Source organism: Terriglobia bacterium, assembly GCA_020072645.1.
In the GTDB taxonomy this organism is placed as follows: domain Bacteria; phylum Acidobacteriota; class Terriglobia; order Terriglobales; family Acidobacteriaceae; genus Angelobacter.
This window is the reverse complement of sequence record JAIQGK010000019.1, coordinates 57,672-98,598: the sequence shown is the minus strand read 5'-3', so window position 1 is coordinate 98,598 and position 40,927 is coordinate 57,672. Positions and strand designations below refer to the sequence as shown.

At 55.0% G+C, this 40,927-nt stretch carries 36 protein-coding genes; 17 read left to right on the top strand and 19 right to left on the bottom strand.

Going from position 1 to position 40,927, the window contains the following annotated elements; translation table 11 throughout:
* Window positions 1–303: 303 nt before the first annotated feature.
* From atpB to LAO76_24195, 3 genes are read right to left on the bottom strand one after another with little or no spacing between them, the layout of a single operon-like run.
* Window positions 304–1,035, bottom strand: coding sequence for a F0F1 ATP synthase subunit A (gene atpB, locus LAO76_24205; GenBank protein MBZ5494037.1), 732 nt, complete (start codon window positions 1,033–1,035; stop codon window positions 304–306).
* A gap of 47 nt (window positions 1,036–1,082) precedes the next feature.
* Complete coding sequence (locus tag LAO76_24200; GenBank protein MBZ5494036.1) at window positions 1,083–1,592, bottom strand: ATP synthase subunit I; 510 nt, start codon at window positions 1,590–1,592, stop codon at window positions 1,083–1,085.
* Complete coding sequence (locus tag LAO76_24195) at window positions 1,589–1,831, bottom strand: AtpZ/AtpI family protein (protein ID MBZ5494035.1); 243 nt, start codon at window positions 1,829–1,831, stop codon at window positions 1,589–1,591. The genes LAO76_24200 and LAO76_24195 overlap by 4 nt, the downstream gene beginning before the upstream one ends.
* Before the next feature lie 103 nt (window positions 1,832–1,934).
* Here LAO76_24195 and LAO76_24190 point away from each other — a divergent pair, with 103 nt between their 5' ends.
* The 5 genes from LAO76_24190 to LAO76_24170 all read left to right on the top strand — a co-directional run bounded on the left by LAO76_24190 (window position 1,935) and on the right by LAO76_24170 (window position 6,797).
* A complete protein-coding gene (locus LAO76_24190) occupies window positions 1,935–2,987 on the top strand; it encodes a folate-binding protein (protein MBZ5494034.1) in 1,053 nt (350 codons plus the stop codon).
* A 30-nt stretch (window positions 2,988–3,017) separates the two neighbouring features.
* Window positions 3,018–3,680, top strand: a complete 663-nt coding sequence (locus tag LAO76_24185) for a DUF1844 domain-containing protein (protein ID MBZ5494033.1) — start codon at window positions 3,018–3,020, stop codon at window positions 3,678–3,680.
* On the top strand, window positions 3,677–4,450 hold the full coding sequence (locus LAO76_24180) for an MBL fold metallo-hydrolase (protein MBZ5494032.1): 774 nt from the start codon (window positions 3,677–3,679) through the stop codon (window positions 4,448–4,450). The genes LAO76_24185 and LAO76_24180 overlap by 4 nt, the downstream gene beginning before the upstream one ends.
* Entirely contained in the window at window positions 4,447–5,433 is a 987-nt protein-coding gene (locus LAO76_24175) for a bifunctional riboflavin kinase/FAD synthetase (protein ID MBZ5494031.1), read from the top strand. Before LAO76_24180 ends, LAO76_24175 begins: the two co-directional genes overlap by 4 nt.
* A gap of 119 nt (window positions 5,434–5,552) precedes the next feature.
* On the top strand, window positions 5,553–6,797 hold the full coding sequence (locus LAO76_24170) for an MFS transporter (GenBank protein MBZ5494030.1): 1,245 nt from the start codon (window positions 5,553–5,555) through the stop codon (window positions 6,795–6,797).
* Window positions 6,798–6,951: 154 nt separating this feature from the next.
* Here LAO76_24170 and typA read toward each other — a convergent pair whose 3' ends face one another.
* The 6 genes from typA to LAO76_24140 all read right to left on the bottom strand — a co-directional run bounded on the left by typA (window position 6,952) and on the right by LAO76_24140 (window position 17,514).
* The gene (gene typA, locus LAO76_24165; GenBank protein MBZ5494029.1) at window positions 6,952–8,781 is read right to left on the bottom strand and encodes a translational GTPase TypA; all 1,830 of its coding nucleotides are present in this window, start codon (window positions 8,779–8,781) and stop codon (window positions 6,952–6,954) included.
* Between the two features lie 159 nt (window positions 8,782–8,940).
* Window positions 8,941–11,184: a PEGA domain-containing protein gene (locus LAO76_24160; GenBank protein ID MBZ5494028.1), complete on the bottom strand. Its 2,244-nt coding sequence runs from the start codon at window positions 11,182–11,184 to the stop codon at window positions 8,941–8,943.
* Window positions 11,185–11,750: 566 nt separating this feature from the next.
* Complete coding sequence (locus LAO76_24155) at window positions 11,751–12,614, bottom strand: tetratricopeptide repeat protein (GenBank protein ID MBZ5494027.1); 864 nt, start codon at window positions 12,612–12,614, stop codon at window positions 11,751–11,753.
* 10 nt (window positions 12,615–12,624) lie between these two features.
* Window positions 12,625–15,252, bottom strand: coding sequence for a PBP1A family penicillin-binding protein (locus tag LAO76_24150; protein MBZ5494026.1), 2,628 nt, complete (start codon window positions 15,250–15,252; stop codon window positions 12,625–12,627).
* A gap of 105 nt (window positions 15,253–15,357) precedes the next feature.
* Entirely contained in the window at window positions 15,358–15,699 is a 342-nt protein-coding gene (locus tag LAO76_24145) for a DUF4845 domain-containing protein (GenBank protein MBZ5494025.1), read from the bottom strand.
* 21 nt (window positions 15,700–15,720) lie between these two features.
* Complete coding sequence (locus LAO76_24140) at window positions 15,721–17,514, bottom strand: proline--tRNA ligase (protein ID MBZ5494024.1); 1,794 nt, start codon at window positions 17,512–17,514, stop codon at window positions 15,721–15,723.
* Between the two features lie 400 nt (window positions 17,515–17,914).
* Here LAO76_24140 and LAO76_24135 point away from each other — a divergent pair, with 400 nt between their 5' ends.
* Window positions 17,915–18,319 carry a hypothetical protein gene (locus tag LAO76_24135; protein MBZ5494023.1) on the top strand — a complete coding sequence of 135 codons (405 nt, stop codon included), beginning with the start codon at window positions 17,915–17,917 and terminating at the stop codon, window positions 18,317–18,319.
* A gap of 223 nt (window positions 18,320–18,542) precedes the next feature.
* Window positions 18,543–19,055 (top strand): hypothetical protein, encoded by a 513-nt coding sequence (locus tag LAO76_24130; protein MBZ5494022.1) that lies wholly within the window; start codon window positions 18,543–18,545, stop codon window positions 19,053–19,055.
* Window positions 19,056–19,341: 286 nt separating this feature from the next.
* On the opposite strand, the gene LAO76_24125 is transcribed toward LAO76_24130, so the two are convergent.
* Both LAO76_24125 and LAO76_24120 read right to left on the bottom strand, forming a co-directional pair.
* Window positions 19,342–19,809, bottom strand: a complete 468-nt coding sequence (locus LAO76_24125; GenBank protein ID MBZ5494021.1) for a hypothetical protein — start codon at window positions 19,807–19,809, stop codon at window positions 19,342–19,344.
* 136 nt (window positions 19,810–19,945) lie between these two features.
* Window positions 19,946–24,529: a choice-of-anchor D domain-containing protein gene (locus LAO76_24120; protein MBZ5494020.1), complete on the bottom strand. Its 4,584-nt coding sequence runs from the start codon at window positions 24,527–24,529 to the stop codon at window positions 19,946–19,948.
* 565 nt (window positions 24,530–25,094) lie between these two features.
* Between LAO76_24120 and LAO76_24115 the strand changes: the two genes are divergently transcribed.
* From LAO76_24115 to LAO76_24090, 6 genes are all read left to right on the top strand, one after another.
* Window positions 25,095–25,802 (top strand): hypothetical protein, encoded by a 708-nt coding sequence (locus tag LAO76_24115; protein MBZ5494019.1) that lies wholly within the window; start codon window positions 25,095–25,097, stop codon window positions 25,800–25,802.
* 628 nt (window positions 25,803–26,430) lie between these two features.
* A complete protein-coding gene (locus tag LAO76_24110; GenBank protein MBZ5494018.1) occupies window positions 26,431–26,592 on the top strand; it encodes a hypothetical protein in 162 nt (53 codons plus the stop codon).
* Window positions 26,593–26,661: 69 nt separating this feature from the next.
* Window positions 26,662–26,820 (top strand): hypothetical protein, encoded by a 159-nt coding sequence (locus tag LAO76_24105; GenBank protein MBZ5494017.1) that lies wholly within the window; start codon window positions 26,662–26,664, stop codon window positions 26,818–26,820.
* 179 nt (window positions 26,821–26,999) lie between these two features.
* Window positions 27,000–27,158 (top strand): hypothetical protein, encoded by a 159-nt coding sequence (locus tag LAO76_24100; GenBank protein MBZ5494016.1) that lies wholly within the window; start codon window positions 27,000–27,002, stop codon window positions 27,156–27,158.
* Window positions 27,159–27,242: 84 nt separating this feature from the next.
* Complete coding sequence (locus LAO76_24095) at window positions 27,243–28,361, top strand: hypothetical protein (GenBank protein MBZ5494015.1); 1,119 nt, start codon at window positions 27,243–27,245, stop codon at window positions 28,359–28,361.
* Between the two features lie 350 nt (window positions 28,362–28,711).
* Complete coding sequence (locus LAO76_24090) at window positions 28,712–29,932, top strand: DUF3300 domain-containing protein (protein ID MBZ5494014.1); 1,221 nt, start codon at window positions 28,712–28,714, stop codon at window positions 29,930–29,932.
* A gap of 60 nt (window positions 29,933–29,992) precedes the next feature.
* Here the strand turns inward: LAO76_24090 and LAO76_24085 are convergent, their stop codons facing one another.
* Window positions 29,993–30,706, bottom strand: a complete 714-nt coding sequence (locus tag LAO76_24085; protein ID MBZ5494013.1) for a CPBP family intramembrane metalloprotease — start codon at window positions 30,704–30,706, stop codon at window positions 29,993–29,995.
* Here LAO76_24085 and LAO76_24080 point away from each other — a divergent pair.
* Window positions 30,699–30,932: a hypothetical protein gene (locus LAO76_24080; protein ID MBZ5494012.1), complete on the top strand. Its 234-nt coding sequence runs from the start codon at window positions 30,699–30,701 to the stop codon at window positions 30,930–30,932. The two genes, LAO76_24085 and LAO76_24080, sit on opposite strands and share 8 nt — an antisense overlap.
* 50 nt (window positions 30,933–30,982) lie before the next feature.
* Here the strand turns inward: LAO76_24080 and LAO76_24075 are convergent, their stop codons facing one another.
* The 5 genes from LAO76_24075 to LAO76_24055 all read right to left on the bottom strand — a co-directional run bounded on the left by LAO76_24075 (window position 30,983) and on the right by LAO76_24055 (window position 35,103).
* On the bottom strand, window positions 30,983–31,660 hold the full coding sequence (locus LAO76_24075) for a phosphatase PAP2 family protein (GenBank protein MBZ5494011.1): 678 nt from the start codon (window positions 31,658–31,660) through the stop codon (window positions 30,983–30,985).
* 197 nt (window positions 31,661–31,857) lie between these two features.
* A complete protein-coding gene (locus tag LAO76_24070) occupies window positions 31,858–32,982 on the bottom strand; it encodes an alpha/beta fold hydrolase (GenBank protein ID MBZ5494010.1) in 1,125 nt (374 codons plus the stop codon).
* On the bottom strand, window positions 32,975–33,874 hold the full coding sequence (locus tag LAO76_24065) for a substrate-binding domain-containing protein (protein ID MBZ5494009.1): 900 nt from the start codon (window positions 33,872–33,874) through the stop codon (window positions 32,975–32,977). Before LAO76_24065 ends, LAO76_24070 begins: the two co-directional genes overlap by 8 nt.
* A gap of 264 nt (window positions 33,875–34,138) precedes the next feature.
* Window positions 34,139–34,621: a hypothetical protein gene (locus LAO76_24060; GenBank protein ID MBZ5494008.1), complete on the bottom strand. Its 483-nt coding sequence runs from the start codon at window positions 34,619–34,621 to the stop codon at window positions 34,139–34,141.
* On the bottom strand, window positions 34,618–35,103 hold the full coding sequence (locus LAO76_24055; GenBank protein ID MBZ5494007.1) for a hypothetical protein: 486 nt from the start codon (window positions 35,101–35,103) through the stop codon (window positions 34,618–34,620). Before LAO76_24055 ends, LAO76_24060 begins: the two co-directional genes overlap by 4 nt.
* Before the next feature lie 612 nt (window positions 35,104–35,715).
* Here LAO76_24055 and LAO76_24050 point away from each other — a divergent pair.
* Entirely contained in the window at window positions 35,716–35,886 is a 171-nt protein-coding gene (locus LAO76_24050; GenBank protein MBZ5494006.1) for a hypothetical protein, read from the top strand.
* A gap of 385 nt (window positions 35,887–36,271) precedes the next feature.
* On the opposite strand, the gene LAO76_24045 is transcribed toward LAO76_24050, so the two are convergent.
* Entirely contained in the window at window positions 36,272–36,529 is a 258-nt protein-coding gene (locus LAO76_24045) for a hypothetical protein (GenBank protein MBZ5494005.1), read from the bottom strand.
* A gap of 303 nt (window positions 36,530–36,832) precedes the next feature.
* On the opposite strand from LAO76_24045, the gene LAO76_24040 reads away from it, so the two are divergent.
* Both LAO76_24040 and LAO76_24035 read left to right on the top strand, forming a co-directional pair.
* Window positions 36,833–37,948 (top strand): histidine kinase, encoded by a 1,116-nt coding sequence (locus tag LAO76_24040; GenBank protein ID MBZ5494004.1) that lies wholly within the window; start codon window positions 36,833–36,835, stop codon window positions 37,946–37,948.
* A complete protein-coding gene (locus LAO76_24035; protein ID MBZ5494003.1) occupies window positions 37,945–38,700 on the top strand; it encodes a LytTR family DNA-binding domain-containing protein in 756 nt (251 codons plus the stop codon). Before LAO76_24040 ends, LAO76_24035 begins: the two co-directional genes overlap by 4 nt.
* Before the next feature lie 339 nt (window positions 38,701–39,039).
* Here LAO76_24035 and LAO76_24030 read toward each other — a convergent pair whose 3' ends face one another.
* Entirely contained in the window at window positions 39,040–39,555 is a 516-nt protein-coding gene (locus tag LAO76_24030; GenBank protein ID MBZ5494002.1) for a redoxin domain-containing protein, read from the bottom strand.
* Window positions 39,556–40,927: the final 1,372 nt, after the last annotated feature.

Genomic DNA, 40,927 nt, shown 5'->3' with positions numbered 1-40,927 from the left:
TCCCTCTCACGCTTGCCTAAACGCATGAGATTAAGAGCACCCAGCATTTTGTCTACTATTTGCATAGTCTTCCCCTTAAATCACTGTGAGCCTTACGCCTTTTTTCTTTTTGTAATTGTAGATGGCATACCGTTCAGCATCCATTAAATGGTTTTTGAAGTCAACTGGTTCATCCAGGATGCGACCGTGCCTGTCCTGTCTCCAGCTGTAGGCTCTTTTCTCCTTTATCAAGTTGCCCCAGTGGGTGGTTGACGCAAGTCCTGGGGGACAAACGCCCTCACGCTGGAGGCCTGTTACAAAACTCTAGTGCTCTTCACTCACAGCCATGCCCAGATAAACGAGCGTGAGCATGACGAAGATGAATGTCTGAACGAGCGATACGAACAAGTGCAGGCCCAGAAATACGACCGGAACCAGCACAGGGACCAAAGAAAAGAACGCCAAGGTGACCATGTCACCGGCAAACATATTCGCGTAAAGACGGACGGTCAGTGACAGGATGCGGGCAAAGTGGCTCACCACTTCAATCACAAACATGAGCGGCGCCAGCGCCCAAACGGGACCGATGAACTGCTTGATGTAATGATGGCGCTGAACTCGCAGCCCGTGGAAATGGTAATAGACAAAAGTCAGAACCGCGCATCCAAGCGGGACGGTGGGATTAGCCGTGGGCGATTCAAATCCTGGAACCAGTCCCAGCAAATTTCCCAGAAGAATGAAATAGCCGATAGTGACGGCGTAAGGGATATAGCGCTCATAGCCGTGTCCCATCACGCCATGGGCCTGATCGGCAATGAATTCCTCGGTTGCTTCCGCCAAATGCTGCAAGCCTCCGGGCTTTTCCACGGAAAGACTGGCCCGCACCGCCACGAAAAACACCAGCAAAAGCAGGACGACCAAAATTTCCATGGCCACGGGATTGGTAATAGGCGCGTCAGCGTATTTAGGCTGCAAGCCGACCATGTGCAGCAATGAAGCGGCAATCCCACCGAAATAACGATTTAAGAGTTCAGTAAACCAGAGCTGTTCAGGCATTTTCCCGGTACATCACCTTGAAAATTTTAAAAATAAGAACTTGAAAGCTAGCGAGAGGCTTGATCAATTCTGCTGATCACCAGCGCTTCATAAATGCCTTCACCCATTGCAGCCAGAATCGGCAGAATGAGGCCCACAATGAAGCCAATCAGCAGCCTTGGATAACTTTTTAATATAACATAGGCCACCGCGATCAGGAGAGCGTAACGCAAAGGAAAGGGGAAGGCGAAACGAACCTTGCGCGGCTTCGTTTCTCCGACGGCGGTCGCTCTGTTCGACGCAATTATCCGTTCCACAAGCCGCTCAGTGCCGCGATGCAGCCAGACAAAATTGACATAGGCCAGCAGTGATCCAATGGCCAAACCCAAGCTACTCTGCCATGTAAACAGCCGCCCTGCGGCGAGCGTTCCGGCTATGCTGAGCGCGATCGCAACCCGCAGGATCCTCCGGTAAGCGCCGGAAAGACGCTCTTCCATGGCCGGATCAGGCGGCGTTTTATCAATGGGAGCGGAGTCTATTTCCTCTTCAGGAACTGCGTCTTCAGGTGGCGTATTCATGATTCCCTGCTGGACTGGATAATCCCGCGAATCAGTTCCGCAAAACCCGCGATGCAGCCGACAAACAGGCCGGCCAGAGTGATCCAGGTCTTCCCAAGCCAGCGGTCGAGCAGGTGGCCGATGACCAGACCGGCGACAATGGCAGCGGGCAGAACAAAAGCCAGATTGCTGTAGCGGCCAATCTGTCGCCAGATGCTCCCTTCTTTTGGGTCAGTATTTTCCGGTGGCAAATCTGGCATGAGGCAAGTCTAGCAGCCGCGCTGTGGAAACAGAATGGCCCTCACAAGGCATGCATCCTGCCGCGTTGGCTATAATCAAATATTGGGCATTGAACATTGAACCATGGCACAGATTGCTCTCCATCCCTGGCTGCACACTCCTGAAGCGCGCGTTGGCACGTATAACGGCGTGGAGACGGCGCTCAGCTTTGGCGACCCCACGGCAGAGCTGGCGGCATTGCGCACAGGCTGCGGGGTGTTTGCGCTGGCATGGCGCGGCAGGATCAATGTTAGCGGCAAAGACCGTGTGCGCTGGCTGCACAACATGGTCACCAACAATGTGCGCGACCTGCCAGTGAACCGCGGCAATTACAACTTTGTGCTGAACGCGCAGGGCCGCATCCTGGGCGATATGTATATCTACAATCGCGGCGAATCTTTTGCCCTTGAGACGGATGCCAGCCAGGTGCAAACGCTCATCAACGCCATGAAGCGCTTCATCATTATGGATAAGGTTGAAATGGTGGAAGTGGGCGCGGATTCGGTTTCTGTTGGCGTGTGCGGACCAAAAGCGGAATCGGTTCTGGCTGCTGCTGGAATCGCGGCCAGCGATATGCAGCCGCTGGAAGTGCGCGACATCGGGACAGACGACATAGCGGCGACTCTGGTGCGTGGTCCAGAACAAAGGCCGGGTTGGTTTGAGTTCTGGCTTGATCCCAACAAAGCGCAGGAACTGTGGAACCTGCTATTGAAGGCCGGCGCGAAACCCGTAGGCGCAGAAGCGCTGGAAAAATGGCGAGTTCTGCAGGGCATTCCGAATTACGGTCAGGACATTCGCGACCGCGATTTGCCCCAGGAGACTGAACAGCCGCAGGCGCTGAACTTCACCAAAGGCTGTTACATTGGCCAGGAGATTGTGGAACGGATACGGTCGCGCGGACAGGTGCATCGGAAATTTACGGGTTTTATATTTGGCGACCGGGTGCCCGCACTGAGGAAATACGAGTCTGAAGGGCGCGCGCTAGCGGAGATCACGAGCATTGCCAAGGTACACACAGCGGCAGGTCCAAAGAATATTGGGCTGGGCTATGTGCGGCGCGAAGCAATTGCAGCAGGGCCAAAAATTGCATTAGACGGCGTTGAAGCCACAGCAGTGGACTTGCCGTTTGAAATCTAATAACTTTGAAGTCTGAAAAATGAGGAATGAATGGCTGAGAAAAAGGCAGAGTTTGTAGTAACAGATCGCCGCAGGTTTGGGACGGAAGGCGAACCGCGGCCCGAGGCACAAGTAGCGGAAGAGGAAAAGCCAGCGGCAAAGCCCCCCGTAGCCCAAGCGCCGCCTCCGCCCGCGAAACCAACTGTACCGCCCCAAGCTGCACAACCGAGCCAAAGCGCGCAGACGCAGGTACAGCCGGCATCGCCAGGAGCCGAGCAGGAAGAGGAGATGTCGCCGCCACCCACGGCCGAAGAGCAGCATGCGCAGAGCGAGGCGTACAAGGAATCCGGCAAAAAAATAGACGACATGATTGCCGCAGCCGGCAAAGCGCCGCAGAGCGGGCCGCTGGAAATGAATTTTGAGCGCGTGATTGAATCGTTTTACATGAGCGCGCTGATCCAGATGGGCGCGATCCGGCAGGACAACGAGCCGCCCCGCGTGGACATCATCGGCGCGCGGCAGACGATTGATTCGCTGGCGATCCTGCAGGAAAAGACGAAGGGCAATCTTACCGATCGCGAAAAGACGCTCTTGCAAAATGTGCTGTTTGAGCTGCGCATGGCGTTCATTGAAATCACGAATGCGGTTGCAACTTCCGCCACCAAGCCCGGCGCCATGCCGCCGGGAGCGATGCCGCCACTCGACAAAAAATGAAGGCGATTCTAACCGTGCTGGGCAGCGGAACGTCCATGGGCGTTCCCACCATTGGGTGCGACTGCCGCGTGTGCACGTCGGACGATCCGCATGACCGACGACTGCGTCCGTCTGTGCTGGTGGAATACGACGGCCGTACGGTCCTGATTGATACCACGCCCGATTTCCGCGAGCAGGCAATTCGGGAAAAGATCAAGCGGCTTGACGCGGTGCTTTATACGCACGCTCACGCGGACCATATTTTGGGGTTGGATGACATTCGCCCACTCAGCTTCCGGCGTGAAGGAAAAATTCCGCTGTACGCGCATGCTTCCGCCGCAGACAACCTGGAAGACATCTTCCGTTACATTTTTAAATCCGATTACAAATTTGGCGGGATCGCAAAGGTTGAGATGAACCGGTTTAACGGAGTGGTGGAACTGTTTGGCGCCAGCTTTGAGCCAGTGGAGATCGTACATGGAGAAGCAGTAATTCATGGCTTCCGCTTTGGCTCAGCGGCATACCTGACAGACTTCAGCGAAATTCCTGCGCAATCAAAAGAGCGGCTGCGCGGGCTGGACATACTCTTCCTCGACGCGTTGCGTCATCGTCCGCATCCTACGCACTCTACTGTGGAGAACTCATTGAAGCTGGTGGAAGAACTTAAGCCGCAACGCGCTTTCTTTACTCACATCTCCCACGATTTGCCGCATCGCGAAACGAACAAGAACCTGCCGGAACACGTGCGCCTGGCGCATGACGGGCTGAAGCTGGAGTTCCAGATCGCATGAGAATTTTCCGCTCGCTGGAAGAAGTGCCCGCAGATTTTGGACCAACAATCCTGAGCGTAGGAAATTTTGATGGGATCCATTGCGGGCACCTGAGCGTGCTGAAAGAAGTAATGGAGCGCGCCCGCCAGAACCACAGCAAGGCCATGGCGGTGACGTTTGAGCCGCATCCATTCCGCATTCTGCGTCCGGACATGACGCCGCGACTGATTACGCCGCTGGCAAAGAAAGAAGCGCTGCTGGCGCAGACCGGACTGGACGCGCTGCTGGAAATTCCCTTTACCCGCGATTTCTCCATGACCACGCCGGAAGAGTTTGCGCGCGATATTCTTGCCGGCAAATTGCGCGCTAAGGAAGTGCATGAAGGCGATAATTTTCACTTTGGCCATAACGCCGAGGGGAATACCGCAAGCCTGAAAGATCTGGGCAAACAGTTTGGCTTTGACGTGCGCGTCTATCCGGTGATGATGGTGCGCGGGATTCCGGTTTCCAGCAGCCAGATACGCAGACTCCTGGTGGAGGGCAAAGTGAGCATGGCCCGGCGGCTGCTTGGACGTGTTTTTAGCATCACCGGCGCACCGGGACGCGGTCGCGGCTATGGCCACAAATACACCGTCCCGACGATCAACCTGAGCCGCTATGACGATCTGGTACCCTGCGACGGCGTGTATTTCACACGCACCCGCGTGGACAATGAAACATTTAATTCGGTCACCAACGTGGGACTGCGGCCAACGTTTGGCGATGAGTCTTTTGCCATCGAAACCCATTTGCTCGATTTCCATCCGCTGGAGGTTACTGCACAGACGGAGGTAGAAATTTCATTTTTGAAATGGCGAAGGCCAGAGATCAAGTTTCCATCGATTGGAGCGTTGAAGGCGCAGATAGGTGAAGATGTAAGAAGGGCGCAGAGATATTTTGGGTTGGTGGATACTGTTGCTACCCCGAAGCGCAGCGAGGGGCCCCTATCATCGCCAAGACTTTGAATCATCAGACTCATCCTTGAAGATGCGATCAGGATGGCCCTTGCCACATAGCTAGTTCACGATAGGGTTCTCTCGCTCCGCTCGAGATAAAGACAAAAGCTGTTAGAATCCCCACGTCCATGGCTTCCACTACGCTTCCCACAATTTCACAAGCAACGTCGGCACAGAAACGCACGCTGATTGCGGCAGCGCTGGGCTGGGGGCTGGATGGATTCGACGTCCTGCTCTACAGCAACGTGCAAATCCACGTGATGACGGCACTGGGCATCCACTCCAAGGCCGTCGCGGGATTGCCAAACGCGTTCATGCTGCTAGCCTCGGGAATTGGAGGAGTGCTGTTCGGTTTTATTGCCGATAGAATCGGGCGCACCAAAGCACTAATGCTGAGTATCCTGACGTACTCGCTGTGCTCGCTGGGATCGGGGCTCTCGACTTCCATCGTTGTGCTGATTGCTTTCCGCTTTGTGCTTGGGCTGGGCATGGGCGGCGAGTGGAATACCGGTGCAACGCTGGTGGCGGAAACGTGGCCCACACATCTGCGTGCGCGAGCCATCGCCATTGTGCAAAGCGCATGGGCATGGGGACTGGCTGCGGCGGCTGTGGTGGCGTGGGTGGTGCTCGACAAGCTGCATCAGAACTGGCGCTTTGTCTTCTTTGTGGGTGTGCTGCCGGCGCTGGTCACGTTGTGGATCAGGCGAAACGTGCCTGAATCCGAGATGTGGCAGCAGCACAAAGACCAGACAATGGCCAAAGCGCCGTTCTCTGAAATCTTCTCACCGTTGCTGCGAAAAAATACGATCTTCCTTTTGCTGCTGAATATCTTTGGGCTGTTTGCGTGGTGGGGCCTGTTCAGCTGGATGCCGCCTTACTTGACCTTGCCCGTCGAAAAAGGCGGACGAGGCCTGAGCATGATGAACACCACGACCCTGCTGGTCACGCTGAACCTTGTCGGCATGTTTCCTGGGTATCTTTGTTATGGCTGGTTCGCAGACAAGCTGGGCCGTAAGCGGTCTTTGATTCTCTACACGCTCTGTGCGGCTGGGCTGATTCCGCTGTATGCCGCAGCTCGCACGCCGTGGATCATTCTGGTCCTGGGCGCGCTGGTTGGATTTTTTGGCACAGGATTTTTTGCGGGGTCGGGAATCATTGGCAGCGAGCTCTTCCCTACTCGAATTCGCGCCCGCGCGCTGGGATTTACATACAACGGCGCTCGGGCTCTTAGCTGCGTAGCGCCTTATACCATCGGCTGGGTGGGTGACAAGAAAGGTTTGAGCGCGGCGTTTTTGTTATGCGCGATCGCGTTTGTTCTGACTGCAATCATGGCTACACAGTTGCCGGAAACGAGGGGGAAGCAGCTGGAATAGCTTTCTGATATCCCGAGCGAGGGAACGCTATTGACAGAAAAATTCAGAAGGGCGACATATATGACTTGGACCGTAATCGCCCCATCCAAATCTCCCCGGTTGTTTTTATCCTTAAATTCGTCGCGACGATAGGGTTCCCTCGCTTCGCTCGGGACTAAGACAACACATCCGCCGGTTGTGCCGCATTTTTCTTGGGCCGCCGGTTGGCCTGCAAAATTTTCTTCCGCAGCCGCAAAGATTTTGGCGTAACTTCTACAAGTTCATCGTCCGCCACAAACTCAATTGCCTGCTCCAGCGTGAGGTTCTTGAACGGCACCAGACGGATGGCTTCGTCGGCGGTGGAAGCGCGCATGTTAGTCAGCTTTTTTTCGCGGACGGCATTTACGTCGAGGTCGACTTCGCGAGCGTTTTCTCCCACGATCATGCCTTCATACAGCTCAACGCCCGCGCCGACGAACAATACGCCGCGTTCCTGCAGGCTCCAGAGCGCGTAAGCCGTCGAGGGGCCGTTGCGGTCGGAAACCAGCGCGCCGGTCATGCGATGCGGGATTTCTCCCAGCCATTCGGTGTAGCCATCGAAGAGAGAATTCAGGATCACGGTGCCGCGCGTATCGGTAAGCAGCTCTGAGCGCAGGCCGATCATGCCGCGGCTGGGGATGGTGAACTCCAGTCGCACGCGACCTGAGCCGTGATTGTGCATCTTGAGCATCTGGCCTTTGCGCGCGCCAAGCTTTTCAATCACCACACCGATGAAAGCTTCAGGGATATCGACCATCAACTTTTCTTTTGGCTCCATCAGCTTGCCATCAATGCGCTTGGTTACGATTTCCGGCTTGCCCACCGCAAGCTCATAGCCTTCTCGACGCATGGTTTCAATCAGGATGGAAAGCTGGAGTTCGCCACGGCCCAGAACTTTGAATGAGTCGGTGGCGCCGCTATCTTCCACGCGCAGAGAAACGTTGGTGAGCAGCTCTTTTTGCAGGCGATCACGCAGGTTGCGCGACGTGACGTACGTGCCTTCGCGTCCGGAAAAGGGCGATGTGTTCACGGAAAACTGCATGGCGATGGTTGGCTCGTCGATAACGATGTGCGGCAGCGGTGCGGGATTTTCAACTTCAGTAATGGTTTCACCGATTCCGATACCCTCGACGCCGGCGATGGCGACAATGTCGCCCAACTCGGTTTGCTCGATATCGACGCGCTTGAGGCCGCTGAAAGAAAACAGCTTGGTGATCTTCCACTTTTGCAGCGAGCCATCGAGTTTGGCAATGCCGGCTTCCTGGCCATTGCGCAGCGTACCGTTGAAGACGCGGGCAATCGCCAGGCGGCCAAGATAGTCACTGTAATCAAGGTTCGCCACAAGGATCTGTAAGGGGCTGGCAGCGTCACCGGCAGGCGCGGGCGTGTTGGCAAGAATGGCGTCAAACAAGGGCCGCAGATTTTCACCAGGAACATCAATGCTGGTGGAGGCCGTTCCGGCTTTTGCGTTGGTATAGAGCACGGGAAAATCGAGTTGGTCTTCGCGCGCGTCTAAATCAATGAACAGATCGTACAGTTCGTTGAGCACTTCCTGAGCGCGCGCATCAGGACGGTCAATCTTGTTGATCACCACCACGGGCGGCAAGCCGGCTTCCAGGGCTTTGCTGAGCACGTAGCGCGTCTGCGGAAGAGGGCCTTCACTGGCGTCGACGAGCAGCATTACGCCATCTACCATCTTCAGGGCGCGTTCCACTTCTCCGCCAAAGTCGCTGTGGCCAGGCGTATCGACGATATTGATTTTAACGTCGTGATAAATGATGGCCGTGTTCTTGGCCAGAATGGTGATGCCGCGCTCGCGCTCCAGATCGTTGGAGTCCATCACGCGATCGACCACGGCTTCATTGGCGCGAAAAGCGCCGCTTTGACGCAGCATGGCGTCCACCAGCGTGGTTTTTCCGTGGTCAACGTGCGCGATAATTGCGATATTGCGAATCCGGGAGTTCAAATCAGCTTTAACTCTGCTCTCTTAAAGAATGGGGTACTTCTATTCTATCTGGAATTGTGCGTTCATGCGGACGGCTGGCGGCACCCAGCAAGAAAAAACGGACGGCGCCGTGGATTAGAAATTGGGCCGTCCGCATCCGTCTTTTAGCGCAAACAAATCTTAGTGTGTAAGAGGCCGATCGATCTTGATGCGGTCGTCCATTCCGACGATGGCGCTTTCATGAATCGGTTTGAAGCCGTCTTTCTGGATCGTGATGTCATAGTTCCCGGCTTCCAACTGGACCTCAAGCGGCGTAGTTTTTTGCAGTGGCGTTCCGTTGATCGTTACTTGCGCGCCCTTGGGCTCAGTTTTGATCTCAATCCGCGCCATACCCGATCCGTTTCCCTTGTTGCCTAAAAGCTTTCCAACTCCGCTGCTGCCAACCAGCTGGATGTTATCCGTGCGGCCCGCCGCCATCAGGCTGGGCGCGTAATTCACAGACTGCCCCGCTACAAGCTTGACGTCCGTTGACGCCTCAAGATAGCCCTGTTTGCGGACCACAATATTTTGCGCTCCGGGCTCGACAAGAAATTCTATCGGGGTAACTTTGCCGGTATCTTTTCCGTTGATCCAGATCTCCGCTCCAGCCGGCTTGCTCGCCACCGTCACAAAACCTTTTACGGCGACCATGCGGACGTCGAGCGGTGTGCGCGCGCCGCCCGTTACCTGAACCGTGCGTGTCTCGGTAGCGTATCCCGGCATGTTGAACGAAACTTTATACGTGCCAGCGGCGAGGCTGGGAATTGTCTGCGGAGCTTTCCATTGCTGTCCTGAACGGCCTTCAATTTCCACGGTTGCGCCCATAGGCATGGATGAGACGATCAACTGTCCTTCACTCGCGGTGGGCGGAGCCACGGGAGCAGCCGGCGCATATCGCGCTTTGCCTGCGCGCGCGGGCGCTGGAGCCGCCGACGCAGTGCGCGGTCTTCCCTGTTCATCCTGCGCTGCTTTTACTTTGTCAATTGCCTGGCCCGCTTTGCCGCTAAATGGCGCAGGCGTGTTTGCCGCCGACGGCGCAGCCGCATCTTCTTCTTCCGCCGGATGCCGCTGGAACAGTAACGCTAAAACTACAATCAGGCAAAGTCCGCCGACCACCGCTGCAACTACCTTCCAGTGGTTCGCCGTGCTCACCGGGCCGCGTGTTGATGTTCTTTCCCCCGGACCAACGTACGTTGTGCCCACCGTTCCCGGCGTCGGCTGTTTAACAACCTGGCTCGCCGAACCCGAAGGCATGGCTCTAAAACTCTGGCTGGCGTTCGGTCCTGGTATTGCCTTAAAGCTCTGGCTCGCGTTGGGGCCCGGCATAGCTTTTATCGCCTGGCTTGCATTCGGCCCAGGGCCATCTTTATACGCAGGCATCGATCCTGTGCTGTTAGCGCGGGAAACCGGCGCGGCTTTGGCGGCTTCTTCCAGCGCGTCAAAGAATTGCTTGCCGCTGGCATATCTTGCAGCCGGATTCTTCGCCAGCGCCTTCAATACCACTCTTGAAATCTCTTCCGGCACGCGCGGATGCGCCATCTGCATCGGGTGCGGATCCACGTCTGTAATGCTGCGGTCCACTTCACCCAGGTGCGGTCCGTGGAACGGGCTGCGCGCCGTATAAAGCTGATAGATCAGCGTGGCCGCGTTAAAAATATTTCCTGCGCGATCCGCCGGCTTGTTCTTTACCTGCTCCGGACAAAGATAAGGCTCGTTCTCCAGCTTCTTCGTTGGAGTCTGCGTCAGCAGGTTTTTATCGCGCAGCAAGCCAAAGTCAAGCAGCTTGAGCGTGCCATCCGGCAAAACCTTAATGTTGTACGGGTTCAGAAAATTGTGGCAAACGCCTTTGCTGTGCGCGTAATCCAGCGCCGCCAAAAGCTGTTTAGCCAGCTGCAGGACTTCGCTCATCTCTGGCTGGCGCTTGGCCATATATTCCTTGAGGTTCTGTCCCTCAACGAACTCAGCCGTCATAAAAACCGTGGTGTCTTTGTAACCGCATGTGTACAGCTTAGCGATGTTGGGATGGTCCAGCGCGCTCGCGGCCTTCGCCTCCGCCAGTATTTTCTGGATCAGGGCGTTAACGTCGTCCAGCCACTCCGGCACCTCAAACTTACGTAGCGCGACGAACCGGTTCTGCTGCGGATTTCTGGCCTGATGCACCACGCCTACGCTTCCCCGTGGCAGTTCCTTGACCAGTTCAAGGCTGGCCTTGCGAGGAGCGGCAGCCGAGCCGTTGCCTGAGCCTGTGCCATTGCCTGGGGCGGCGCCATTGCTTGGGGCGGCGCTATCGCTTGTGGCTGCGGACGTAGCGTTGCCTATGGGTGAATCCGTGGCTGTGCCTGTGGCCGTGGCGGTTCCTGTGGCGGTTTCCGGGTGTTCTTGCATCGTTGGGGTTCCTGTGCAAGTAGCTCTTTGGGAGAGGACAGCCGAATCTTACCCCAAAGGCCCACCGGCAGTGCCCACAAGAACAGTGCCCACCTATTACCAAGGTAATTGTGGGGTGCCAGGGTGGAACGCCGTTGCACATGATTGGACCGGGGATTAGAACCTGGCTCGTAGGCGGTGTGGAGCGAAGCGACAAAAAGAAATGACCCACCGGTTTCCCTGCCAAGACGCTTGCGCGTCGAACCGGTGGATCAATCTTTGTACTTTAGCTGCCAGGTACGGCAGCTACTTACATTAGAAGCAGCTTCTCGGAAAAGGTTGTCTTTATTCTTGTCGCTTCGCTCCAAACCGCTCCAGGGCAACGCTTCGAGCAGAAGCATCTCTGCCCCTGATGCCGGCAGCTCGCCGCGCAAGCCGGGATCGCCGCCCATGAACCTTATCTAAGGGTATTGTCGCTTCGCTCCAAACCGCTCCTGAGCAACGCTTTCGAGCAGAGGTATCTATGCCCCTGATGCAGGCAGCTCGCCGCGCAAGCCGGGCTCGCTGCCCAATGAACCTATGGTCGATCAGTTATTGCCTGAAGGCGGCGGCTTGAGTGAGCGCACAAAAGCTACAAATTCGGGCTTCTTGCGCAGGCCGGCAAATTCATTGTCGCGCAAAGCGCCTTTGATCGGGTAGCCTTCCTCATTGGCCTTGCTCAGGTAAAAACGGCAATGGTCCAGGTCGCCGTGCTGGCCGTACATCTGTGCCATTACATAATGGAAGTGGCCAAGATCGTTGGACCCCACCAGGCGGATGGAAATGGCGGACGCGGACGACTGCCGCTGGAAAATTTCCGGATCGATTTGAATGGCTCGCTGGTATTCGCGGGAGGCGCGGTCAAAGTCCTTTTGCGAGAAGTAAGCGCCGCCCAGGTTGCTGTGGAAGCTGGCGCTGTCATCATTGAGCTTGATGGCTTTTTTGTATTCCTTGATGGCCGACCCGTATTTCCGCAGGTTGTAATAGAGCGCGCCAAGATTGTTATAAGCCTCAGCGTATTCTTTATTTTCTTTGATGGCGTGCTGAAATTCCTTTTTGGCTTCGGAATCACGACGCAACTGCAGCAGGCACATGCCGACCTTGTTGTGCAGGATGGCGCTGTCCGCTGTCTTCATGGCCGCCCGATAGTAGTCAATGGAATCAAGATAGGCTTTTTGCGCGCGATACTGATCACCCTGCTGTTCCAGATCAACCGGATCGGCGTTTTCCGGCGGAGGCGGAACGCGGACCTGCGAAGGCGTGTCTGTGCTGGGAGCTTCCTGTGCCCGTGAGGGCACTGGCAAGACCAATAGGCCGATGATCGCGATACCGAAGATCGCTAATTTGAGGATCGTTAATTTGAAGATCGTTAATAATTTGACGCTAGTCAGCAAGCTGCAGAAGCGACCCATGGGGGCCTCCTTATTGCGGCCTGTCCTTGCCCGGACTGGGGGTGGCCGCAGGCTTGATTTGCTTATTATCGTCCTTATTGTCGTCTTTGCCACCACCAAAAATCTTGCCCCAGAAGCCTTTTTTCTTCTTGTCCTGGTCCTGGCCCTGGGACGAATTCTGGTTTACGGCGGCGGGCTGCCCCTGCGCCGGGGCGGAGCTGCCGCTACCTACATTAGACGCCGGAGGGGTGGGAGTTGGCTTGGGCTCAATGCCAAAAATTCTTTGGAAAACGTTGCCGTGGGCCGTCTGCTCACAGGTCTGGGTAGGCTGTGTGCCATCGATAAAGGCCGTGTTGTAGTCATCTGGGCATGACGGAGTGGCTATCTGGTTAGTAGCCTTATCTAGGGTCAGTTCAACAACGCCCTGGGGCGGAGCGAACGGTTTTGTATCTGAATAGTTCGGCAGATCCACCGCGCGCTTCATAAACTCGGTCCAGATGGGCAGGGCGATGGCCGCGCCGCTCAGGTGAATATCACTGTAATCATCGTAACCCACCCAGACGATGCAGAGCAGGTTTGAGGTAAAGCCGGCAAACCAGCCGTCGTGCGAAGTGCCGGTTTTTCCGGCCGCCGGAGCCATAAATTTGCGCGCCCGGACTCCTCCGGGACCCGCCGCGGTGCCGTTGTTGATGACGCCCTGCATCATGTCAGTGATAACAAAAGCGACTCGCGGATCGAGCACCTGCGTTTTCTGCGGCTGAAAGTTGTCGATCACGTCGCCATTGGCATCTCGCACGGAACGGACCATGATGGGCGTAATGCGCTGGCCGTCATTGGAGAAGATGGTGTAAGCGGAAGCCATGTCCATGGGCGTAGCGTCGTAAGATCCCAGGGCCATAGCGGGCGTGGCGCGGACGGACGTAATCCCGGCCAGCTTGGCCAGATTTGCTACTTTGTCATAGCCCACCATCTCGGCCACTTTCACCGTCGCGTTGTTGAGTGAGTGCGCCAGAGCAAACTGCGCGGTCACCTGTCCGTAATATTCCTCTTTGTAATTCCGGGGAGTGTAAACGTCATCGCCATTGATGAAGGCCGTGGGCGAGTCGTCCACCATGCTGGCTGGAGTGAAAATGGGCTGATCATTAGTAACGGCGTTGTTAATGGCTGCCGCATACACGAAAGGCTTAAAAATCGAACCGGTAGGCCGCTTGGCCACGGCATGATTCAACTGGCTGAAACCGTAGTTGCGTCCGCCCACCAGCGCCAGGACTTCACCCGTGTGAGGATCGAGTGCCACCAGCGCAACCTGCGGGATAGGCCCCGGGACAACCTTGGTCTCAAACTTGTTCTTGCCGACTTTTACCCTTTTGGTGCGCTGCTTCTTGATCTGCGCATCAACTTCTTTCAGTCCAAGATCCACTGCCTGGGCCGCCGCCTGCTGCAACGTAGGATCAAGCGTGGTGTAGATGCGATAGCCGTCCGCATTGAGATCTTCTTCACTATATTTGTTGACTAGTTGGTCCTTGATTAGATCAACAAAATACGGCGCGTCACTGGCTTCAACATTTTGTGGCGCCAGCTTGAGTGGAGTGGCCTTGGCTGCGTCGGCCTGGGCGCGCGTGATGTCGCCGGTTTCAACCATGGCTTCCAGCACAAGGTTTCTGCGCTCCTGCGCGCGCTCTGGATGCCGATAAGGAGACAGATAGCTTGGCCGCTGCACCAGACCGGCAAGCAATGCGGCTTCCGGCAGGCTGATGTCTTTGAGGTCTTTGCCAAAATACGCCTGCGCCGCCTCACCGAAACCTGTAATGGTGAATGAGCCGCGCTGGCCCATATCAACCTGGTTGGCGTAAAGCTCAAAAATCTGTTTCTTGGAAAAACGCTGTTCAAGTTCGATGGAGATCAGGATCTCCGTCATCTTGCGGGTGAACTTCTTTTCCGGCGAGAGAAAGAAGCCGCGAGCGACCTGCATCGTGAGCGTGGAACCTCCCTGGCGATTGCCGCCCTCGCGCAAGTCAACCCAGCCGGCTTGCAGGAGCCGCCAATAATTCACGCCGCTGTGATGGAAAAAGCGCCGGTCTTCAATCGACGTGACGGCGTCCACCATGACTTTGGGAATATCGTCGTACTTGACGAGACGTCGCTTGGACCGTGCCTGGCCATCGAACAAGCCGGTGACAAGCTGCGGCTCAAGCTCATAGGCGGTGAGATCGCCGTCATTTCCCAGCGAGGCGATTTTATCCACGCGCCCATCTTTTACGCGGATCACAGCGCCTTCAGCGTTGTAATACGATTCTTCGCCCGGCTTGACCTCTATAGAGTCTTTCATCACTTTATAGACGCCAAATTTTGACTTGCCCTGCTCGCCGACTTCTGTGTATCCGGCGTGGCGCAGGTAGTTGGAGATCTCCCGCGGGTCAGCCTTCTGTCCGATGCGGACATCGCGCGGCTGCGCGTAGATTTTGGCGGTGTTGGCAAAAATTGTTGGACCGCCCATACGCTTTTCAACAATCTTCTGGTACTTGATGTAGTAGTACGAGAAGACGCCGAACAGCACGAGGGAAAGGATAAGGAAAGCAGCAAGCCCGGCCCGGAAAAACGGGTTTCTCAGGCTGCCACGCAAGCCTTTAGCACGAGGAATTTTTATTTTTATGGCCATGTTCCAAGTAGGCGGAGAGCGCCTTAATTATTCTCTCAGACGCATGGCGGGCCAGAGTTACCTGCTGGTGCTGAGAAGTTCTGTCCTTCTCTATTATATCCGTTTTTAAATCCGTTTATTCAGTGAATTGGCTGTAAATTCCAGATCGACTGGATGTACAACCATGTCCACGTGGACCTTATATTTTACTGAGATCCCAAGGCCGTCCACTTTGCGAGTGACGGTCACCTGGTCTTCCTTGAGTTTGATGTCCTCAGTATCAGCTTTGGTCACGACGATCTTCTTGAGATCGTCATCGCTTATGGTTGTGTAAGTGTTTTTTCGCGCAATGTCATCCAGTGCGTCCTGGAACTGGTAATTGTTGAAGTAAGGCGGAATCACGTTCCATGCGACGTAGAACGCCGCCACCACCACTCCAAGTGCGATAAATCCTTTAAGCTTTGCCATAAAACAGCGGTTCAATCTCCTTCAAAGCCGCACCATTTGCGCGAAAGTTGCTTCAATGCCGGGGATGTTAGCATCCTCGGATTTCCGTGTCGAGCGAGAAACCACTTCGACCATCCCTTCCGTAACCTTCTTACCAACATTGATTCGGTAAGGTATTCCCACTAGATCGGCGTCCTTGAATTTCACTCCAGCGCGCTCATCACGATCATCCAGCAGAACGCTAAATCCCGCGCCTTCCAGCTTTTGCGCGATGCCCTCCGCAGCCCCCATAATCGCAGCGTCCTTCACGTTCGTCGGCGTGATGACCACATCAAACGGCGCAATCTGCGGCGGCAGCCAGAAGCCGTCCGTATCATTGTTCTGTTCGATCGCGGCAGTCAAAATTCGCTCCACGCCAATGCCATAACAGCCCATAATCGGCATCACTTCTTTTCCATCTTTATCCAGCACGGTCGCGCCCATCGATTTCGAATACTTGTATCCCAGCTTGAAGATATGCCCAATCTCCATTGCCCTGCCGACCACCAGCACCGCTCCGCAAGTTGGACAACCTTCACCCGCCGCAACATTGCGCAGGTCAACCCACTCCGTGGGATGGAAATCCCGCAGCGGCGTGACATTCTTCAAGTGATAATTTTCCTTATTCGCGCCGGCCACCAGGTTCTTACGGCCACGCAACGCCGTATCTGCCAGCATCAGCGGCAGCGCATCCAGGATGATTGCCTGCGTCACGCTTCCAAGCTGTTGCGCGCCCGCAGCCAGCGCCGGGACCTTCACTGGCCCCAGGTATCCCGCAGGCGACATGAATACCCGCTGAATCTCTTCTTCATGCATCGGACGAAACTCTTTGCCATCCAGCGCAGATGTCAGCTTGGCTTCGTTCAGAGTGTGATCGCCGCGCAGCAGCACAATCACCGGCCTCGTCTTCACCTGCCCCGGATTCTTCTTGTCCGGCTCAACCTGCATCAGCGCCAGCGTCTTAATCTTCTGCGTCGGAGAAACGCCCAGGAACTTTGCCACCTCATCAATCGTCTTCATGCCCGGCGTGTGAACTTCTTCCGGCGCGCCTTCGCCCGGCAGGTCCTGTGCCGGAGCAAGTTGTGAAGTGGCTTTCTCCAGGTTCGCCGCGTAGCCGCATTTCTCGCAGCTCACAACAATGTCTTCGCCCGCATCGGTCATGCACATGAATTCATGGGACGCGGATCCACCCATCGCGCCGGAATGCGCCTCCACCACCGCATATTTCAACCCGCAACGATCAAATATCCTGCGATAAGTTTCATAATGCTTCTTGTAACTCACGTCCAGCCCGGCCTCGTCGATATCAAATGAGTACGCGTCCTTCATCGTGAACTGCCGCACGCGTATCAGCCCCGACTTCGGCCTGGGCTCGTCTCTGAACTTGTTCTGTATCTGGTACCAGATCTGCGGAAGCTGCTTGTAACTGCGCAGCTCTTTGCGCGCAATGTCCGTCATCACCTCTTCATGCGTCATGCCCAGGCACAGGTCCGCGCCTTTGCGATCTTTCAGGCGAAACATGTTTTCGCCCATCACCTGCCAGCGTCCGCTCTGCTCCCACAATTCGCGCGGATGGATCGCTGGCAGCAAAAACTCCTGGCCAATCCGGTTCATCTCCTCGCGGATTACATCGATGATCTTCAATATCGACCGCTGCCCCATGAACAGGTAGGAGTAAATGCCGGCCCCCAGTTGCCGTATGTACCCGGAGCGGACCAGAAACTTGTGGCTGGCAACCTCGGCGTCCGCCGGGGCCTCGCGTAGCGTGGGAATAAAAAGCTGTGACCAACGATGCATGAAATGCAGTCCTCAGTACTTAGTATTTGGTAATTAGCAAAAGCCGTGATCGGGGGTAAACGATTATTGTAACAAGGCCGACCGTTCACCACGGAGACGCGAAGGCGCTGAGTAGAGCCCAAGGATAAGTTGGCTTTACCTCTGTGTTCCTTCGTGTCCTCTGTAGTTAAAGCTGTTCTTCAATTTCCTCGATCCGCGTCTCTGCCTCCGTGGTAGTTGTAGCCTTTTCCGATCACCCGATCACGCGCGATCACCAGATCACCCGATCTTCCTCTGTGTTCCTTTGTGGTTAAGGGTTCTTGATCTGCGCAATTCCTTCGTTCGCGTTACTTGCGTCACTTTCCGTCCCGGACGAATACAGCCAACTCCAAGCTACAATGTGTGGCAACGAGGTGTGCTCATGACCACTGTTCCGTCGACTTTGGAAGCCGATACCAGACGCTTGACGTCCGAGCTAAAACGACTGGCACAACGGTTCCAGTTAGAGCCCGCTCCGGACCCTGCAACGGTGCAGGAATTTCGCTATGCCGTGGACAACGTCCGCCTGGCTGCCTGGAATGTCAGCGAACTGATCTATGCGCGCCAGGGAGAGAAAGCCTCGGACACCATGGTTGGCTTTTTAGCCGGGGAACGTTTGCGTCGATTTGACCAGTTGGCAAAAAACATTTGCGCGGACGTCGAACGGCGAGCGGTCACGTTCAAGACCAGCGGCATGACGTCGCTCTTCCATTCTGTGGATACACTCCATGACCTCTTAAAGCAAAGCCTCAAAGAGCATCAGGCAGAAAGCTTGCACACAAAGTAAGGATCCATGCGGATTTGGCCGCCTCTCATGGCGGCAATGCGCCTCGTCGGTAAGAAATTGCTCTTCCGATCACGGCGATCACCGGGTCCAGCGAGCCCGGTTTTAGCTCGATGGGGTGGGATCACGGCGATCTTCCCCCTCCGTTCCTCTGGGTTTCCAAAGGTTTTGGCTTTCCTGATTTCCTGTTGAATCAAACCCACTCCTGGTGCATGATATTCGCCCTATGCAAACCCTCAACGTGGGCGCAGGCCGTTCCGATCAAGACTATAAAGCCGCAGAAGAACATCGCCTTGCTGATCTCCGCAGTGACGTCCAGAGCTACGCGATGTATTTCTTCGTCGCCGCCGGCCTCGCCGGCCTGGGCACGGGCCTGCTCCCGATCAGGCTGTTCGCCTTCGTCAACATCGGATTCATTGACCTGCTAACGTTTTATGGAGGCGAGTTGGTCCGGACGAATCCTCTTGTGTTGCGTGCTGCGGCCGCCGCATGGGTGCTTGCTCTTGTGGGCCTGGGTGTGGCGGGGCGCAAGGGCCAGCGTTGGGCCTTTTGGGTTGGTGTGATTCTTTACGCGGCAGATATGATGCCCCTCATCGCCATGTTTTCACTTTGGTCTTTTGGCATTCATGGCTTCTTCATCTTCCAATGGTTCAAGGGACAACGAGCCCTGGGAGAACTCAAGGCATCCGCTGCCTCCCGCGAAGACCTAAGCCGTTCAGCGGTTGGCAATCAGCAGTAATTTGCAACCTCTTTAACCACAAAGGACACGAAGCAACACAGAGGAAAAGCCAAATCAACTCGCCGCAGATTTACGCAGACGAGCGCTGATCGAAAAGAATTGCCAAGATTGCCAAAATCGCCGAATTAAAAAGAAAAAAGCTCACCGCGCAGGGACGCGCGGAGAAAGCCAGAAATTAGGATGGGATCTTGATCCTTAGCCCTTCCTTTGTGCTCCTTCGTGTCCTTTGTGGTTAGTGGTTAAAGGTTTTGATCTGCGCAAGTATGCGGCGAGAGGTTCCTGCCGGCTAAGCCGATTTTGATCGCTTGCTTTGCCATGCGTCATCTTTGGGGCGTGTCGCTTCATGCGGCTGTCCTGAGTCGGCCAGCACCTCGCGCAGCACGCTGTCAATCACGTCCACCGACTGGCGGACGGAAGCTGTGGCTTCCGGCTGCGCCACGTAGGTAAGGCATTCAATCGCCTGCAGCGCATTGCGGATGCGATCATTCATCTGCAGAATCATTTCCATGCGGCGTACCATCTCAAGCTGCCGTTCGCGGATCGCCAGTTGCCAGCGCAGCGCAAAAATGAATGTCACTACCGTGGCAATGCATGTGCCCACAATGCGCAATGGCCCGGTGCGATGAAGCCAGTCATCATAGATGAGCCACTGCGTGAGCAATGACGCGGCCAGCACAGCAACGGCCGCCCCGGCCGAAACCAGGACAATCTTCGCCCGCGACCAGATGGGACGAGTCGACTGAGTCTTTTTCATAAGACGGAAAGAAAGGACAAAATAATTCTACCAATGGCCGCGGATAGCTGGGAAAGCCTTCGAGTTCGGCCCATCCGAATCACTCAACTCTTTGCTCATCCGCCGGGGCATCGCGCACTGGGCTTACATTTAGTTGCTATTGCACGATCACCGTCAGGTTGACTTGCCTGCTCACAGTGCCGCTGGTAGCCGTGAACAGCACGTTATACGTACCCGCGGAAGTGAAATTTGGCGGAGGGGGAGGCGGTGGAGTGCTGCCCCCGCCTCCGCCGCACCCAGAAATCGCACCTGCTATCAGCAACACGCCAATGGGTAACACTGAATGGCAACGACGCCGCCGGTCGCGGCATGCTAAGACCATCCCGAAGGGGAACATAAACATGGCCGCAAAAGCTAAGGTCCCAGTCCATCCCACATTCAAAGGAGCAGCGGAAGCGACTTGTTTGGTTGTGGAGATCGTCACCGTTGTCGTAAGCGACCCGGAGGCAGGGACAGTCAAGGTTGTGGGACTAGGTGTGCACGCGGACGCGGCGGGCAGGCCGGAACAGGAAAGCGTAATCTGCCCCGCAAATCCCGGGTCGGTCTTAAAGCTCAGATTGAACGTCGCACTACCGCCGGCTGCAATTGTCACGGGCGGGATGTAGCCGTTGAGGACGCCTGTCCCGGAAATCTGAAATCCCGGCGCGGGGGCACGGCTTGTCAGGCCGGTCCGCAGAACTACAACCGAATTCTGCGTTAGGCTGGTTGACATCTTCAGGGCCAGCCCATCTGTTCCCCAACGCAGCATAGAGGAAAGTGTGGAGGAAAGAGTCTGCCCCTGAAACTGAATCTGCCCGATAAGTCCGCCTGAGCGATTGTCAAATGCTTCAATCTGAGCAGTCGGGCGCTGGAGGAAGGGGCCGGCAAATGCAAATTCACCAAAAAAGCTGCGTGAAGCGGCGACATCAACCTTCAAGGCGCTCGACGATCCGCTGAGCAAGAACACGCCTTTGTCCACCTTTGCCGCTGGGTCAATCACCCTGCCGTTGGATACAAAGATCGACGTGCCATCGCCTTCAAGCAGGCCGCCCGCGATGCTCTGGGTTTCGTCGATAAAACTCAAGCCATTTGCGTCGAGGGTGATGCGGTAAAAGGAATCAGGGAACAGGTTCACGGTGCTTGCATAGAGCTTGGTCGCATCGTTGCCCAAGAAGGTAAAAGCGTCGGCTTCTACCGTGGGGCCTGAAGCGACTCTGCTGACCTGATTGGGCCGCGCCGTGAAGTCGTCAAACACCAGCGCGTGATCGAAGCTGGGTGAAACTTTAGGTTGGATTACGGAAACAACATAGCTGTGTGGCAGGCCCGGCAACACGCTTATAGCTCCGGCTGCGAAGCCGCCAAAAACATTGCTGCCAAGTGCTGCTGTGCCGTTTACTGTACCAGCAGGAAGAGCAAGCTGGGCCACGCTACTGGTCGCATCCAGTCCCACGTAGAGGAACTGTCCATCGTCGGAAACCGCCAGCTTGTCAGGATTGTTGCCCACGGCAAAGGAGTTGACGATCTGCCGGCTGGCCGGGTCAATAACGACAATGCTATTGGCATTGGCAACAGCGTTGGCGCCCACCGAGGCATAGATCACGTTCCTCAGAGGATCCAGGACTATATCTTGCGCATCAACCGCGATTGGAGCAAAAACCGGGACAAAAACCTGGTTTGAGGGTCCGCCTCCGGGCGCACCATTCAGTACCGTGACTGCGGCCTCACCTATCTGAGAAAGGTCGGCCGCCGTGAGTTGGGCGATCAGGGAAAACTCGCTCACAAATGTTGTTTGCCGTGCGCTTCCGTTCCACTGGAGTGTTGAGTTGGGAAAGAAGTTGCGGCCTTGTACAGACAGCCTGCCCGCGCCGTTCGTGGCAACGGCTGGAGCCCTGGTTATGACTGGAAGTGGCAACTGGCCCAGGCCGTTACCGTCGAGAGGAACCGTGTGCGGGCTACCCTGGGCGTTATCGGTAATCGTCAATGTGCCGGAACGGCTGCCTGCGAGCGTCGGACTGAAATTCAAAGACAGGAGACAAAAGTTTCCAGCAAGTACTTGAGTTCCGCACCCGTTTGTCTGGATCGAATAGTCTCCGCTCACAGTGATGTTTGCTATGTTCAGGGCGCCTTGTCCCGTGTTTTGAAGGAGCACGGATCCCGTTGCCGCAGTGGTCCCAATCGGGAGGTCGCCGAAGAATATTCCGATAGGCAGGGAAACCTGGGGAAATCCGCCGAGCCCTGACAACCCCACAATTTGGGGTGAAAGCCCCGCATCGTCAGTGATGGTGAGGCTCGCGCTCGCCACGGTCGTGTCAATCGGAGAGTAGGTCACGGTGACGGTGCATGAATTGCCGGGCGTGACCGCAGCCGTACAGCCGGCTGCAGTAAATCTGGGCGAGGATGCGGACAGGGACGTCACGTGGAGATCGGCGTTGCCGCAATTGGTCACGTTCAAGGTCTGCGAAGCGCTTGTATTGACCAGTACACCGCCGAAATTCAGCACTGGCTTATCCAGGCAGACCGAAGCAGCGGCAGTGGCCAGGTCGATTGACGCGATGAATCCGTGTTGTGGAATAAATCCAGTGCTCACCACCGGCAGTACACTCTGAAATACTCCAGGCGTGGTGGGAAAGTCAGTGTCTGAAGTAATACCAGCTACGATCAGCCGGCCACTTGGACCTGCGGCAACGCCCTGAGGAAACGCTCCCGTTGTACCGCTCAGAAACGTGGAAAACAAAAGTGTCGAGAGGTCATTGCTCAGCTCAGACACAAATGCGGACTCCGAGAAGCTGACAGAGTGCTGCAGGATAGATTGCAGAGGGTCCTTCACAGGGAACGTAGGCTCCGACGTTGTGCCGACCGCATAGACGTTTCCGGCCGCGTCAAGCGCCAACGCCTTCACCGAGTTGAACTGGTTTGCGGTGGATGTCCCTGTCATGTAGGTGGCGGTCACCTGTTGGGTCGCGGTGGAGTTCAGCTTCACAATGTAACCGAGAGTGCAGGACGTGCCCGTACAGTTTGGAGACGGGATAGCTGCATTGATCGGCACTGGTAACTTGGACGAATTCGTATCGCCTGCGATATAGGCTCCGCCGGTTCCATCGATTGCCAGGGCATTGCCGAAAACCGTCTCAGGAATGTACGTGGCATAGAGCAGGTTCGCAGCTGTAGCGTCCAGTTTTAGTGCGTAGGCGGTCCTAAATGAGGCGTCTGCCGGTAACGTTCCGGCTAATACTCCAGGTGTGGCCGGCAAGCCTGCCCCGGCCGTGCCTGCCACAAAAGCGTTTCCAGAAGCATCCACGGCGATGGCCGCTGGGGTGAAATTATTGGTCGTTGAATCGAACGTTGGAGTCGCCGTGCCGGGAATTGCTGTCGAGTAGAGCAGGCTCCCGGTCGGACTGACTTTGAGAACTATCAGCGTATGCGCGGAATTCGTGGCAGGTATCCCCGAGAAGGTGCCCGCAGATACGGGAAAATCCACGGAATCGGTTTGCGTTGCGATGTAAGCGTTGCCCGAGGCATCTGCCGCAAGAGACACACTGGTGTTAAACGATATGGAGCCAACCAATCCCGAGTAATTAAGCGCGGAGCCGTCCGGCGAGAGTGATGTGACAAAAAGCAGATTGAGATTGCAGCATGGAGGAGTCGGGTTGATGGGATTGAGTGATGGGAAATTCAGGGAGCTGGTGATGCCCGCCACCAACGCGTTTCCGTTCGCGTCAACACTTATGCTGGAGCCGCTGTCCTGAGCGCTGCCGCCCAGAAAGGTGGAATACACCAGAGTCTTGCCCGTGGGATCCAGTTTGCTGACAAAGGCGTCACCCTGCCGGCTGGCTGGAACGCAGGTGGGGCAGGTCGGCTGAAAAGATGTTGGCGTAGTTGGGAAATCCGGCGAAGCGGTGAAACCCGTTACGTAGACATTGCCCGCCCCATCCACGGTGACCGCATTTAAGAATTCCACCGTGCCGCCGGCAAGGTAAGTGGAAAAAACCATGACCGGATCAACGATGAGTGGACGAGAGCGATCATAACGTCCAACACGAAATCCGATTGCTGATCCTTTGAGCACAAAAGCAACGTCGATTTTCTGAGCGTGGTCCTTCCCCTCCTGGTAGGCGCTGGGACGACGCAACACAAGCTCCCCGTCACGCAGGTTCAACCTAAGATCGCCATTCGGCTCCAGATGAATCTCATTGCCTCCCTCCAACTGGAAATGGATTCTGGATGGATCAGCGCCCGGAGCAATTACAAAATCGTGCTCCAGTTGCTCCCCATTGCCGTAGAAGACCAGATCTATTCCGGGATAGAGGTCTCTATACCGCAGGCGGCCGTAGTTCGCCACACCCGTGTGCCACTCTTCCGGACCATTCCCGAGCATGTAATTGGTCTTTGATCCCAGCTTGTTTTCGCCTTCAATTGCCTGCGCAGCCCCGTGTATGAACCGAAGCCGCAGATGGGCTGCGCTATTGTTGTTGCCACGTACGGACAAATCGGCAAAGGTGGGCGCAAATGCCGCGGTGAGCTCCGGGCGGCGAGCCACGAATGTATAGCCTTTGGCGGCTTGACCTTCATTGGGCTCAAATGCAGTAGGTAGTTCACCCAATAAAGCCCGGACTTCATTCTTAGTTTGGCCGGATGCATGCACCGGCATAGCTCCAATGAAAAGTAGTACAACTATAAGTTTTAGAAAAGAACGAAAGCCCATGAGGTTCTCCAGCCTAAGAAATCCGCTATCCAGGTGCTCTGGTTTTTATAGTAGTTCAAGCAAAAACACAAGCTGAAAGATACAAGCCGGATCACAGTCCATTTGTGAGCAAAGGGTTCGTCGGACGCCGGAGAAACTCGAAATCCTTTCATCGTTCGGTCAGACAGTATTTCGAAATGGGGTTGCGTCTTCGTTTCAGAATCGATGAGGAATTGCGCGTCATCACTGACGAAACATGTCATCGGGAAGATCAGAAACTTTTAACCGCAAGGTGCACGAAGGGGCGCAAAGAAAAACCTCCCAGCGATGCTGGGAAACGCAGAAAACTTACGAGGGTCGCCCACGGAAGGCATTGATCGGCGAAGGCCAACTCTTTCGAGGGCGAGGGTATCAAGAACACCACTGTAAAGATAGGTTAACCTCGCGGAAGACAAACGTTTGAAGCGTGACCGGGCGCACAACTTTTTTCAGAGATCGTGGTTAGTATTAAGTCAGGTAGCCGGTTAGCCGTTCGGCCATCGGTTCTTTGCCAGCGACAGTCCGGCGCCTTTTGAAGGGGGTCCTTATGAGACACCTTAAGTTTCTCGCTCTGCTGGCTGTTTTGCTTCTGCCCGCAGCATATTTACAGGCACAGGTTTCGTTCGGCGTGCAGATTGGGCCGAGCTATGGCTTCTACAATCCGCCTCCTGTGTGCGAATACGGGTTTTATTCCTATTATCCGTATGACTGCGCACCGTATGGTTACTGGGGCCCAAGCTATTTCGTGGACGGGGTGTTCATCGGCGTTGGGCCGTGGAGCAACTTCTACTACAGGTATCCTGGGTTCTATCGGCCGTATTACTTCAACAGCTTCTGGTTCCATGACGGATTCCACCGCTTCCACGGAGATGATCATTTCTTCCATGACGGATTCCGCACGTTTCATGGCGACGACCATTTCCATGGCGGCTACCGCAGCTTCCACAATGACGGCCATGGCTACAGAGCTGACAATCACTTCCGCGGCGGCACCGGATATCGCGCTTTTAACGGCAATGGCCCGGGATTCCGCGATGGCGGCAGCCGCAATTACAACGGCGCTGGACGCGGCTACAGCGGTGGCCAATCACGCTACAGCGGCAGGTCATATAGCGGCGGCGGATCGTATCGTGGCGGCGGGTCATACAGCCGTGGCCGTTCCTATGGCGGCGGCAGATCATATAGTGGCGGATCGCATAGTGGTGGCGGATCGCGTGGCGGCGGTGGATCACGCAGCGGCAACGGCCGTCGATAGGCAGCTTTGAAGGTCGCTCGCAAAGAAGACCACAAACATTAGGAGGCACGTGCCTTGGCCGTGCCTCTTGTGCTCTTGCCGGGTGGTGGAATCGACTTACGCTGTGCTGATACTAAACCGTAGGCGATTATGGCCTGCCTCTTGCGAAGCAGACCCTATTTTTGATCGGCGCCCGAAGAGGAAAATCCAAACCAATTTAATGGATCTCCCGCATTTACCTGCCATCCTGCAATAAAACTTTAAATTCGATTTCTAAGAACACCTTTTCTTATGCTTATTGCAATAGAGTCTGCGAGTTTCTGCGCACGCTCTTCTTCGTTTTTGCGAACCGCTTAACGTCAAAACGCCGAGTGAATCGAAGTCCTTCTACATTAGACAGAAAAGGTTGCCTGCAATCGCGCATCATCTCTCTCCCATTCTGGGAATGGCAAACGTGAAAATTCCAGCTGAAACATTGAAGCTGAGAACAATTCTTTTTAAGCTTTTTTTAATGCTTGCAAATCTATTTCGTTCCGTTTCGGGTATTGAAAGTGCCCGCAACAGCGATGCAGAACGACCGATCCCGGGGTTTTGGTTTTGATCCATTACAGGGTTAGAAAATACCTTACTTACAAAAAGGAGCAAATTCATGTTGGAGCAAAGCACGTCGAACCGAGTACTGAATCGTATGGGCGCCCGCGAGTTGTCGCCTGAAGAAGTGCAGCACGTTGCGGGTGGAACCACTGGATGCCAGGGCACCTCGCTTCACAAAAATGGCCCCATCGTCGATGTTCTCTGCGACCCTTCCTAGCACGCCAGGACTGCGGGTCAGAGGACGAACGTGAAACACCGTTAGAACAATTCATCAAGGAGAAAAATCATGTCGAAACCACAGGACAATCGTGTACTCAGAGGCCAGTTGGCTCGGGACTTAACTCCGCAAGAGCTTGAAGTGATCACCGGCGGATTTTTCACAAATCCCAACAGAGACGTGACCACCACGTTCTGCACGCTCGCATCAGATGGCGACGACGACTAAACAACAGATGGGCCGCTCAGTCGGCGGCCCTTTCTCCTGGCAGTGATCGTCTCATTCCAGGCGACAAGATGATTTCTATGTGCAGTGCTTGGACACCGCGCGCACGTTCCCAGGCTCAGTTTTTATGGGATCGCAACTGAAATAAATATTTGGCCTTATAACTGATAAAGGAGTAAACCATGTCAGCAAAATCGGACAATCGAGTACTCAGCCGCCAACTGGCTCGCGACTTAACACCGCAAGAGCTTGAGACCATCACTGGAGGATTTTTCACAAATCCACACAGAGACGTAACCACCACGTTCTGCACGCTCGCCTCAGATGGCGACGATGACTAAACAGCAGCAAGGGCCGCTCAATGGGGGGCGACCCTTTTTTCCGGCTTGCCGGCGCATCTTTTGATATTAAGAGGAGAACTCGAAATGAAGGTCATCATTTTTGCCTATGCCAAAGAAAATCACACAGCTCCCGTAAAATGGGCGTTGGAACAAGCTGGCTATGAAGTGGCTTGCTGGGGCGGTCTTTCATGGACGGAGCAGCAGCAATCTTCCCTGCTGCTAGACGCACAGGCAAAGATGATGCTGGGGCCGTTCACGGTCAATCCGGGCGATGCAATCTGGATCCGCCGGCCTGATGTACCGACGCATAATCCCAACGTATCAGAAGCCGACAGGAAATTTGCCGAACAGGAATATCGCGCCTTCTACCACTGCCTTGCTTACACGCTGGAAACCATGCCTGTGTTTTGCTTCAACAAATTTTCAGCGGCGCGTTTTATTCACAACAAAGCAGTGCAATTGCAACTGGCCGGGATGTGCGGCCTGCGCGTTCCTGAAACTCTGCTGTCGAATTCACCCGGCCTCATTCGAGAGTTCGTGGGCCGCAATCCTGACAGGACCATCGGCAAGGGATTCAGCCCTCATGTCTGGCAGCGTAACGATGAAGATGGCGTGTCCGTAACGGAAACATTCAAGTTGACGCCGGAGTTGCTGCCCTCCGATGAAGTCCTTACGTACGCTCCCGGCATTTATCAGGAGAGAGTCGAGAAGCAATTCGACATCCGCATGGTGATTATGGGCCACAGGGTTTATTCGTATGCCCTGCTCAATCCCAAGAAGGCGCTCGATTGGCGGCAGGATGCAGGCTTGGGCAACGTAACAGTGGAAATCATTCCTACGCCGCCCGACGTTGAAAAAGGAATCCTGGAGTTTGCCCAGAAAGCGAAGATCTGTTTCGGTTCGGTTGACTTTGCCGTGGACAACAACGGGCAATGGTGGTTCCTGGAGATCAATGAGCAAGGACAATTCCTGTGGCTGGACCAGTTCAACCCGCAAGCCAGAACTCTGGAGAAGTTTTGCGCGTTTATTACGGCCCCGGAAGGATCTGTTCAGCCGCTGGAAGATCGTCTGGGACTGTTCCCTAACTTTTCTGACTTCATCACGCACTTCAGGAGTCTTCCGGAAAACCAGGAGCCTATTGATATAGCAGCAGCAGTCGCGGCTTCACCTTTTATGTCGCGGGAGACGGGAAGGGCCGGCTGACAGCACCTGAACCGTTCCCTGGGCGAACAATCTGATGGCACATACAGCGGCTGTCGCTATCCAGGATGGCCGCCAGTTTCCTTGCTATCCGGCTTTGTCGGTCTTGCCAAAGATAGCAGACCATGATCCCGTGTGGCCGTTCCACAGCCACTCCTATGGTTCGCCGTACCGGGCGAAACAGCACGAAAGTACCATCACGTCCGTGAACAACTCTCCTGCTTAACCGGGGTTAAGATACGCATGACGCCGCCTGATAGCTCCTCCTATGGGCGCCGACAATAGTGTGCTTTTCAGCAGCAGTGCGTTTAGCAGACCAGCTGCGTACTTAATTGAGACCAAGGAGAGTAGTGATGTCAGCAAGACAGATTAGCAATCGTGCAACCGGCAAAACTTTAGCCATGGCGCTGGCTGTATTCGTGATGTGCTGCGCGCTGGCGACGCAGGTAAGCGCGCAGGACGCGCCATATTTCGCGCCGCCGCAGCTTGACCGCATGGTATCGCGCATTGCGCTGTATCCCGATGCTTTGCTGGCGCAGACGCTGGCCGCCGCAACTTTTCCTGACCAGATTTCCGACGCATCCTACTGGGCGGACGAGCACCACGACATGACCGGCAACGAACTGGCCGCCGAGATCCAGGACGATCAGCTGCCCTGGGATCCATCCGTTCAGGCTCTGCTTCCCTTTCCCGCCGTGCTGCACATGATGGCGTCTGACATGGATTGGACGACCGATCTGGGCAATGCTTTTCTGGGCCAGCAGCAGGAAGTGATGTATGCGGTGCAGAGAATGCGCCGGCGCGCGCGCGACTACGGCTACCTGCGCACTGGCCCGCAGATCATCGTTAGCGGCGGACCTTATATCACGATCATGCCGGCGCGCGTAGACTACGTTGTGGTTCCCACGTACGATCCGGTTGTGGTCTATGAGCGGCCTCGCGCGGGCTTTTTCATCGGCGGCGCAATTGGCTTCCGCTTTGGCGTGGTGCTGGGAGCTTCTTACCGGCCATGGGGCTGGGGATATAACCGCATCGCCTGGGACCGTCGCGTGGTCTTTATCAATAACGCGCCGTGGCAGCGCACTTGGGTGAACCGCCACGAATATCACCATCCTTATACCGTGCGTTACTATCCTGAGCATCATTACGACAGAGGACATGAAAATCATGGACGCGAAGTGTCCTATCGCGCGCATGAGCGGAATGAGGAACGCCGTGAAGAGCGCCATGAGGACCATGTTCGCGAAGAACGCCGTGAAGATCGTCGTGAAGACCATGCCAGAGAAGAGCGGCGTGAAGATCGCCGTGAAGACCACGGCAGAGTCGATTATCGCCACGAAGATCACGGGCATGACGTAGCGCATGAAAATCATGGCCGCGATGACCACAGTCACGATGTGGCGCAAAATCACGGGCATGAAGACCACAGCCACGACGTAGCTCAGAACCGCGGGCACGACAACGGAAATCATGGAAACCAGGGACATGACAACGGAAACCATGGCCAGAATAATGGAAATCACGGGCATGACAGCCATGACGATAAAGGCGATAAAGGCAATCACAATCGCTAAGGCTTAAACAGACAACATGGCGCGGCTCAATGGGCCGCGCCATCTTTTTTTGCAGATGTTTTATTTGAAAACCAGATGCGCGACGCGCGTTTCCAAATTCAAATAGATCATTGTAAGTGCGGTTAGATCGAAAGCAGCGTGTGCGCACATCAGCATAAGCAGTCTGCCAGTGGCGGCAAAGATTGATCCAAAAATGAGTCCAGTGATGGCAGCTTGCTCGGTGCCTGCAAGTCCCTGATTGAAGTAGTGTGCCAACCCAAACCAAACGGACGTGATCAGCACGATGAATATTTTCCCGCCGATGCCCGGCGGAAAAAGCTTGCTGAAGCGCTCGAACATGTATCCGCGAAAGACGGTCTCTTCTCCCCAGCCCGCAACCAGGCAAGCCCATATGCCTGCGGGAAGCAACGCACGACTGCCTACCCACGAATGGTAAGCCCAGTTAATAGGATCGGCGCCCAGCAGCGGCATGACAATGGCCTTCATCAGAAACTTCAATGCAATGCCGAAAGCCACGCCGAGCGCGATGCTGGCGATCCAGTTGCGCGGCCGCACATAGCCGATTTCTCTCCACGGGGTATGGGACAGCTTTGCCCATGCGAGAACTAAAATGGCGCCGACCGGGACCACGACCTGACCCAAGAACACGTTGCCGGTAAAAAGAATAAGAAGAATCGCGAAGATGCCCAGCAGACCAAACCGCCGCAACTCCTGGGAGAAACGGTCGTCTGGTGGCGGAGCCGGCTTCGGCAATGGTGCGCTGGAAGTGGTCATTTCAACCTACGCACCAAAGTTTACGAAACAAAACTTTGTCTTGTTCCGCGAATATAAAGATTTTCACCACGGACTCGTCACAAAAGGTCCTCTTTTTCTGGACTTTGCGACACACAACATCAAACTGGCAAAAGAGCGCATGGGAGCAATGGCCGAAAGCTTAAGCCCGCAAGCCGGAAGTCGCGGCGCAAATAGAATTTTATTGTTCAATCACGGCGGCTCGTAGCGCTCAGCAGAGCAACGCGTGCGCGAAAAGCTCCATCTTGGTGCGTGATCTTAGTGATCGCCCAAATACGCGCCGGTTACGTATCCCAAGGTTGCGCCCATAAGAATGTCCGACGGAAAATGCTTCTTGGCCGGATAGCGCGAGAGGCTTACGCCAGTTGCCAGCGCGTATGCGCTCCATTTAAGCCATCGGTTATGCGGATAGCGGTGCGCGATAACAGCAGCAAAAGCAAAACTTGTGGCCGCGTGTCCCGACGGAAACGACCGTCCGCCGGTCCAGAATCTTCCTGCGCCATTCCCCGTGGTGGGAAATTCGCGATCAAACGCAAGTTTAAGACCCAGATCAACAGTGCCGGCGGCGCCCATGGCAGCGAGCGCCTTAAAACCTGTATCGCGAAGATAAGAATGATGGTTGCCGCAGCCGACGCCATATCCGAGCACGCCGGATCCAAGTTCCATGCCCAGTCCCACGTTCGACCACAAGCTTGCCGTCTGCTGCAAGGACCTGGACTGTATGCGATTGTCCGCAGGCCGATCGACCTTGGCGATCATCACGCCAGTCGCCGCCAGGACAGGAAGTTCCCATAGCAGATTCTTTGGGCGAATCACGGCGCGTGGCACACCCTTCAGGCCATCTCCAAAATGCGTTGTCTCATTCCACGTCTGGTGAGCGAAACCAGAAACGTTGCAAGGGTTTTTGGCGTCCTGCGCATGCGCAGTCACGCTCATAGTGACGAGTAAAGTCCAGGCCAGCAGTTTTGAGCTAATCAGAGAAGTTCTTCTTGAAATTGAAGAACGCGATTTACAGCGGCTCATGGAAGTTACATCCTTAATGCCCATCATGCGGTTTATGATGCGGTCATAACGTTGGATGCGACTCCGCGGGCTATAGGGCGCAGGTGGTGCGGCCAACTGCCTCAGGCCCTCTACGAACCAATCTTGATCTCATGCCGGTTCGGCTTGTCGTACGGCAAGCGATAAATAATTTCGATGGTGTCTGTGGTTGTCTTGTCTTTTTTCTTCTTCAAGGACTGCAAGTCGCAGCGGTCAAGGTTTCTGGCAGACGCGGTATTGCCTTTGAGCACTTCCCCAATGTCATCAAACATCAACTGTGAACTTTCATAATATGAATGGCCGATTACGCCGGCGCTCAGCGGCGAAGCATCCACCGTATCCAGGCCATCGGCTACCACGTATTCGCGCTTGGCATCGCCGGCGCGAGGCGTGCGCGAGTGCAGGATCCGGGAAAATCCCAGGGCAAGATCGTGGTTAGAAAGGTACATAGTGCGATTCTTGAATGGGCCCGACCGCAGAAACAGCTCGCGGAATGTCTGGGAGTCCACGTCCGGAGCGATCATCACCAGTTGTCCCAGACGCTCCGCCGGCAGGTGCAGGCGCGCCAAAGATTGCAGCGCGGCGCGGTTCCCCATGCTGTGCGCCACAATGTGAAGCACGTGATGCGGAGGAAGAGCATCGACCAGCTCCTGCAGGAAACCTGTGAGGTGCTCAAAGGTCCATTCATTCACGTCATAGTCTTTTCCATAGGCAAAAAGCCGGTTTTGCGAGGGCCAGCTATAAGCCACGGGAAGCGCGTCCACTTTGCTGCGCTGCACCAGACGCGCCGCAATCTGCAAAGACTCGTCGAAAGAATATCGATAGCCATGAATGAACAGCACCACGTCTTTATCCGCCGCATTCACGCGACGAAAAAACTCGGCTTTCGGGAAAGCCAAAGAGCTTTCCGTACAGGAAGCGTTTTCTTCTTCCGGATGTTCGCATTTCACGCCATAAGTCAGGCGTTGCGGAGCAAGATTGCGTTCCGCGGAAAAAGTAAGGTGCTCCAGCGATTTCGGCTCGCGATCGGTGGCAAACAACACGCCGGTAGCGTGCAGCGCGGGTGGAGCAGGCTCGACGACATAGTGCGCCGGACAAGTCTTGTATTTGTGACAGCCAGAGAGCAACGCAACAACTGTTAAAGCAAAAACCAAGTTTCCAGTACGGAAGCGCAGTGGTTTCATGTTCGGCCCAAGCACCAGAGTTAGGTTAACCATAAAGCTTGGCCAGGTCTTCCAGCGTGGGGTGTGACCAGGCTTTCACAAAAGTTTGCGCCGGGGGTTGCGAGCCGCTTCGAATGTGGCGAACCAGCATATCCATCGCGGTATCCATGGTAAGCGAGGTAATGATGGCGGCATTCAGTGTGCCCGCATCCAGCAAGGGCTTGGCCTGGCTGAGCACGCCGACTCCGCAGTACGGCAGGCTGAGCCATTTCTGGCGGTCTGCGCCAGAAGCGTTTTCTTCAAACGCCTGTCTTGCCGCCAGGATGAAATCCGTATTCTGCGCGGCGATCAGATGCGTATCGGCGGCCCGCACGTTTGAAAGCCGCACCCATGACGTCACGGAATTGTGGGCGCTCTCGGCCGTCCACTGTATTTTCAGGCTCTTCATCTGAATAGTGGCGCCCAGCACGCTCTCCAGCCCTTCAGATCGTTGCGCGGCCAAAAAATTTGTTGCCGGGCCACGCAGATACAGCACGGAACCACCATGCGGAAGGATGGCCAGAAACTGCCGTCCCTGCATGCGGCCAATTTCAGTGTGGTCCTGCGATACGGCAAACACCGGCGCTTTGGCGCTCTTGCGCAGCGGTTCCAGGTAATCCACGCGCGCATTGCTCACCACCCATCCAATTCCCGCAGCCACGGCGGCTTCCGCCACGCGGGGCAATCCCTGGTTATTCACCGGTTCCACAATCACGGCATCCGGCCGCCCGGACTGCGCCTGCACAACTTCCAGCACCTGCTGGCTCTGCGTAACCGGATCGCTCTTGGCGTTGATCACGTGCAGATCAAGTCCCAGGCGTTGCGCCGTGGTCCTGGCAACGGCCTCCTGCTCGCGCAAATAGTTATTCTCGCCCGGCAGGGACACCACAATGCTTAGCCTCTTCATACCGTTCTCCTGAAGTCCAGCGCCATGCAACCGCGCTCGACTGAAAACCTGGAACAGACAGGAACCCTGGGCTGTCTTCGAGTCACAAAACCGAGCCAGAAAATCGAGCAAACAAATTGCGCCTGGGCCAGGGACCGAGAGCACTTCGCTTCAAAGCCGTTAGCCCAAAGCATTGTGTATGCGAGATTGTAATGTGTCTTCGCCGATTTTGAACAAGGAAGTTGGAGGCTATTCAACAACGCTTTTTTCTTGATTTGAAGAGGCTTAACGAACAGGCAGTTTCTTTACGCGGCCATGGAAGTGATAATCGCGCAGTCCATCGAGTCCGGCCCACGCGGAATGATATTCGGTGTAGAGATCGTTGGGATCGCCAGCCCACGAGCCATCCGGGCGTTGCGTGGATACGAGAAATCGCGAACCTTCAGCTACCTGCGGATCATTTTCAAATCCGGTGGCTTTCAGGCAATCCAGCGCTTCGCCCACCATTTCAGGATCTTCATCCTCAATCGCCTGTTTCAATTTACGCCGCAGAAAAACCAGTTCACTGGGCAGGAGAGAACTTGAGACACGACGTTCATGGTAGCGATCCAGTGTGTAGATGACGTGCGTGATGGCATAGAAAATGTCGAATTCCGTGTCGTCGTCATAGCCTTCATACGGACGCAGGCGCGGCAGCCATTGCAGCACATCGCGATAATGAGTTCCCAGCCGTATGCCGTACGCATCGCCAAAAAAGGTCACGATCAAAGCGCTGTACCATTGATCGTAACGACCAGGATTGTCGAGACGTGGAGGCCCGTGCGCGGGTCAAAGCCGAGGTAATCCTGTGCGCTAAATTTCGCGGCGGCCCGGCGCAGTTCAGCTTTGAATCGACGGTCAGGAAACCCGAGCCGGTCAGCGGAGTATGCTCCCGTCACAAGCAGGAAGATGCCGGCTGGATTTGCATCGGCCGGAACGTGCCGGTGAGATTTGCGCCAGCGCTGCGCCAGTTCACGCCCCGTGCGTCGCGCGGACTCACTTACCTCATGATCGCGGGCGGTATGGGCGATGGTATAGAAACACCACAAGAGATCTGCGCCATAGCGGGAGAAGTTCGCGTCATCTTGCGCAGTCCTGTGCAGAAAGTTCAGAGCGCGATTGATGGCCGCATGACGGTCCTCCAAAGAGGACGCATGCAATGTGCCCGCCGCCGCAATCGCAGCAAGAAAACAACAGAGCAAGAAACGCACGGCGGGATTATAGCGAAATGGACATGCGGGCAAGAAGGCGCGGTGAACGTATGGAATCCCATCCTTCGCAAAATGCGCGAAGGATGGGCACCGCGCTTGGGCAGAAAAAAGCGGGAAGATTTCCCGCCTGCTTATTAATCAGGGTTTCACACAGAAACATCCGAACTGGTTGCACCTAAAGACCAGTCCGGGCATGCAGGTGATCACGTTGGTGCTGGTTGAGATACGCGGTTTCGTGGCGCTTGGCGCCTGAGCGTTCGACGCCATCAGCGGCGTGCACAGCAATGCTGCAACGATCAAGAGTTTTTCGAGGTTTATCATTTTCATAAGTCCTCCGGGCTTTTTGGATTCGCGCGTTGCGCGATGTGATTGCGTTCAATTTCGCATTGTAAGCCGTCTTGTTGGAGCAGAGGCTGTTCCTCCAGCCGATTTTCCAGAGATCTTCCCATTTTGGAACAGGTTTGAATCAGAGAACACTTCTCTTTAATCTTGGTCTTTCAGGTCGGTAGTTGCTTGGCGGCTGTTAAGACTTAATCGGCGTCCCCGCCGAACTTCCTCGCGGCCGCCTGAAGCGCTGACAACAAAAACCTATAACAAGAAAGGAGATTGAATATGGCAAATAAAAAAGAAAACAGAATACTGGGCCGCATGGGCGCTCGTGAGCTGAGCGATCAGGAAACCCAAAACGTTCAAGGAGGATTCTTCACGCTAGCGCCCTGCTCAGCGCCTAGCCCCACATTCCCAAACGGGGACGGTGTACCGGCGGACTGCGGCGGCGTGTAATTCGAATCGCAAAACGGGGATGAAGAAAAATCTGCTTCATCCCCATAAAACATTTCTCAGCTGCTAACCACCGCTCCGCCGATTCAGAAATCTATTCGCGACGAGCCTACGGCGTAAAAGGAAGAGGCTCTTTCTGCGCTTTTACGGCACGGCTGAAGCCGTGCCCTGACACTTGCCCTCACGGTGGATACCGGAGTCGCGGTCATTGCGGAATTTAGAAACTGTGCGACGAACGGTATGAAATCCCACCCTTTGCAAAAGCGGCAAAAGGATGGGTCATCCAGTTTAGGTAGTCGGAAAAAGGGGAACCAATAGGCCACCCGCTCTTATCGAGGGCACCCACGGTATTGTGAGTTAAAGAAAAGCCAGATTGGGTGGGCCCGCCTTACTCCTTTACCGCGACGGGGCCTGCGCTCGGACATTCCTCCAGGACTTCAATGGTGATTTCTCGAATACAAAATTCTTCATGCGTGGCGTGCGATAGAGTGGTTACGCTGTGCAGTGCCAGAGCACCGGCTTCGATATCGTCTGCCAGTTGGCGCAACGCCGCAACCGCTTTGGTGTCATTCAGCCCGAAAGCGTACTTGCCTGCTCGATCGGCACAGTCGGCTGCCCGGATGGGCTTTCTGCTCCCATTTGCCATTCAGATGTTCTCCTTTGGGCCAACAACGGCCCGAAACTCATACCTTGCACGTACCGAGCTCTGTCGTGCGCTGCAGCCGCAGCCGTTCGTGAATGCAAACCACACGCCATTTTTCTTTGATTTCGCACCACCATAGCGACACTTGGGCGGGCCTCAAAAGAAAAATGTGGCCAGAGGTTCGCAGGATGGGGTGAGTGACAATCGATCATTATTTGTTGAGGAGAAACGCCGGGTCTCTCGCTCTCAGCCTGATAACTCTGTTTACCTTTGCGAGTCGGATTTGGTACGGTTACTAGCAAACCGATGGACAAACATGGTGCGCACAGATCGCTGAGGCTTCCGCGGAAGGTATTCGTCTTCCTGTTTGTGATCGCAACCGCTCTTGGATTAGCCGAATCCGTTGCCTGGTATGCGCAGTTAACGTCTCTGGGAACGCCGGCTTCTTTTGCAAGTGGGTTGCTCTGGTATTTTCTGGAGATTTATCTATGGCTGGCTTTATGTCCTCTCATTTTCGCCGTTAACCGCCGCTTTCCGCTGGCTCCGCCAAGAGTCCATATCTACATCTTGCACGTGCTTATGGCGATCATTCTTCCATCGTTGACGCGCCTGTTGGGATTATCCATCGACAGGCTAGTGGATCCGGGGTTCACAGCTAACATCCCTTTTACATTCCGATATCTGGCTGTGTACTGTGCTTATCGCACACCCGGCCAAATGGTGATGTATTCGCTCATTCTGGCTCTCTTCTGCGCGCATGATTACTACGAAGGGCTGCGGGAGGAAGAGGAACGCCGGGCGCTTCTCGAAACTCAACTGGCAAGAGCCGAGTTAATGGCCCTGCGCATGCAATTGCACCCTCACTTCCTCTTCAACACACTGCATTCCGTTTCCGCGCTGATTGAGAGCCGTCCGAGCGAAGCCATTCGCATGATTGCCAGGCTGGGCGAATTCCTGCGCCTTTCGATCGATGGACGCGACTCGCGGATGATCTGCCTGGAAGAAGAAATTCGCTTTGTCGAGCTGTATTTTGGGATTGAGCGTGTGCGTTTTGAAGATCGCGTGCGCCTCCGGGTGAATCTTGGTCCCGGCACGGAATCAGCTCTGGTTCCAAATCTGATCCTTCAGCCCCTGGTTGAGAACGCACTGCGTCATGGCGCGTGGGAGCATGGAGGAGCGGCCCGAGTGGAAGTAGCCTCACGGGCGGTGGACCATTCCGTGGAGATTATCGTCCGGAATGAGCAGGAGAGTACTCCCGAGGCGGCTAAGCTGATTCGGGAAGGAGTCGGCCTTGCCAACGTGAGGTCCCGTTTGCAATTGTTATATCCAGAACGGTTTCGGTTTGAATATGGCTGGAATTCACCCGGGGTGTTTCAGGTCCTGATCGCGCTCCCCGCCTCTCAAGGAGAGACAACACGATGAATCGCAGTGGAGCGCGTCTTACTCAGAAACCACTGGCAGAGAAACTACGGGTGATGGTCGTCGATGATGAAGGCCTGGCGCGGAACTTCCTGCGCCACATGCTTGAGAAGGACGACGACATTCAGGAAATCCAGGAGTGCAGCAGTGCGAGCGAGGCCCGGGAGCGCATCCAGCAATGTTGCCCGGATATCCTGTTCCTTGACGTCAAGATGCCGGGACTGTCCGGTTTCGATTTGCTGGAAAAATTATCAGAAGAAGATCAGCCCGTCATAGTGTTTACCACGGCGTTTGCAAACTATGCGCCCAGGGCCTTCGATATTCAGGCCTGCGATTATGTAATGAAACCGTTCGATGAAGACCGGCTATTTCTGGCCCTGGATCGGGCCAAAGAAGCGCTAAGAAACCAGCTCAGACGAGCGCGATCTCCCTTTCGAATTACGGTGGCCGACCGAGGACGGAACATCAGGCTATGCGCGGATGACATCATCTGGATGGCGGCCGAGGACAACTACGTCAGAATCCGTTGCGGCACAGAAACTCTGCTGGTCCGTTCAACGCTGAACAAGTTGGAGCGCGATTTCAAACAGGACGTCCTGCTCAGGGTTCATCGCTCGTGGATTGTCAATGTGAATAGCGTGAAAGAGATCCGACAAACCCGCAATTATCAATACACGCTCGTTCTGGCAGACGGTACAGCCATTCTGTCGAGCCGCCGGTATAAACACTCTCTTCGGACCACCTTTCAGATCTGAGGCCTGCTGCAGCCGCGGTCCGCTGTCGTGCGGCGGACGGTGTGGCAGTCGATTAACGGCGCGTTTTTAAAGAGCAGATCTATTCGCGCTCCGCTGCGCTGCGCGACGAGCCTACAGCGTAAGGAAGAAATTCTTTTCTGCGCTTTTACGGCACGGCTGAAGCCGTGCCCTGACACTTGTCCTCACGGTTGACACCGGAGTCGCGACCATTGCGGAATTTAGAAACGGTGCGACGAACGGTGTGAAATCCCACCCTTCGCAAGAGCGGTGAAGGATCAGCTACCTCAACATTGCTGTGAGCGGGAAGAAGAACAAAGGAAAGGTGGTTCTCTCCAGCTTTCAGGACGATCCTAACCGGCCCAAGAGATCTTTTTCGCGCTCGGCCTGAAGTTTCCCAATCCATACAGCTTTGACTTCACCATTTTCATTGACCAACAGAACCGTTGGCGTCCCGGACACCTGAATATCCGGTAAAGGAGACTGCTGGACCAAATCAACCTTCACGGCTTTTGCCGCCAAGTAAGACGTTGCTTCTAAGGGCGATTGTGGGAACACGGCAACTGTACGGACGTTTTTCTCTTCCGCTGCCTTTACCAACTGCCGATAGAATGGAGCGCTTTCCGTACAGAAATGGCAATTGGTTGATAAAGCCAGAACCAGCGTCTTTCCATTGGCTTTCCAATTGACATCTTTGAGCTTTATCTTTGAGCCAATGACAATAGATTGCGGATTTGACTGGTGTCCGAGGTTGTTGCGCAAAAGCAATGTTGCCGCCAATAAGGCAACAATGACGATTCCAACATTCGCAACCAGTTCAACTCTCTTTGCAGTTCGTTCATTACTAATGCCCGCCATTGTTGCCTCCTGTCATTTTGGATCGAGTGAAATAGGAATCAGCAATTGCCAAAGCAACACTGATTGCAATCAAACAAATTCTGCCTGCAAATATCATCGCATCCAAACTGCCCGATGCAGGTTGCCTCACACGCCACATAGTCAGCATGGCATTGGTCCGTGCATTGGCTCGCAGCGGCAGGCGTTGGTTGAATCAGAACCAGCACCGCCACCATCAAAGCGAAGAGAATAGTTAGCCGCATAGCAATTTTAACATAGGTAGACATGCTTTCTTATTCCTTCTTTCTTGCCATTTTGTCTCTCTCTAACATGGCAACGGAAATTATAGAACTAAATAAAATGAATGAAACTACTTGCACCATATATTTATAGTTATCTAGTTTCATATTGGAGCTTGTACCAAAGTGGAATTAGTGTCAGTTATTTTCATAACTATTAGAAACTCTTAACTTTTTGCCCGACTTGTCACATCCTTGCAGCAGATATTGCGCCTAACTAAAAGCCAGAGCGGAAAAGGTGGGCCACCCGCCGAACGCTGCCTGTTTGCGTTCCGCTGCGCTGCGCGCAAGCCTACGGCGTAAGAAGGAGTTCGAAACTCAGTGAGCTCCAAAATGGAACTTACTTTGTTTGAAATGTCATCAATTATCCCGAACAGCGTATGCAGTTGGACTACACTATGCCAGAAGTAAAATCTTGAATTAGGGAGAATCTGAGTCCATGAAATCCACCAGCAAATGGTTTCTCATTTCACTCTTTCTTCTGTTCACAATAGGAGCAACGGCGCAAACGGTAACAAATGGGCAGGCAACAGCAGTTCAGGCGAATGCGCTAACTGTTTCTGCGACAGCAGAACCCGCGCATCTGGATGGGCCAGCCGCGCTCTTTATGCTCCATTTACAGCGCCGAGGCCTGCACGATCGCACATTGGTGACGGGTCTAAACGCGGGCCTTGCCACAACCCACGCGGACTTCCCCCCGACGACGTTCTGTCCCGGTCCCCCAGGGCAACCGGATGGTGTTTGCACAGACGGGTTGGTCTGTTGCGATTGCATCGGCAACGCCAAATGCACGACCTCGACGGAATGTCACCTGGAATGCATTCAATAGAGGATTGTAGCTTCCAACTGCCAGGCTTCCGGCAAAGACATGCCTACACAGGCGCATTCACTTCCTGTGACCGGAGTTGCACTGGATAAGACCAACAGCCTTATCGGCTGCAGGCTGGTTAACACCGATTTGGACGATGTAAAACGGGGGTTTGCGCTTTCTAAGGGAGCGCTGATGGGCCAAAGGGCGTCCAGGACAGCTTTTTGATCATTTCGGTGAAGAGCGTTTTGCGGCCGTTCGAATTCGGGGTCTATGCTGAGGTTGT

Bases quoted from the DNA above. Each gene is read 5' to 3' on its own strand.
- LAO76_24140 (MBZ5494024.1), bottom strand. From the start codon at position 17,514: ATGCATCGTTGGTCACAGCTTTTTATTCCCACGCTACGCGAGGCCCCG.
- LAO76_24170 (MBZ5494030.1), top strand. From the start codon at position 5,553: ATGGCTTCCACTACGCTTCCCACAATTTCACAAGCAACGTCGGCACAG.
- LAO76_24110 (MBZ5494018.1), top strand. From the start codon at position 26,431: ATGTTGGAGCAAAGCACGTCGAACCGAGTACTGAATCGTATGGGCGCC.
- LAO76_24145 (MBZ5494025.1), bottom strand. From the start codon at position 15,699: ATGGCAAAGCTTAAAGGATTTATCGCACTTGGAGTGGTGGTGGCGGCG.
- LAO76_24090 (MBZ5494014.1), top strand. From the start codon at position 28,712: ATGTCAGCAAGACAGATTAGCAATCGTGCAACCGGCAAAACTTTAGCC.
- LAO76_24160 (MBZ5494028.1), bottom strand. From the start codon at position 11,184: ATGCAAGAACACCCGGAAACCGCCACAGGAACCGCCACGGCCACAGGC.
- LAO76_24035 (MBZ5494003.1), top strand. From the start codon at position 37,945: ATGAATCGCAGTGGAGCGCGTCTTACTCAGAAACCACTGGCAGAGAAA.
- LAO76_24200 (MBZ5494036.1), bottom strand. From the start codon at position 1,592: ATGAATACGCCACCTGAAGACGCAGTTCCTGAAGAGGAAATAGACTCC.
- LAO76_24030 (MBZ5494002.1), bottom strand. From the start codon at position 39,555: ATGGCGGGCATTAGTAATGAACGAACTGCAAAGAGAGTTGAACTGGTT.
- LAO76_24085 (MBZ5494013.1), bottom strand. From the start codon at position 30,706: ATGACCACTTCCAGCGCACCATTGCCGAAGCCGGCTCCGCCACCAGAC.
- LAO76_24105 (MBZ5494017.1), top strand. From the start codon at position 26,662: ATGTCGAAACCACAGGACAATCGTGTACTCAGAGGCCAGTTGGCTCGG.
- LAO76_24180 (MBZ5494032.1), top strand. From the start codon at position 3,677: ATGAAGGCGATTCTAACCGTGCTGGGCAGCGGAACGTCCATGGGCGTT.
- LAO76_24155 (MBZ5494027.1), bottom strand. From the start codon at position 12,614: ATGGGTCGCTTCTGCAGCTTGCTGACTAGCGTCAAATTATTAACGATC.
- LAO76_24190 (MBZ5494034.1), top strand. From the start codon at position 1,935: ATGGCACAGATTGCTCTCCATCCCTGGCTGCACACTCCTGAAGCGCGC.
- atpB (MBZ5494037.1), bottom strand. From the start codon at position 1,035: ATGCCTGAACAGCTCTGGTTTACTGAACTCTTAAATCGTTATTTCGGT.
- LAO76_24175 (MBZ5494031.1), top strand. From the start codon at position 4,447: ATGAGAATTTTCCGCTCGCTGGAAGAAGTGCCCGCAGATTTTGGACCA.
- LAO76_24195 (MBZ5494035.1), bottom strand. From the start codon at position 1,831: ATGCCAGATTTGCCACCGGAAAATACTGACCCAAAAGAAGGGAGCATC.
- LAO76_24185 (MBZ5494033.1), top strand. From the start codon at position 3,018: ATGGCTGAGAAAAAGGCAGAGTTTGTAGTAACAGATCGCCGCAGGTTT.
- LAO76_24100 (MBZ5494016.1), top strand. From the start codon at position 27,000: ATGTCAGCAAAATCGGACAATCGAGTACTCAGCCGCCAACTGGCTCGC.
- LAO76_24125 (MBZ5494021.1), bottom strand. From the start codon at position 19,809: ATGAAAAAGACTCAGTCGACTCGTCCCATCTGGTCGCGGGCGAAGATT.
- LAO76_24095 (MBZ5494015.1), top strand. From the start codon at position 27,243: ATGAAGGTCATCATTTTTGCCTATGCCAAAGAAAATCACACAGCTCCC.
- LAO76_24075 (MBZ5494011.1), bottom strand. From the start codon at position 31,660: ATGAGCGTGACTGCGCATGCGCAGGACGCCAAAAACCCTTGCAACGTT.
- LAO76_24070 (MBZ5494010.1), bottom strand. From the start codon at position 32,982: ATGGTTAACCTAACTCTGGTGCTTGGGCCGAACATGAAACCACTGCGC.
- LAO76_24130 (MBZ5494022.1), top strand. From the start codon at position 18,543: ATGCAAACCCTCAACGTGGGCGCAGGCCGTTCCGATCAAGACTATAAA.
- LAO76_24150 (MBZ5494026.1), bottom strand. From the start codon at position 15,252: ATGGCCATAAAAATAAAAATTCCTCGTGCTAAAGGCTTGCGTGGCAGC.
- LAO76_24135 (MBZ5494023.1), top strand. From the start codon at position 17,915: ATGACCACTGTTCCGTCGACTTTGGAAGCCGATACCAGACGCTTGACG.
- LAO76_24040 (MBZ5494004.1), top strand. From the start codon at position 36,833: ATGGACAAACATGGTGCGCACAGATCGCTGAGGCTTCCGCGGAAGGTA.
- LAO76_24045 (MBZ5494005.1), bottom strand. From the start codon at position 36,529: ATGGCAAATGGGAGCAGAAAGCCCATCCGGGCAGCCGACTGTGCCGAT.
- LAO76_24065 (MBZ5494009.1), bottom strand. From the start codon at position 33,874: ATGAAGAGGCTAAGCATTGTGGTGTCCCTGCCGGGCGAGAATAACTAT.
- LAO76_24115 (MBZ5494019.1), top strand. From the start codon at position 25,095: ATGAGACACCTTAAGTTTCTCGCTCTGCTGGCTGTTTTGCTTCTGCCC.
- LAO76_24120 (MBZ5494020.1), bottom strand. From the start codon at position 24,529: ATGGGCTTTCGTTCTTTTCTAAAACTTATAGTTGTACTACTTTTCATT.
- LAO76_24050 (MBZ5494006.1), top strand. From the start codon at position 35,716: ATGGCAAATAAAAAAGAAAACAGAATACTGGGCCGCATGGGCGCTCGT.